This window comes from Aneurinibacillus aneurinilyticus ATCC 12856, from assembly GCF_000466385.1.
Classification (GTDB): domain Bacteria; phylum Bacillota; class Bacilli; order Aneurinibacillales; family Aneurinibacillaceae; genus Aneurinibacillus; species Aneurinibacillus aneurinilyticus.
Map to the genome: position 1 here is coordinate 1 of NZ_KE952782.1, position 57,671 is coordinate 57,671.

Below are 57,671 nucleotides of genomic sequence, written 5' to 3' on the forward strand. Positions count from 1 at the left end.
TCTGGATCATATTGGATAATCAACACCCTTGATGATGAGCATCAAACAGGTGAAACGGTTAGCAGGATGACAAATGATACTGCAATAGTAAAAGGATTAATTACAGATCATCTCGCTAATTTTCTAACAGGTATGATTTCGATTATTGGATCGATTATCGTTTTGTTTATATTAGATTGGAAAATGACCTTACTCATGCTCATTGCAATTCCGCTTTCATTTATGATATTAGTTCCACTTGGAAGAAAAATGCATCAGGTCTCAAAAGGAACGCAGGATGAAACTGCACGATTTACCTCGGTAATTCAGCAGGTATTATCAGAAGTACGACTGGTTAAAGCTTGGAATGCTGAAATGATTGAATACAATAATGGTAAGAAAAGAATTGCTCAATTATTATCAATATGGGTTAAAAGAGGCAAAAATCCAGGCAATGATCGCCCCGCTTATTGGTCTAGTCATTATGTTATTACTAGTAGTTATTCTAGGTTACGGTGGAATGAGAGTCTCTTCAGGTGCTTTAACAGCCGGGGATTTAGTTGCGTTTATTATGTATTTATTTCAGATCGTGATGCCTATGGGACAATTAACCTTCTTCTTTACTCAATTTCAGAAAGCAACAGGGGCAACTGAACGAATTATTTCTATTTTAGAAATGGATAAAGAAGATAATGATTCAGAACAAAAAGTTCAAAATGTAAATCAATCCATTACAGTGGACCATTTAAGCTTTTCCTATAAAAATGGAGAAAATGTTCTTAAGGATATAAGCTTTTCGGTAGAGCCAGGAAAGGTTACAGCCATTGTAGGTCCCAGCGGTAGCGGAAGAACGACACTCGTTATTGCCCATCGCTTATCAACTGTTATTGATGCTGACCAAATTCTGTTTTTTGAAAAGGGGAAAATTACAGGGAGCGGTACACATGAGGAGCTTATACAAACCCACTCCTTATATCGTGAGTTTGCAACACAGCAATTAAGAATGAGAGAACCAGTTTAATTATACATGCAGGGACATCGGCAAAGCTGTAATCATAGCTACAAAACCGGATCAACAGTAAAAGATTTGTGGCCTGGTGTGAGCTTTTTGATTTTAGGATATGGGAAAGCAGAGATGTGGAATGAATGCGGACAAGGTGTGAACATAATCGTCGTTATATCCTACAAATATCGCATAATTCAACAAGATTCACCGATTAAATTGCGTGAATTGTCGTACTGTTTTTGCGCAAATTTTCTTGCTTTTGCCTTATACTAAAATTACAGAGTTTGGAACAAGGAGGGTGATATTCATGGTACTTACAATGAAAAGTAAATATCTGCGAAACAAGCTCCTTATTAGATATAATGAATTACTTTTACTTATGCTTGCAAGGATATTAATGGTATGGCCTTTAACTATAAAGCATTTTCAAAAGTTGACGTCCAGCACTTTTGCTGCTTTGACATTCGTGATAAATGTAGAGTTTTTTCTTAGCTCGTTATTCGTGCAAATGCAAAAGCTACGGAAGCGTACAAAGTCAGCGAAACGACTATTGAAAGGGCGTCCTACAAGTCAGGAAAGGAAGGTGGGATGCACGTAAAAGCCTGCTAATTTAGTTGTGAGTGTGACTAACAAATCAACGACGGGGAGGAAAAAGCAATGAATACAAATCTTGAAATGAGAGTTTTTATGTATTATAGGGAGGGGATGCTTCAGTCAATCTACCCGCAAGAAACGGATAAGCATGGTCAGGAACAACAGTCTCACCTTCACAGAAATAGAAACAAGAAAACCCTCTTTATTAGAGAAAATCAAGAGAGGTTGAAGGTGAGAATGGAGAACGACACCAAGGCATCACAGGCGTTAGGCCGAACAGCATCGAAAACGGGCATTAGGTTTTGCATTAATATAGAGAAGCGGGAGTGGGACACAAGCTAAAAGTAGTGTATCAGTAAAGGCTTCCTTCTGTTCTAATCTTTTTACTTGGCTGCATCGCGATCTTCTGAATTCGCTATAATGAAAGAGAGACTCTGAAGATGGCTATGAATCCAATTAACTTTATTTCCATGTTTGCTGTTAGCCTTATAACAAGAAAATCGGAAACTTCTACTCCAAGAACAGCCAGACAATCCGCTTAAAATTAAACAAGGCTCCCATGTATCTAGGAGCCTTGTTCACAATTCCCTCCATTTTTGCAATATCGGATTGCTTCTTCCCATGTCATAGCTAGACGTGTGATATCTTCCTCTACAAGTTCAGTCCCTATTTGTACTTCGATAAATTCAAGTGGTGTAATGGCTTTTACCCCATGCTTTGCACCAAGAGGGATTTGAAGAACATCGCCAATTGTGACATAGGAGAGTTTGTCTTCTAAAATAAACTCTCCAGAACCAGAAGTGATTACCCAGATTTCTTTTCTTTTATGATGTAATTGATAGCTTATATTCTTACCAGGCAACAGCTTGATTTTTTTCGTTAGTGTTTCTATTTTGTTTTCCATCTTCGAATGATCCAAAACGCTATAGGTTCCCCATCTTTTTTCTTCATATAATGGTCTTTTAGGAACGTTATTGATGATTTGTTTAATTCTACTCGAATTTTTTTTGCTTGCAACAAGAATCCCATCCAGGCTTGCGGCTACGATAATATTGGGTACATCAATAACATTAACGGGATAAGGAAGCTCATTGACTACGTGTGTATTTATTGAGTCATCTGAAATTTGACCTAAACCGATGACGCTGTTTCCAAGATAATCTACTAATGCATCCCAGCTACCTAGGTCTTTCCAGGTACCATTATAGGGAATTACAATAGAATGACGGTTTTTTTCTACGACTTCATAATCAAAGCCTAACTCAGGTAGATGTTCATACAGATTAAGCATGTCTTCATAAAGAAGTGGGAAGCTTTTGCTTTTTAAGTGAGAAAGCATAAACTTGATAGGAAAGGCGAAAACTCCACAATTCCATAAGGCATTATTTTTTATCAGGCGGCGCGCTTTCCTTTCGTCAGGTTTCTCAACGAATGTAGCAATGGGGTGATAGTCTATTCTGTTGTTCATTTTAGGAACAATATAACCGAACTGATTAGATGGATACATAGGAGTAGTTCCGAGAAGGGCAAGATCTGCCTGAGATTGAATGAGGATATCTGGTAGTTTATTCAATATTTCAAAGAAATCTGTCTTGACGAACAAATCAACTGGAATAACACAGACGATTTCATCTGCCTTTACATGAATCTTTGAATGAAGATAAGTTATGGCCAAAGCGGCAGCAGTGAAAGTTCCTTTTTTATAGGGTTCACTGATTATAGGAATACTGTCGCCAACGTGGTTTTTCATAATTTCAATTTGGCTTTTATGTGTAACAATATACGTAGATTGAAGCAGTCCAACTGAATCCAATTGTCTGCATACCCTCTGTATCATTGATTCCCTACTGCCATCCTCTTTTCTTAATAGCTTAAGAAATATTTTTGACCTCACCTCATTGGACAGCGGCCAAAGCCTTTTACCGGAACCGCCGGATAGTAATGTAATTTTCAAAGCTATTCCCCCTGAAGTTATAGTCAAAGTTGTCCTTTTTTTGCAAACAAGTGGAAACATATATGTGATATAGGGTATTTGCTATTTATCATTGTTTTTTTGTATTGCTCCGTCTACCTTTGATCGATACACTTTTTTTGAAATACCATTTTCGTGCATGCAAAGATATGGACCTATATTTTTTTGATAATTTTTTTACATTTAATTTTGATATTTTCGTAACGTTTCTGCTTAAAGCCTTGTTCAAAGCTTTTTTTAGAATGAATTGACCGGGATAAGTTGAGCAGAGGAAATTTCCATACGTTTCAAATTCTGAGAAGGTTATTTGCTTCGATTTGTCGATGCTTCGTATTATAGCTGTATACCAACTTGTTTTATGCTTAGATTCAATTGCTCTTTTTAACGCCGACACTTTTGATTTTTCAAATAGCATATAGTGGGTAACAAAAGATGAACGTGCTGCTCTCTTTTTTCCTAACAGCTTTTTGTATGTTTTAAAGTACTCAGCATGGCTCCAGTTTCTATAATAAAACACCGTTTTTTGATTCTGTCTAAATACATGTGGGCGAATCAGCACTGTATCGGCATCAATTACCAGGTAAAATTTCTGGGAACATAATGAATCACCACTTAATTTTAAAAGTTGCTGAAAAAGCCAGCCTGATCTATTCCACCTGTTAGTACGATAATTAATATTTTTTTTTGTAATTGGCAGGACAGAATTTTCATTAACAAATCTACATCCTTTTCGCATACACAAGTTTTTGATTTTTTTGCTATTCGGGGCAACGATTATAATTTCGCCAATAGGATGCTTTACATTTTTTTTAACTCCATCAATTACAAAAGGGAGAGTTCTCAAATCCTTCTCGATAGCAGGGATTAGAACATCTATTTTGGTCCTGCTGACCAATTGATTCTTTGTTGCGGACACCATTTTTTCACCTCCATTTGCAAGTATCTACGCTATGATATGTCGAGTTAGGGTCAAGCAATTGTGCTAAGGTGGACAATGAAAAAAATGTGCCAAGTTCCGGTCCATAACAAAAAGGAAGTCCCTCATATAAAGGAACTCCCTTTTTACGTATTAATCCAGCACTTTTCCTTTGGTTTCCGGTACGCATATCAACATCGTGATAAGACCGATTGGATAAATTAAAAAAATTAATGACATCGCTCCAAAAAGGCTTCCGCCAGTTGCCAGTATCCCAATAATTACAGGACCGAATCCAGCCAATCCACGTCCTGTACCGAAGATGAAGTTCTCTGCTGTTGAACGGGCTTCTGCCGGATAGTTTTCTGCTAATACAGCTCCGAATCCGCCCATCATGCCATTAGCGAAAAAGCCGAGTAATGCGCTTCCCCATAATAATAAGGTGGCATCCTTGAGTAAGAAGAAATAAACCAAGCAGTACACCGTACCGCCTATATAATACAGGGTAAATGTTTTTCGGCGTCCAATTTTATCAGCCAAGAAACCAAATACTGCAATTCCAATCAGCATGCCAATCGTGGAAATAAACATCCAGCCACTGGCCTTTGCTAATGTATAGCCATACTTATTGGCCAAGATGGTAGGCATCCAGGTAAAAATCCCATAATACCCGAAGTTTTGAATAAACGACATGATAATTAATCCAATTGTTGTAATAGTGATTTGTTTATTTGTAAACAATTTGCTCAGAGGAAATTTCTTCATGCCTTCCAGTTGTGTGGCTTCTTCTGCTGTTAAAGTACCTTGTATGGCCTTCATCTGTAATTGTTTTTTATATTGCTGCTTCTTTTCCCACAGTTTTGGTTCGCTTAAGCTTTTACGAACGTATACTGCCAGTAGTGCCGGAATTAATCCGAATAAGAATACAGCCCTCCAGCCGAAATATGGAACGATTAGAGCTGGTAATAACGATGCGACCAGCACCCCGAATTGCCAGCCTAATGCTACAACAGAGGTTGCTTTTGCACGCATATCTTTTGACCATGTTTCCGTTACAATTGCCATCCCAATTCCAAATTCCCCGCCGACACCCATGCCTACTAAAAATCGAAGAAATAATAATTGCCAATAATCGGTTGCGAAATAAATAAGTGCAGTGGCTACGGAGAATAATAAAATCGATACAGCCATAGTTCGAATCCGGCCGAATAAATCAGCTAGAAATCCGAATAAATAAGATCCCACCAGCATGCCGACTGTTGTAGCCAGTGTAAGATTGCCGCCCTGTGCAGGCGTTAAGTGAAACTCCTGCAAAATGTACACGAGCACAAAGGACAGTAACAGCATATCCAGTCCTTCTGCTGCGTAGCCAAGTACAGAACCAAACAGCGTTTTATACCGTTTCGACCTGGATTCAACTACAGCTTCTTTCGTTTTTGCTGGTACATACTGCACTTCGTCTGTCACATTCATCATTACTCCTCCTACTATTCACATACAGTCGCTATGGAAGAATAATAAAAGCCTTCTCACCTTAGCAGGCAAGAAGGCTAAATAAACATAATAATCCCTACAAAAAGGATTCGTACGTTTAATCCGGCTTCCTTCTCAACCTCACGGGGCTGTGTTAAAGGACTGTAATAGATTTGTTTTATTTGTAACATTCTTTTGGCCTATTGTCAAATCATTTTCGTCATACCGGTAAATAAGAAAAAGGCTAAGGGATGTAGCAACATCTCTTAGCCTTTTCGAGTAATAAAATTTAGATTCTGATTATATTTGGAAAATACGCTCAATTTTCTCGACTTATCTATATACATTTGGTTTGATAAATTGACAAACTTTTGTGGTAGGAGGTAAGAAAAGACGGAAGGGTTACAATCACATTTCTTCCTTATATTTAAAATATTTTAAAAATAAAGTTTTATCCATTTGTCCTATTCAATCATTTCGAAAGTATGCTATAGTACTTTAAGCACATGAAAATCGTTAATATTAAGAAAAAGGCAAACTCGTTGAAAGGCGAGGACGCAAAGCTACGGGTCTAAGGCTGCATGCTGCAGCTATGATAGCCGGGTTGCCAAACCGAAGGCGAGGTAGGCTGTCGGATGGCAGGCTTCTTTTTTTTGAGCTAACTCTTTATTTTTAAAATGGGGAGGATTCTATCGTAATGACTAACAGTCTTAGGAAAAAACTAACGTATGTGATGTGCATATTGCTTATTGTGAGTCTTGCCTCGGTTTTTGTAGCGAGCTATTGGAGTTCTTCACGGCTTCTGGAAACTAGCTTGAATAAAGAAGCTGAACTGGGAGCGGACAACCTATCGCTGAAAATCGATCAGTTTTTCCAGAAGAAAATCGCGATTATCGAAACGGTAGGTAAACTAATTTCTGGAGAAAAAGAAAAAGACTTAGAATTGATTCAGCAGGCTCAGAAACAAAATCCTGAGTTTGAAACATTTTTCTTCTCTTACGATTTGAGCGGGAAAAAAGTTATTAACTTCAAAGGTGAAGAGACAGACGTTTCTGATCGTTCCCATTTTCGGGAGGCTGGAGAAGGGAAAGGGAAGATTGTTGTATCTGAACCAGTCGTTTCAAAGCGAACAGGCAATAACATCGTTACTATTATAGTACCGTTGATGAGAAACAACCTACAGTATGGTTATATGGGATCAACTATCCCGATTAACGAAATTCAGAAAACAGTTGCTGAAGAGAAATTTAGCGAGCATGGCTACGCTTTTTTGGTTAGTAAAAAAGGGAGTTATATCTGGCACCCGCAAAAGGAACTTATTTTAAAGGAATCGGTGCTCAAGTCAAACATTCCGGAGATTCAAACTGCTTTTAACAAGATCCAAAAAGGCGAGCAAGGGGTAATCCAGTATCATAAAGACAATGTGGAACATATCGCTTCTTATGCTTCTACTTTACAAAACTGGGGTGTATACATCACTGCACCGACTAAAGAACTATACGCTCCAATTACGAAGCTCTCTCTAAATCTAATTGTGATTTCTGCATTAGCTTTGATAATTAGTATCGGTTTGGTTTATCTGCTTTCAGTACAGCTTGTCCGACCCATCCAAAGACTGAATCGAGCGGTCAAGGGAGTTGCCGAGGGTGATTTAACAAATACATTAACCGTACATGGAAAAGATGAAATTGCAGTGCTTTCCCACGATTTTAACAAAACAGTAGCTCACCTGAAGGATTTAATTCAGGGTGTCACAGTATCATCGGACCAGGTACTAAAGGTGACCGGTGAAGTATCTACAGGTATTGAGAGCGCAATGAACAATGTTCGCCAAATCAATTCCTCTGTCCGCCAGATTGCGGAAGGTGCAAAGGTGCAGGCTGCCAGTTCACAGGAGGTAGCTATATCGATGAACGATATGGCAAGCGGAATAGTGAAGGTGGCAGAGACATCTTCTAAGGTGTCTGAATCGGCTCAAGAGGCGACCCAGCAAGCAGAGCAAGGTACAACTGTGGTCGAGCAAGCCGTGAAGCAAATGAATAGCATAGGTGAAGGAGCGACAAAGGCGGCATCTGCTATTGAACGTTTAAATGACCGTTCCAAAGAAATCGAAGCAATTTTGGATACCATCACAGGACTAACCTCCCAGATTAATCTGCTTGCACTGAACGCCTCAATTGAAGCGGCGAGGGCAGGTGAACACGGCCGAGGTTTTGCAGTCGTAGCCGGGGAAGTAAAGAAGCTGGCAAATCAATCCGAAGAGTCAGCAGGAAAAATAGCAGAATTAATTAGCGAAACCCAGCAAGACACGTTCAATGCTGTAAATGTGATCAACTCAAGCAGCCGGGATGTACAGGCTGGCATCGAACTTATTGAAGAAGTACGCATGAAATTTGCAAATATCCTAAACGCGTCGCGCAATGTAGCGGATCATATTCTCGAAGTGTCGGCCGCTTATGAGCAAATGTCAGCAGGTTCCCAAGAGGTAAGTGCTTCTGTAGAGGAAATGAACCACATTGCCAAACATGCGTCTGAAGACACAAAAAATGCGGCCAATGCTACCGAAGAACAAAACTTAGCAATCGAAATTATTTCTAATTCGGTTCAGGAGTTAAAAGATGTTGTTGAAGAGCTGCAACAGAAGCTAGGAAAGTTCAAGCTTTAACAAAATAAGAGAATGAAAAATATCACACCTGTTGATTATCCATAAGGAAAAGACCACCACAAACATGTGTCGATTTATCAAATCAGATGTATATATAGGAGGAGAAAATTATGAAAAAATATCAAAAACTATGGATAGCCGGTGTAATGGCTGTTTCGCTACTAGGGACAAGCTTTACAGCTACCGCTTCTGCAAACGTAGTTACGGAACAAACTGTAAAACAGGAAGTCCAGAAAAATAACAAGTACGAATCTCGTCTTGATGCCATTATTGAGAGGGGATATATTCTAATCGGTACTCCTGGGGATTACAAGCCCTTTACATATTTGAATCCAACAACAGGGCAATACGAAGGATATGACATTGATGCGATGAAGGAATTTGCCAAAAGCTTAGGAGTCGAAGCGCGTTTTGTACAAACGTCCTGGTCTACATTGATGGACGATTTGCTGGCAAATAAATTCGATATTGCTGTTGGAGGCGTTACCCGTAACACGGATAGACAGAAGCAAGCATATTTAAGCCAGGGATACATTCAGTTTGGCAAGGCTCCGTTAATTCGAGCAGAGGATAAAGATAAATATAAAACAATTGAAGATATCAATAAGCCAGGGGTGCGCATTGGGGTCAATCCAGGGGGAACCAACGAAAAATTCGTTCGTGAGCATCTGAAAAATGCAAATGTAACTGTTGTACAAAATAACTTGGATATCCCGGGCCTTGTAGCCAATGGTACGTATGACGTGATGATAACCGATACACTTGAAGCGCTTATTTATGCAAAAGCGGATTCCCGTTTGTATGCGGCTTTGACTGACAGTCCGTTTACTAAGAGTGAAAAAGGTTACATGATTCCACGTGGAGATTTTATCTTCGCCAGCTATTTGAACCTGTGGATGGATGAAATGAAGTTACAAGGTAAATTTGACGAGCTTTATAATAAATGGATTAAATAAATCTTATTATCGGGGCTGACTCCAAAGGTTATGAGTCAGCCCCGATGCCTTTTTTAATAGATAAGAGCCTTTTTTCGACGAACCAGCTTATTGATTTAAGTTACGGTAAAGTAAAATTATGGTAAAATTGTGATGAGAGAAGGAAAAGACTACCACAATGGGACACAAACAAGGCTTTTCATTTCCCTTCCCGAGCTATTGCCTGAGAATTAAAGCATAAGCGCCATGAGCCATGGTGTTACACATAATGTGATGAGTGCTGCGAGAATCATTGACAGACTGGAAATTGTCCCCGCAATTGAACTAAACTCGAAAGCCTTGGACGTCCCGGCTCCGTGGGCACTCGTACCGAGCAGCACCCCCCGGGCAATCTCGTTCTCAATTCGCAGCAACCGGATGACGATAGGCCCGATTACAGCGCCCATCAAACCGGTCATAATGACGAACACGGCTGTAATGGCCGGTACCCCGCCGATCGTTTCGGATACACCCATTGCGATCGGTGTAGTAACAGAACGGGGAATCAGGCTGTCAACGATTTGTGTATTCAAATGCAGTCCTCTAGCAAGGAAGAGTGATGAAACAATGGCTACAACAGAGCCTGATAGCACGCTGACAAGAATTTCGGTCGCGTGCTTTTTCAGTATGTTGAAATATTTATAAAGCGGCACTGCGAATGCGATAGTAGCCGGTTGAAGCATATTGCTTAACCACTGTGCACCTGTGTTGTATGATTCATATGAGATATGAGTCCAGAGCAAGAAGGCGACGATAAGCAAAGGAGTAGTAAGCAGCGGAGATAAATATACTTTTGGTTTGGTTTTATAGCACCATTTCGCCCCCCAGTACAATCCAATCGTGAGTATAAGGCTGAAAAGTGCGAGTATCATGAGCTTTTTTGCTCCTTTCGTTCAGCGATTTTATTGGCCAGCAATCCCGTACAGGCCATTACGATGATTGTGCTGAGAGTAATGACAAAAACAACACGCACACCATTATCCACCAGAATATGCTGGTATTTTATAATACCGACAGCAGATGGGATAAAAAATAACAACAGTTCCGCCAACAGCCACTTCGCGCCTAGTTCAATCCATTCCAGCCGAATGATTTTTGTTTGTAGAAGGACAAAAATAACAATGATGCCTAAAATACTGCCAGGAATTTTCCAGTGCAAGACCTCTACGAACTTGTTCATAATAAGGGAAAAGACGCATAAGAGGATGATTTGTCCCATCCCTTTCATTATTGTTACCAATTCCGTTCGCTCCTTTCAGTGAAAAGTGTACAATATCTATGCTCATAGGTAAAATGCATATATAGAATACATACCATTCATTTCATCTATGGCAAGTGAGGGGGGATAGAAGATGGACGTACGGCATTTGCAATATTTCTTGAAGGTGGCACATTATAAAAATTTTACGAAAGCTGCACAAGACTTGTACATCACGCAGCCAACCATTAGTAAGATGATTAAAAATATCGAAGAAGAACTGGGGGTTGTACTATTCAATCGTTCAGGTAAACAGGTGGAATTGACAGATGCAGGTCAGGCCATCTTCATTCAGGCACAGGATATCGTGAACTCATTTCAAAATTTGTCGTCTGAGCTGGATGATTTGCGCAAACTAAAAAAAGGATTTATTCGAATAGGTCTTCCTCCTATGATTGGTTCTAGTTTCTTTCCGAAAGTAATTGGGAAATTCCATGAACAATACCCTGAGATTATGCTTCAGCTTGTAGAGGACGGAGCAAAAAAAGTAGGTACAGATGTCGAAAATGGTGTGTTAGATATTGGGGTTGTATTATCGCCGACGAACGAGGAGATTTTTCACTCGTTTTCCCTTGTTAAGGAGAAGCTGAAGCTGCTTGTCCATCCGTCCCATCGGCTAGCGAACAGGGAAGCAGTAGCGTTAACCGAGCTGGCGCAGGAAGCGTTCGTATTTTTCCGCGAAGATTTTGCGCTCCATGATCGGATTATCGCAGAATGTGTGCAGGCAGGCTTTCAGCCGCATGTGATATATGAAAGCTCACAATGGGATTTTATTAGCGAGATGGTGGCAGCCAATCTTGGCGTTGCTTTTCTTCCTGAGCCGATTTGCCGGGAGCTTGATACGGAACGGATTCGGGTACTGCCGCTTATCGATCCGGTCATTCCATGGCATCTTGTCATGATTTGGCGTAAAGACCGCTACCTTTCATTTGCCGCTAGAGAGTGGATTCGTTTTACACAGGATCTTTTTCTCAAGAAAAGGTTGATATGAGACAATTCCCGTTACATGATATGCTTGTAAATATATAATAACTTTAGGGAAGCTTGATTATAGTACACAAAACAAAGCGCAGGTTATCGTAATTGATAATCTGTGCTTTGTTTTGCAAGTCCATTGAAAAGCGCTTATAGCATGTTCTTTTGATATAATATACCTACCATCATTTCGTAGATTTTGATTCATAGGGGATGGCGTTATGTTTACAGTACCTGGGTATGAAATCCACGAGGTCATTCTTGAAGACCAGCATATTGTCGTTGCTTATGCTACATGTACGCAAACCGCATGCAATGTAATAGTGAAAATGGTAAAAGAAGGCCCGAGAACGATTATTGAAAACGCTAAATTAATGCATGAATTTGAGATAGCTGGTGTTCTGGATATTCCGGAAATCGTAAAACCGCTGGTGCTTTTAAGACAGGGGAATTCACTGGTTATTATTTTGCAATCAATTAAAGGAGTAACATTACGGCATTATTTCCGCTCTCATCGTGTCTCATCTCGGAATTTTATTCAGCTTGCTATTCGAATTTCACGTGTTCTGGATAAGCTGAACCAGCATCATGTTCTACATATGAACATTAGACCTGATACGATCATAATAGAGCCTAACTCTACACATATATATGTCACTGGCTTTGGCTATGCCGTTCGTACAGAAGGCGAAAGGCGCAACATCCCGTTATTAGAGGGTAGCCCGCCTTATATGTCACCAGAGCGCAACGCACGGATGAACGGTATGATTGATGTGAGGTCGGATTTGTATTCACTGGGTATTACTTTTTATGAATTGCTAAGCGGTAGAATGCCATTTCATGCTAGCGATCCGCTTGAATGGGCTCATGCCCATCTCGCTATAGAGCCGCTGCCTTTGGCAGGGGAATCCCCCCCTATACCAGAATCCATATCTCGTATAATCTTAAAACTGCTCGCTAAAACGGCAGAAGAGCGCTATCAGAGTCCTGGCCAGCTAATAGAGGATTTGGAAAAATGTCTGCATCAGCTGGAAGCAGAGGAAATATATGAATCAGGGAAGAATGCTCTCCAGCATAATATGCCGCGTTTGGATTCTCGCCTTCGGCTGACCAAGGAACAGACAAGCGTCACAAAGACAGAATCGAGTGTTCCAATGATAAGCTTTGGCTATGCCCGAATGCTTGATTTAGCGGCGCTCATGAAAGCTTCAAAGGCTTTTTCAGAAGAAAAGGAGCCTGAACAGCTTATGCGCACTTTAATGAATATTATATTGGAGGATGCAGGGGCCCAGCGGGGATGTTTAGTCAGGGTTATAGGGGAAGCGCTGTATGTAGAAGCCGCTGTCGAAGCGGGAGGGGGAGTCGCTATTTTTGAAACTGTTCCCCTTGATGAATACGATGGTGTATGCCATGAGCTTGTTCGCTGCGTTGCCGTTACAAAGGATCTAGTTATTGTAAACGATGCGTATAAGGAAGGCAAGTTTGTGAATACTTCCTATGTGGTCCGGCGCCGACCTAAATCGCTCCTTGGATTACCTATTTATATTCAAGGTATACTGACGTGCATTCTTTATTTGGAGAACAATCTTATCCGGGGTGCATTCGGGTTTGATTCCTATGAGGTTTTGCATATGCTTGCTTCTCAGGCGGTTTATGTTAAAAAGCAACAGTTTTCTTTAGAAGGGATAAGGAAGCTGAAAAATGGTGGGCATATATTTTCGCCTTCAACCCATCTTCTGACGGACCGTGAGATAGAAGTGATACGTCTGATGGCAGTAGGCCTATCGAATAAGGAGATCGCGGATCGCTTATTCATAGCGACGGGCACGGTTCATGTTCATATCAAGCATATTTATGCCAAGCTGAAGGTCAACCGCCGGGTTCAGGCGGTAACCCAGGCAGCCGTACTTGGCTTATTGGAAGATATATAATTTTGTTTTGACCGGGCAGGAGCATCTGGAGCTGAGCTTAACTGGTAATAAGAAAAGCTCGTAGGGGAGAATACCTTCTTATTCATTAAAAAAAGGGAATTTGTAGGGAGTGTATTCACTTCCTGCAAATCCCCTTTTTGCCATCAACCTTCCAGCAGCAAGGTCTCTGGATCCTCCAGTAATTCCTTCACTTTTGTTAAAAAGCTCACGGCTTCCTTTCCATCCACAATCCGATGGTCATAAGACAGGGCAATGTACATCATGGGTCGGTTCTCCGTTCGCTCTTTATCGATCGCAATTGGACGCAATTGTATCTTATGCATACCGAGAATGCCGACTTGGGGAGCATTCAGAATCGGTGTGGATAAGAGAGAGCCGAAAATCCCGCCGTTGGTAATAGAGAATGTGCCGCCTTGCAGGTCGGATAAGCTTAGCTTGTTATCTCTTGCCTTTTTGGCCAGATTAGCAATGTTTGTTTCCAATTCGGCAAAGCTGAGTCGATCCGCATCCCGGACAACAGGAACGACCAGACCGCCTTCAGTGGCAACGGCAATTCCGATATCATAATATTTTTTGAGCAGGATTTCTTTGCCTTGAATTTCCGCATTAAGTAGAGGAAAAGCTTTCAGGGCACCTACGACTGCCTTCGTAAAGAAAGACATAAAGCCGAGCTTTATGTTGTGCTGCTCGACGAATTTTTCCTGACGACGCTTGCGTACATCAAGAATAGCAGTCATATCCACCTCGTTGAATGTTGTCAGCATTGCTGCGCTATGCTGGGCATGAACCAGTCTTTCAGCAATGGTTTGGCGACGGCGTGACATAGGGATGCGTTCTACAGGCTTCTCAGTGTCGGTCGATATAGCGGGAGCGGCCGGCTTTGTGCTGATGGCCGCTTTTCGTGATTCCGGCTGCGCTACATTGTTCGCCTTCACATCTTCCGCAGTAACCCTGCCGAGTGGATCCTGGCTTCTTACGTTATGCAGGTCAACGTTTTGTGCTCTTGCCAGCTTTCGCGCAGCAGGTGTGGCTGCCCGGGCGCCTACGCTTTCTTTTCTCTGATTATCATTGGAAGCCGGAGTGGGTTCTACCTTCTCTTCTTTAGGTTGAGTCGCTTGTTTTTCGGCTGCTTCCGCTTCGGCTTTAGGTGGAGCGCTTTGTTTTTGAGTTGGAGCGGCTCCCTCTTCGATCATAGCGACGACGTCTCCTACGTGAACCGTGTCCCCTGGCTCACGCATGATTTTTGTTAGTGTTCCGTCTTGCTCCGCGTTAAGCTCCATGTTAACCTTATCGGTCTCCAGTTCAGCTAGTACTTCACCCTGGGCAACCGAATCGCCTTCCGCCTTCAGCCATTTCACAATGGTTGCTTCCGTTATTGATTCTGCCAATTCCGGCACTTTTACTTCACTCATGAGTATGACCTCCTGCCTTGACAGTCTTAGGTTCTGCAATAAGCAATGCTTGTTTTACGATACGCTGTTGTTCTATCTTATGGACATCCGGCAGTCCCTCGGCCGGGCTGGAGCGGTAGGGGCGACCGATGTAGCGAACAGGCACTTGGACTAATGCTTTAAGCCGTGGTTCCATGTACGACCAGGCCCCCATGTTTTTCGGCTCCTCTTGCACCCAGATGACTTCCCGTAGCTGTTTGCATTGTTCCAGCAGCTTTCTCAATTCTCTTTCCGGGAATGGATAAAGCTGCTCGACACGTGCGATATGAACTCTTTGATCAGTAAGCTGTAAGGACTCCCACTCTGTTTCCAGGTCGATGGCAACCTTTCCGGAGCACAGGATAAGACGCTCAGCGGTTTTGGGATGTTCTTCAAGGCCAGGCTGTTCCAATAATGGTCTAAAAGCACCTTCACTGAATTCTTTTAAGCGCGAAGCAGCACGCGGATTGCGTAGCAAGCTCTTCGGCGTCATAAGGACCAACGGGCGGGCGTTCTCCGTTCCGAGCCTTGCCGCCTGGCAGCGCAAAAGATGGAAGTATTGGGCCGCGCTTGTCAGATTGGCGATCGTCCAGTTTTGTTCTGCTGAAAGTTGCAGGAAACGTTCAAGACGGGCACTGGAATGCTCCGGTCCCTGACCTTCATAGCCGTGCGGCAAAAGCAGCACCAGATTTGAGCTTTGCCCCCACTTGGCCCTGCCCGATGCGATGAATGTATCGATAATAACCTGCGCTGCGTTGGCAAAATCACCGAACTGCGCTTCCCATAGCACCAAGGTTTTCTTTGCCAGCACATCGTATCCGTATTCGAAGCCGAGGACTCCTGCCTCTGACAGAGGACTGTTGTAAACGGCAAACGAGGCCCGCGCCCCTGAAAGATGCTGTAGCGGAATATATCCCTTCCCGGTCTTGTAATCATGTAAAACAAGATTGCGTTGAGCGAATGTTCCCCGCTCCGTATCCTGGCCGGTAACGCGAATCGGAGTACCGTCTGTTAGAATTGTGGCGAAAGCAAGCGTTTCGGCGAGTGCCCAGTCGATACTGCTCTCTAGAGCTTCTTCCCTGCGTTTCAGGATTTTCTCCAATTTGGGATAGACGGAGAACCCTTCCGGCCAGTGAAGAAGCTCTTTATTTATTTCAGTAAGCTTCGCTGCCGGTACGCGGGTCTCCACATACGCCTCATCCTTGTTTTCCTTCACAGGGAAAGGCGCTTCCGTCTCTTTCTCCAAATTCTTCATTTTTTCATATGCTTTTTTAAGTCGGTCCTGAACTAATTGCTTTATTTCTTTTTCGGCCTTCTCATCGAGAATTCCACTCTGCCGCAACATATTCGCGTACAGTGCCGCAACTCTCGGATGTTCAGCAACTTTGGCGTATAAGAGAGGCTGAGTGGTAGTCGGATCGTCCATTTCGTTGTGTCCATAACGCCGATAACCGATTAAATCGATCAAAAAATCTTTTTTGAAGATTTTTCGGTATTCATAGGCCAGATGGATGGCCTGTAGGCAAGCCGTTGGATCGTCGGCATTAACGTGAACGATCGGAATTTCGTATCCTTTTGCCAGATCGCTTGCATAGCGAGTCGATCGTGAATCTTCGCTTCCTGTGGTGAAGCCGATCTGGTTGTTGGCAATTATGTGAATGGTGCCGCCTGTACGATATCCCCTTAACCGGCTTAAATTTAGTGTTTCCGCAACGACTCCTTCACCGGGAAAAGCTGCGTCACCATGAATGGAAATCGCATATGCTTTGGTGAAATCCAGTTTAGGCGGACCAGCTACTTGCCTGTCCTCCTGGGCCGCTCGCGTGTAGCCCTCTACAACAGGGTTAACGAATTCGAGATGGCTCGGGTTATGGGCCAGCGTTAACCGTAGGCGGGCCGAATCTTCTCCTGTCATCTCCCGATCAGCGCCCAGATGATATTTGACATCTCCTGTCCAGCCATAGTTCATGCCTGTGGAGCCTTCAGACGGAATCAAATCTTTGTTGGGCGAATGGTGAAACTCAGAAAAAATCTTCTCGTACGGCTTACCCAAAATATGGGCTAGGACGCTTAGACGTCCACGGTGTGCCATGCCAATCAGCACGTGTTTAATTCCGTCCCTTGCACTTTGGCGAATCATTTCGTCAACCATGGGGACGAGCATTTCCAGGCCTTCGATGGAAAATCGCTTTTGTCCTACAAATGTACGGTGCAGAAATTGCTCGAATTCCTCGACCTCTGTCAGCTTCCGAAGAACGGAGATTTGCTCTTCGTTGTCAAGTGTTCGTTTAATCGCTTCGGTTTCTACCATTCGATTGAGCCAATTCCGCTCCTCGAGATTGTTTACATGCATGAATTGGTAGGCCATCGAGCTTATGTACACTTCGCGAAGATGGGCAATTACATCCCAGCCCGTTTGAAGTCGGGCAGGTGCCTCAGGCCAGACGGCTTGTGCTGGGATGGCCTGCAAATCTTCTTCACTAAGACCATAAGCGGCAGGAGCAAGCGGTTGTACATTAGCCTCTTCGTTTGTAAATGAATTAATTTTTGCATATAGATGTCCGTTAATACGAATATCGTCCGCTAACTTGGCTGCGGCAACAACCTTTCTTAGCATTTCTGTAATATTGACATCTTGCTGCACCGTTTCCGGGTAAGCTTCTGTGCCTTCGTATAGCGGCGGTGCTCCCCATTCATCGAACAGCTCCCGCATGTCTTGTGCGATAGTTTGCGGATCTTGGAGATACTGTGCATACAATTGGTGTACATAGCCCAGATTTGGACCATTGAACTTTTGCCATGGTGTGTTGCTTCCAGTTTGATTGTGAGCCAAGTTGTAACACCTCCAGCATTGATAAAGAGTGAGAGAAGAAAGGGTCTCTATAATGACTTTTTCCTCAAGCATCCCTTATAAAAACATTTTCTATACATCTTTATGTGCCAATGGGGCGATTCGTCATGTTCATCTTCCTCTTTATGGCAAGGTATAATGTGTATAGAGCACGATGAAACGTTTAGCTTTACTACACGTATTCTTTTTTACACACTCAAGCGAAGGAAGAGGATGACCTCTATAATTATTATGGCAGTTATTGTTGATTTGATTATTCTTTACGTTATCGTGTCATATAACGGGCTAGTAAAGCTTCGGAACTGAGTAAAGGAGAATATGTGAAAAGAGGGCATAAAATGAATCAAAAATGTAAAATTTGCGGCTCGGATACGAGAGAATTCCTTGATAAGCAATTCAATGTTACGTATTATCATTGTGGAATATGCGAATTTATCTCCAAAGATGAAGCTACTATCGTATCTCCTGAAGATGAAAAGGCAGAATATGATCTGCATAACAACTCATATGATGACGAAGGGTACTTGAATATGTTCAGACGGTTTTATGACCGGAGCATTAAGGATTTTGCAAATGGGGGACATGCGGCTCTGGACTTCGGAAGCGGGCCCGAGCCGGTTTTTGCTAGATTGTTATCGGAAGAGTATGGCTATCATACGGATGTTTATGATCTGTATTATTCCCCCATAAAAGTGTATGAAGGAAAGGAGTATGATTTGATTACTTCTACAGAAGTGGTAGAGCATCTGAAGGAGCCGATGGAGTATTTCAGACTGTTCAAGGACTTGCTTAAAGAAAATGGGCTCCTCGCTATTATGACGCTCTTCCATCCAAGAGATGACGAAAAATTCTGTGCCTGGTATTATCGGAGAGATAAGACACATATTTCGTTCTACACGCCGAAAACAATGGCGTATATTGCAAAAGAATTGCAGATGCAGGTAAGGTACATCGATGAAAAAAGATATTGCTCCTTCGGTTTTGACGAACTCAGGAAGTTTCGTTGATCTTTTTTTAATACGATATCCATCTGAAAACCCGGAGTAATATTCGCACGATATTGACCATTCATTTATACACCTGTTCTTCTTCGCTGGTTATTCGGTTTTTTTGTTTGCTGGCTTTTCATTTTTTGTGTTGTCTTTGCGGCGTGCGTTGCCGACTTTCTGCCTGATTGCTCCTGCTTTTTACTGGCAAGCTTTTGTTTTATTGCTTCCTGCAGGCTGATCTTTTTCTTTTCGGAAGGTATCGTATTTTTTTCATTGTTTTTAGAAGTGGACATGTTTATAAATCTCCTTTGATGAACAAATTTCAAAATGACGCTAAATAAGGCTCTTTAATTATAAACGTTATTATAATATAGCCGTTGTTTAAAAAACATCTGTAATATAAATACACGCCTGTTGATTATCCATAAGGTGGAAGAAAGAAGGTGCACGCGTCGGCGTGTTCCCTCGTCTTTCTCTACAAGGAAGAGACACAGCCGCTTTTTGGCGCCAAGGCCGGACCGGCAAAACATCTGGGCCTCTCGGTGCGGGAGACGAACCGACGCCCGTTTGGGGCACGGTGTGATGACGTTACTTTGAATTATACTGGATAATCAACACCCTTGATATAAATATTATTAAGGACAGAAATAGGACAAAGAAGAGTAAGATTGTTATTTGTGTTTTAAAGCACTAAGTGGTATTCTTATCACGAAAGTAAAAAAGGTAAGAAGATTAAGTGGATGATTGTGTGGCTTTCTGCGGGAACATTTTGCAGTGAAAGACACAATGCAGATAATTCAACTGCATTCCGAGCAATTTGGGAATGTAATCGCTCGATTATGTTTATACTTCATCTAGGGATAAGGGAGGGTATTCCGGAGAGGGGAATGCGCTCTTTTTTTGCTTACTTTTCCATTTACTATCAACTTTTTATTGAAGGAGATTGAATAGCATTGGCAACATTTTATGAATTTGAACTTCATCATAACGTCGTTCGAGGCCTCACTCAGATGGGACTTGAGGAAGCGACGCCTATACAGGAGCAGACCATTCCGCTGGCATTGCAAGGAAGGGACGTAATCGGACAGGCACAGACAGGCACAGGGAAAACCGCCGCGTTCGGTATCCCGCTCGTTAACAGGCTCGATGCGGAGCAGGAGAGCATTCAGGGGGTTGTATTAACCCCGACCCGGGAGCTAGCCGTACAAGTGTCGGAGGAACTGAATAAAATTGCCCGTTACAAAGGAATTCATGTTCTGCCAATTTACGGTGGACAGGATATGACCCGCCAAATTCGGGCGCTTAAGAAAAAACCCCATATTATCGTCGCGACACCAGGGCGTTTCATGGACCATATGAGAAGAAAAACGATCCGTCTACATGCTGTTGAGATGGTCGTGCTGGATGAAGCGGATGAGATGCTGAATATGGGCTTTATTGAAGATATCACGACGATTCTGCAGGAGATGCCGGAGGAGAGACAGACACTATTGTTCTCTGCAACCATGTCCAAGCCTGTACAGGAAATCGCACAGAAGTTTATGGATAATCCGGATATCATCAAGGTAAAAGCCAAAGAGGTAACCGTCGCAAATATTACGCAGCAGTGCATAAAGGTAAAAGAAAGAGAGAAGTTCGATGTACTGTGTCGTTTGCTTGATATTGATGCGCCGGAGCTGGCTATCGTGTTCGGAAGAACGAAGCGAAGAGTGGATGAACTTTCAGAAGCGCTTCATAAGCGCGGTTATAAGGCAGAAGGCATTCATGGCGACCTGAATCAGGCAAAACGAGACAGTGTATTGCGGAAATTTAAGGAAGGTAGAGTCGAGGTGTTGGTAGCTACCGATGTTGCTGCCAGAGGACTTGATATTAGCGGTGTAACTCATGTGTATAACTTTGACCTTCCGCAGGACCCGGAAAGCTATGTGCATCGGATAGGAAGAACGGGTCGTGCAGGCAAGACAGGGCTGGCGATTAGTTTTGCGACGCCAGGCGAAATCGACCATTTGAGAACGATTGAAGCGTTGACTAAGAAAAAAATGGAATGGCGTGAAGCTCCAACGCTGGAGGAAGCTATTGAACAGCAGCAGCGTTTGACAGCAGAGAAACTGTTGGATGTAGCTGAAAAGGCAAATCTTCAGGCATATAGAGAAACGGCCGAGAAATTACTGGAAGAAGTCGATTCCGTTACGCTCGTCTCCGCTGTATTGAAGATGCTAACAAAACAAACAAACACGTCGCCGGTCAAATTAACCGAAGAAGCGCCGTTGCGGATGAAGAAGAAAAAGTTTGATGATAAAGGAAGATTTGGGAAACGGAATCATAAGGGTGGAAAAAGAACGTTCCAGCCTGCTAAACCCAATCGCGCCCCAAGCGGGAAAACCCGGAAAAAGAAAGTGAAATAAGATATGAAGGCAGGGCAGGAGAGAATCCGCACTGCCTTTTTCTTATGTCTAATTCTTGAGCGGTAATTTGGTAAAATAAAAAATATAGATAATTTTGCTCGCTAATGCGGCAGGAGGAAATGATGAAAAAAATAGATGTAGTAGGAGCCGTCATTGTAAACGAGAAGGGCGACATTTTATGTGCATTGCGTTCACAGCGGATGTCGATGCCTGGATTATGGGAATTTCCGGGCGGTAAAGTTGAACTTGAGGAGACTCCCGAAGCCGCTTTGCAGCGTGAAATAAAAGAAGAACTTAGTATAAAAATAGAAGTCGGTGACCTTATTGCAGACGTTACGCATGAATATCCCGCGCTGATCGTACGATTGCTGACATATTATGCTGTTCTGGCAGACAAAGATGCTGTCCCCTGCGCTACAGAACACGAAAAGATAATATGGGTAGAGCACGAAAAGCTGAAAGAATTGCATTGGGCGCCTGCGGATGTTCCGACTGTAGAGAAGCTTGTAGAATGTCATAACGGAGTGATGCAGCATGACAAATCTGCCAATTGATTCGATTCTTCCAGCGTTGAAGAATGTGCTTCGCTCCCGGGAAAGTGCAGTGTTGGTAGCCGCGCCAGGTGCGGGGAAGACGACCCGGGTGCCACTCGCTCTTTTGGACGAACCATGGCTTCTAGGACGCCGTATTCTTATGCTGGAACCGCGACGTCTGGCAGCCCGTTCTGCAGCCCGCTATATGGCGGCATTGCTTGGTGAACAGGTTGGCGAGACGATAGGATATCGGGTTCGAATGGATACTAGAGTAGGTCCGAATACAAGGATTGAGGTGATTACTGAAGGGGTGCTTACTCGCCTTTTACAGGCTGATCCAGCATTGGAAGGTGTAGGAGCTGTCATTTTTGACGAATTCCATGAGCGAAGCCTGCATGCTGATCTGGGACTTGCGCTCTGCTTGCAGTCCCAATCCATTTTGCGGGAGGATCTGAAAATTCTTGTTATGTCCGCAACGCTTGAAGCGGAGCCAGTTGCTGCCCTATTGAATGATGCGCCAGTGTTGAGTAGCGAAGGGCGGTCTTTTCCAGTGGAAACGCACTACATACCCCAGCGTATTTCGGGTCATATGGAATCGGCCGTTGTGCATATGGTTGCAGATGCACTGAAAAAAGAAGAAGGAGATATTCTTGTTTTTTTACCGGGTGCAGGCGAGATTCGTCGGGTAGAAGCTGGTCTTGCAGGGCTGAAGTTGGGACGGCATATCCATATTGCCCCACTATATGGCAGCCTTTCGAGAGAAGCGCAGGATAAGGCGATTGCACCGAGCGAGCCGAGAGAACGTAAGATCGTATTGGCGACATCGATTGCCGAGACAAGCCTGACTGTTGAGGGTGTACGGATTATTATCGATAGTGGTCTTATGCGTGTTCCGCGTTTTTCACCCCGGACCGGCATGACAAGACTTGAGACAGTCCGGGTATCGCGGGCTTCAGCGGAGCAGCGCCGCGGCAGGGCGGGACGCCAAGCTCCTGGAGTGTGCTATCGGCTCTGGACTGAACAGGATGATAGATACCTTAGTCCGAGCAGTACACCAGAAATTCTGGAAACCGATTTGATTCCGCTTGTACTCGAGCTGGCTGCATGGGGAGTATCTGATCCCGCAGAACTTCTCTGGCTTGATCTCCCTCCTGCGGGTGCATTCAATCAGGCACGTGAGATCCTTATTCAGCTAGGTGCGCTGGATGAGGCGGGGACGATTACTGCACACGGACGGCGTATGACAGAACTTGGTTTGTCTCCACGGCTTGCTCACATGGTTCTCAAAGCGTTACCGCTACGGTTTGGTGGGTTGGCATGCGAACTGGCGGCACTTCTTAGTGAACGAGATTTCTTTCGGAATGAAGTACATGCTCCAGAAGCGGACATTCGCCTTCGTATCGAGGTGCTTCGCAGCATGGGGAAATGCAGTGACGGAAGCGTTGCTTCATTCCAGGGACATAAAATAGATACGGCTGTCTGCCAACGAGTTCTCTCTGAAGCGAATTACTGGAAAGAAGCGTTCGGTATAGCCACAAAACAAGAGAAAGACGACATAGATATGTGTGGGCTATTGCTTGCATTTGCATACCCTGATCGGATTGCCCAGCGGCGGGATAATGGCCGCTTTCTCCTGCGTCACGGCCGAGGCGCAGCGTTTGCTAGAGTGCAGCCGCTTTCTAGCGCGCCTTATTTAACAGCGGCAGAATTGGACGATCAGGGAGCGGAAAGCCGCATCTTTTTAGCTGCTCCGGTCGAGTTAACAGATTTGGAACAGTACTTTAGTGAGCAAATCGAAGAAGATAACCTCATTACATGGGAGCGACAGACGCAGAGCGTACGTGCACGAAAGCAGGTATGGCTGGGTGCTTTGCTCTTAAAGGAGATGCCTCTTACTGATCCGGACCCGGACGACATTCTGGCCGCCTTGCTGCATGGAATCGAGAAAGAAGGACTGGGGATTCTACCTTGGACAAAGTCTGCTCGTCAATTTCGGCAGCGTCTTACTTTTATGAACCGATTCAATGCGGATTGGCCAAACGTAACGGATGAAGCGCTCATTGCAACACTTGAGGAGTGGCTCGCTCCCCATCTATACGGATTGAAGAGCTGGGATGACTTACAGAGGTTGGATATGAAGGAGATTCTTGAAGCGATGATTTCCTGGGAGCAGCGCCGAGAATTGGACATGCATGTCCCGACACATCTTGCTGTTCCTAGCGGTTCACGTATTACAATCGATTATAATAATCCGGAGTCTCCTGTATTGGCTGTGAAGCTGCAGGAAATGTTCGGATTGAAGGAAACGCCGTGCATTGCCGGGGGAAAGGTTCCGCTTACGCTGCATTTGCTATCGCCGGCACAGCGGCCCGTACAAGTCACACAGGATTTGGCAAGTTTCTGGAAGAGCACCTATTTTGAGGTGAAAAAAGACCTCAAAGGGCGTTATCCCAAGCATTATTGGCCGGACGATCCGCTATGTGCCGAGCCGACGAACCGTACACGTCCTCACAAATAGACAGGCACCGGGAAGGAGACCTTACCCGGTGCTTTTCCATAATTTAAGAAAGGATCATGCTGGGAAGTGGCGGAGTAACCATGCTGTGATTTTATCTTTTAGCTCTTGCTCCACAGGTTCTTTTGCCTGCCTTCTGTAATCTTTTAGAATAGTGTCCATGTGTGCTTCCGCCTTCGTTTTCCGTAGAATATGCGTCATGTCCTCAATGAGGTAGGATTCGCATGTTCCCTGTACGAGTTCGCAAATTTCCCTGGCATGCTCCGGGTGTACTTGCACATCTTTTGTTCCGGTGATAGCGATGATGGGGCAGGATACTTGCTTTAGGTATTCGCGGACATCATACTGCTCATGCTCCCGATGCCACTTAGCATTTATTTTTTTTCCTTTGTATGTGACGATGGCTTCCTCGGTTGATCGGATTTTTTGGAGTAGTTCATTATTTATCTTATCGATTTTGCCGGAAACATTCAGAAGACGGAGGAGCCAGCCACCGAACCCTTTTTTGCTTTCAATATCCCGTTTCATTTGTTCTCGTTGCCATGCGGTCGTATTGGCCAGCGGTTCAGCTGTGCCTGCAATTAGGATCATACCCTGTATAGCTATGCGTTTACCAACAGCCGGAGCGAGAATAGAGCCTTCGCTGTGCCCAAGAAGAATGACTTGTTCCTTGTCGATTTCCGGGTGTTTTTTTGCGAACGACACTGCCGCGGCTGCATCATCAATCAGGTCGAATAGGCCGGTCTCATAAAAATCGCCTTCGCTCTGTCCGACTCCCCTTTTATCATAGCGAAGAGTAGCGAAACCATTCTCTACGAGTATATCGCTTAGCTCTTTAAATACGTTGATGTTTAGCTGCTTCGCATTGCCATCTTTGTCGATATCTCCGCTTCCGTGTATCATAATGACCACAGGATGTCTCTCTCTATCCTTATAGGGCAAGGTTAATATTCCGGATAGCGGATAGGTTCCGGGGATGATGATTTCCTGCTTTTTAAAGCCCATGAGATGCCTCCTTTCGAAACACCGTTATCATTATTAATAATAATAACGCGTGTATATGTAGCGTCAAGTAAAAATTATTAGCCAGTGAATCAAGGTACGTTTTTACGGTATGAAGCAAGAGGGTAAAAGGAAAGCGAGAATAATGTTTTTTGTAAAATAAAATGTGTAAAATAGAGGGATAAATGTCTGTAAAAAAGATAATTGTAGGCGCTATTCTCTTTGTGTAAAATAAAATTTGCAAGTTTATCATTGTTTGAAAGGAGTGAACTATCTTGGCCTTGCTTGAAAAGTTTGTTGGTACCAGCAACGAAATTCTCTCGACTTATGTCTTAATCATTTTGCTTATTGGATTGGGAATTTATTTTACAATTAAAACAAAATTTGTTCAATTTAGAATGTTTGGCGAGATGGTCCGACTCCTTGGTGATGGAGTAGAAGATACTGCCAAAGGAAAAGAAGGAATCTCTTCCTTCGGCGCATTCTGTATTAGTACAGCATCCCGGGTAGGGACAGGAAACCTGGCTGGAGTAGCACTGGCGATCTCAACAGGGGGGCCGGGTGCAGTCTTCTGGATGTGGCTTATTGCCCTAATCGGCTCCGCTTCTGCATTTGTAGAAGCAACGCTGGCCCAAATTTATAAGGTAAAAGACAAAGACGGGTTCCGCGGAGGGCCGGCGTATTATATGGAGAAGGCTCTTCGCCAACGTTGGATGGGTATTCTGTTCGCGGTACTCATTACATTGTGCTTTGGTCTGGTATTTAACTCCGTACAAGCTAATACAATCACGCTGGCATTAGAAACGGCCTACGGATTTGACCGATGGATTACAGGATTGGTTATTACAGTGTTGACCGCGTTCATTATTTTTGGCGGTATAAAGCGTATTGTTAAAGTAGCAGAATTTATCGTTCCGATTATGGCTGGAGGTTATGTGCTCCTGGCGCTGTACATTATTGTGACTAATATTACGCTATTGCCGAATGTTTTTGCTACGATTTTCAGTAGTGCATTCGGCTTGCAGGAAGCGGCAGGTGGTACGATGGGCGCGGCGCTGATGATGGGCATTAAGCGCGGTCTATTCTCCAATGAAGCGGGAATGGGAAGCGCGCCGAACGCAGCAGCTACCGCTTCGGTAAGCCATCCGGTGAAGCAGGGATTAATCCAGTCCCTTGGAGTATTTGTAGATACGCTGCTTATCTGCAGTGCAACTTCATTTATCGTGCTGCTGTCTGATGTATATAAAAATCAGAACTTGGAAGGTATCGCTATTGTACAGACGGCGCTTAGCTCCCATATAGGTGTCTGGGCCGGAAGTTTCATTGCGATTGCAGTGTTCCTATTTGCATTCAGTTCGGTAGTCGGAAACTATTATTATGGTGAAACAAATATTGAGTTTATGAATACGAATAAAAAATGGCTGCTAGTGTACCGCTTAGCTGTAGTCGGGATGGTTATGTTCGGTTCGTTGGCAAAAGTTTCGATCGTGTGGGATATGGCGGACTTATTCATGGCGCTGATGGCTATTACGAATCTGGTAGCCATCGGTTTATTGGGCAAAATTGCATTTGCGGCGCTGGCTGATTATACGCGTCAGAAGAGGCAGGGTGTTAACCCGGTATTTTATCGTAATACCATTCCGGGGCTGAAAGATGTGGAATGCTGGCCTGAGCAGGACATAAGCTCAGAGGCATCCGTTCCTAAAGCTGCCGAATAACAAACATAAACGCCTGTGTGTTAGTTATATTGCACACAGGTATTTTATTTAAGTGCCTCTGAATTTTTCTATAACAGGCCCTGTATAAAGAGAGCGAAAAATTAGGCGTGTTGAACTCTCTATACGTAGACGATATTATGTATAACAAAGGTGCATAATTATATGGCCGATTATCCATTTCATATAGAGAGGTTGATTGTATTGGAAAACAAGCCAAGTTCATCGAACTTTATTAAAAGCATTGTCATCGATGACCTGAAATCCGGAAAGGTAGATAAGGTGATTACTCGCTTTCCGCCGGAGCCGAACGGGTACTTGCACATCGGACATGCTAAGTCCATTTGCCTGAATTTTGAGCTGGCCGATGAGTACGGCGGCAAAACGAATCTGCGGTTCGATGATACGAATCCGCTCAAAGAAGATGTAGAATATGTAGAATCGATTAAAGAAGATGTCAAATGGCTCGGCTTTGAATGGGATGGCCTGTTTTTTGCCTCCGATTATTTCGAAGAGATGTATAACCGTGCCGTCCTGCTCATTAAGAAAGGCAAGGCGTTCGTCTGCGATTTATCGCCTGAACAGATGCGAGAAATGCGCGGGACACTGACAGAGCCAGGGCAGGAAAGCCCATACCGTAATCGAAGTGTGGAAGAGAATCTTGATTTATTTGGGCGCATGCGTAATGGAGAATTTAAGGACGGGGAGAAGGTACTCCGTGCTAAAATCGATATGGGCTCCCCAAACATAAATATGCGTGACCCAGTGCTTTATCGTATCTCCCATGCAACGCATCATAATACGGGTGATACGTGGTGCATCTATCCGATGTATGCCTTTGCGCATCCGCTTGAAGATGCGATTGAGGGGGTCACACACTCCATCTGTACGCTGGAATTTGAAGATCAACGTCCGCTGTACGATTGGGTTGTACACGAGTGTGAAATGGAGAATGTTCCGCATCAATATGAATTCGCCCGTTTGAATATAACTAATACAGTGATGAGTAAGCGGAAGCTGAAGCTATTGGTGGATGAGAAATTCGTAGACGGCTGGGACGATCCACGCATGCCGACCATTTCCGGTTTACGCAGAAGAGGGTTTACACCCGAATCTATTCGCGCATTCTGTCGGGAAATCGGTGTAGCCCGCAGCAACAGCCTGGTCGATGCAAAGATGCTTGATCACTTCATTCGGGAAGATTTAAAATTGAAGGCGCCGAGAACGATGGGCATTCTGCGACCGTTAAAAGTCGTTATTACCAACTACCCCGAAGGACAAGTGGAAATGCTGGATGCAGAGATTAATCCGGAAAACCCTGAGATGGGTATCCGTCAAATTCCATTCTCGCGCGAAATCTACATCGAACAGGATGACTTTATGGAGGTTCCGCCGAGCAAGTACCATCGTCTGTATCCCGGCAATGAAGTGCGTTTGAAGCATGCCTATTTTGTTAAGTGCAACGATGTAATCAAGGATGAGAACGGCAATGTGGTAGAGATTCATTGTACGTATGACCCGGAGACGAAGAGCGGCACAGGCTTTACCGGCCGTAAAGTAAAAGGGACAATCCACTGGGTCGAAGCAAGCAATGCCGTGCCCGCTGAATTCCGGTTATATGAACCGCTCATTCTTGATGAGGAAGAGGGCGAAGAGGAAGAAGGCAAGACATTCCTCGATTATGTCAATCCGAATTCGCTTGAAATCGTACAGGGATTTATTGAGCCCAATATGAAAGATGCAGAACCGCACGACAAATTTCAATTTTTCCGTCACGGATATTTTAACGTCGATCCGAAGTATACGACGGCAGAGAAGCGTATATTTAATCTTATCGTCTCCCTGAAAAGCTCGTTCAAATTACCGAAATAACAAATGGAATACCGTTATTCTATGTGAATTTGAAGCGTGATATCATTTGTAAGAAAAACTTGCGGGTGTCTTCGCCCGTCCTTTTTCGGCATAGAAGCGAAACGGCCGCTGTGTGGCGCGAAGGCCGGAATGGCAAAACATCTGGGAAACTCTATGGTGGAGACAATTTCCACTTTGATTCGATCTTCATGCCACACAGCTTCGCACCGAAAAAAACGCCTCGCAGTTTTTTCTAAAGTCTTATAGTATATAAGGCTTTTTCTTTTTGTCCATCAGGCAAAATTTATTAGCGATATATTCCTTCTTAAATGACACAAGAGGAAAAGGTGAAACTACTTCAGGCGAAAGTCGTATCTATGGTATACAAAAAATGTTGGAGGCATATGGGGGAAATGAAAAACATAGAAGAGAGTGAACTTTTACAAGAGCTTGATTATGTATTCAAAAAGTTGGGTAGAAAGATTACGGTGGATTTAACAAAACGTATTACTCCCAGCATATCGGCATCACAGGGACTGATCCTGAATATTCTGGAGGAAAGAGGGCCGAAAAAGGTATCAGAGTTGGCGGAGGAATTGGAAATTACTCTTCCGTCCATTACGACTCTAGCGGATAAATTGGTAGCACAGGGCTATGTAGAGCGAAAAAAATCTGATAAGGACCGCCGAATCGTCTATCTCTTCATTACGGAAGAAGGTAAGGACCTCTGGAACGAAATCCGAGATGAAAGAAGAAAGAGATTGCAAAAGTATTACGATGCTTTATCTGAAGAAGATATCCGACATCTTATTCGTATATATAATATTATACTTGCAAGTCTGGAAGACGCAGACAGAAAAAGATAGAAAACATTTACTTTTATTCGGCTATTGACTTATTCTCAATGCCGAGGTTTATAATATTACTTAGTTTAGCAAAGTAATTATTAGTGTAGGAAGATAACAAGGTCTCTGGAAAATCAGGCGAAAGGAGGAACAGCATGAGGCGCCTTGGGATTAATATCATTGTGATGCTCTGCCTGCTGGCAGTAATAGCTGGCGGAGGCTACTATGTCACACAACAGGTCAATTACGTAAAGACAGATAATGCTCGGGTGCTTGCAGATGTGGAAACAGTTTCCGCACCAGAGAATGGCCGTTTAGATACGTGGTCAGCTCAGACCGGTGAGCAAGTGAAAGCCGGAACATTATTGGGCATGGAGAAAGCAATCGCAGCTAAGCTGCACGATGAACTTAAAGCTCCGATTGAAGGTACGGTGCTTAAAACAAACGCATTGCCCGGTCAGATGGTCGCCCAAAAACAGCCGCTCGCGATGATAGCTGATATGAAAAAAATGTACATTTTAGCATATATCGATGAAACTCAAATCGGCGATGTTGGTGTAGGCAATACGGTTGATGTATATCTGGACGCTTATTCCGGTACAAAATTCAGTGGGGAAGTAAGCGAAATAGGATACGAAGCAGGTAATTTTCTGCAGGGAGGACAATTTTCACACCAGAAGGGCGGCACGCCTTCTAAAGAAATAAAGCGTGTGCCAGTAAAAATTACAGTTGATGATTTCTACGGAAATTATGTCGCACTTGGCATGAATGCTACAGTGAAAATCCATAAGTAAGAAATTCAACATAGAAATACAAAGAAGGAGAGACATACATGAGTAGAGCAAGATTTTTTTGGATTAATGTTGTTATTTTCCTGGTCATTGTCGGCCTTGCAATCGGTGCATATTATTATTATTTCGTTCAGGCCAACTATATATCCACGGATGATGCAAAAATAACAGGTCAGGTTGCAACGGTTACAGCACAGTCACAGGGGAAAATAGCAGGTTGGAAAGGTCAGGAGGGGCAACAGGTAAATCAGGGTGACGCAATTGGACAAGTGAATGGCAACGGTCAGAGTGTGACAGTTACAGCACCGTTTAGTGGTACGGTCATACAAAGCAAGGCTATGAATGGTCAGATGGTAGCTCCAGGTCAACAATTGGCTCAAATCGTAGATATGAAAAAGTTGTATGTGGAAGCAAACATTGAAGAAACGAATATTCGAGATGTAAAAGTCGGAGCCGATGTAGATGTGACGATCGATGCGGAACCGGGTACGAAGATTAAAGGCAAAATTGAAGAGGTTGGTATGGCAACCAATTCAATGTTCTCGTTAATGCCACAACAAAATGCGAGTGGAGACTATACCAAAGTAGTACAGCGCATACCGGTTAAAATCTCTATGGATAGCTATCCGGCTGATATTGTTCCTGGGATGAATGCGACAGTAAAAATTCATAAATAACAACTTAGAAATAGAAAGGAGGGAGTGTTCGCATGTCATCCAATAGAAGTTCGAGCGGTATTGCCAAGCATATTCCGTTGCTGAGCGTGCTTATGCTGGGCTTATTTATCGCCATTCTTAACCAAACCTTATTGAATGTGGCCATCCCTCATCTCATCAATGAGTTCAACATTACAGCTTCAACTGCCCAATGGCTGTTGACTGGATATATGCTGGTAAACGGCGTGCTTATTCCGTTATCTGCATACCTTATGGAAAAGTTCGGATTACGCCGATTATTTCTTGCAGCCATGTTTTTCTTTACCATTGGTTCGCTAATATGCGGAATGGCACCATCGTTTTCCGTGCTGCTAATCGGACGTCTCGTACAGGCTGTAGGAGGCGGTATTCTTATGCCGCTGGTTATGACCATTATTCTGTTTATTTTCCCGCCGGAAATGCGTGGTCGAGGAATGGGGATTTTTGGTCTTGCGATTATGTTCGCACCAGCGATTGGCCCGACTTTATCCGGCTGGATTATGGAACACTATACCTGGCGCCTATTATTTAACGGAATTGTTCCGTTTGGTGCATTAGTGCTAGTCCTGGCGTTTTTCTTGCTGAAGGATGCACTGGAGCCGAAAAACCCGCCATTTGATGTATGGGGAACAGTCACTTCAGTTATTGGTATTGGGCTTGTGCTATACGGATTGAGTGAAGCCGGAACGAGCGGTTGGGGTAGCATCACTGTTGTCGGAAGCTTGGTTGTTGGTATTGTTGTAACCATGCTATTCATCTTCCAGCAGCTACGGTCGCCACGTCCAATGCTGGATTTCCGGATCTTCAGGTACGATGTGTTCTCACTCTCCAATATTATCAGCGTTATTATTACTGTAGCGATGTATGCAGGGATGTTCCTGCTGCCGATTTATCTACAGAATCTGCGCGGGTTTACCCCATTGGAGTCAGGCTTGCTCATGCTGCCTGGCGCATTAATTATGGGGGCGATGTCTCCATTATCCGGTACATTATTTGATAAGGTAGGTCCTCGCCCGCTTGCGATTATTGGATTGTTGATTACGGCCGTAACTACCTATGAGTTTACAAAATTAAGTATTCATACGAGCTACAACTACATTTTGATTATTAACATGGTACGTTCTTTAGGGATGTCATTTTTAATGATGCCAATTATGACGGCAGGGCTTAATCAGCTTCCACAGAGTAAAAACGGCCATGGTACGGCGATGTCTAATACGCTGCGTCAGATTTCCGGATCGATCGGCATCAGTATCGTTACGACGATTTTTAGTACGAGAACAACGGTTCATCTCGGTAATATTAGTGATCAAATGAACACGATGGATCCAAGCTTTAGCCAATCTTTTCAATCTTTGGTTGGCTCAATTTCCAATGCGACGGGTATGCCTGCTGCTCAGGCAAGTGAGACAGCGGCTACGATGCTGGCTGGGCAGGCAAGCCAGCAGGCGGCCATCATGGGTATCAATGATGCTTTCTTCTGGGCTCTAGGATTTTCGATTATTGGGCTAATATTGAGCTTCTTCCTACGTGACGTTCGCAAAGACCCGCAGGTCGAGCTAGGAACAGAAATAGAGCTCTATAAAGCGGAGCGGGACGGTCGTGTAGCAAGACGTATATAAAGTAAAACTTCCAGCAGAGGAGTTCGACTATCCGTTGGGCCGGGATAACGGTCTGTTTTGACGCTAAAAATGGAGGGATATGTATGAAGGTTTACGTAGTGTATGACAGTGAAAGCGGCCATACAGAAGCTCTGGCCGCCTCTATTGCAGAGGGTGCGCAAAGCGTTGAAGGTGCTCAGGTGTTTTTGCGCCACGTAAATGAGGCAGACATTAACGACTTGGTCGATATGGATGCCATTATATGGGGATGCCCTGGACATTTCGGAACGATTAGTGCCGGTCTGAAGACATGGATTGATAAGCTGGGGTACTTGTGGGCACGTGGCAAATTGGTTGGAAAAGTCGGTGCAGTATTTTGTACAACGGCATCCTTGCATGGCGGTGTAGAATCGACAATGCTTAATTTGATTACACCTATGCTGCATCAAGGAATGATTATTGTTGGCTTGCCAAACAATATTCCTGAGAATGCCCTATATGGTTCCTTCTATGGTGTCGGTATTACTTGCCCGGTGGAAATTTCTCCAGACGAGCCAATACAAGCACCGAATGAGAATGACCTGGCGCTTGGCAGGGCATTAGGAAGACGTGTAGCGAATATTGCGGGCAAATTTGTGGCTTCGCCCCATATGGAAGTAAGGGGATAAGACAATGATTACAGGCATTATCCTGGCTGTATTAGCCCTGCTTGCCATCGTATTTTTGATTGCCTTTAACATACGTGCCTCTTCTCCACGCAAAGCAGATGTTCCAGATTCGCCATCCCTGCGTGAATCGGTGCATGGGGCTGAGGTAGACGCAAGAAGGCAGGAGAGCATGAGGGAAACACCGGGCAGGGATATTCGTGCACAGCAAAAAAGTGCAGCGGATGTACCACACACAAAGAAAGCGGCGGCAGCAGAAAGGCATACAGAGCCAAAATCGGGCACCCGCAAAAGTATGGATGAAGAATATCGCCAGGCTCTCCGCGAGATGTTCTACAATGAGAAAAAGCCGGGGGATGAAAATGCTTCATCCGATACTTACATGGATGATAACGAATATCGTGCTGCCATGCGTGCCATAAGCAAGAAAAAGCAAGAATAGGAAACAGCCTGTACCACGGAGGGTACAGGCTGTTTCTGCGTTTTGGTTACGAGATTTTATTTTGCTGGAGATACTTCGGCTTGCAGGTTCTCGTGCTGTCCCGGTCCGTACAGGCGGTATGCAGCATGATTGGTTGGACCGACATATTGATTCAGCGGGAATGAGTGGCGGATAGCCTCCGTAATGAATGCTTTGGCCAGTTCAATTGCTTCACGTGCAGTCTTGCCTTTTGCCAGCTCAGCGGCAATGGCTGCAGAATAAGTGCATCCTGCTCCGTGTGTGTAAGTCGTTGCAATCCGCTCGGATTCCAATACTTCGAAGTTCTTCCCATCGTATAGCACGTCTACGGCTGCTTCATGTTCAAGCTTACCGCCGCCTTTAACGATAACGTATTTAGCGCCGCGTTCTTGAATTTTGGCTGCGGCTTCTTTCATTTGTTCAACCGTTTTAATCGGACCCATACCGCTTAATTGAGATGCTTCGAACAGGTTTGGCGTCACGACAAGCGCCTTTGGCACGAGTACATCCCGCAAGCATTCGTTCGTTTCCGGATGTAGGGCTTCGTCTGCGCCTTTGCATACCATAACCGGATCGACAACAAGGTTTTTCAGTCCGTATTTTTCGATTTTTCCGGCAGCCATCTCAATGATATTGATAGAACCAAGCATACCTGTTTTTACAGCATTAACGCCAATACCGGCAATGACAGTTTCGAGCTGGGCTTCCAATGTTTTTACATCAATCGGAAATACATTATGGAACCAGTCGTTATGCGGATCCTGTGCTACGATAACTGTTAGCGCAGTCATACCATAGACGCCACGCTCCTGGAAGGTTTTAAGGTCTGCTTGGATACCAGCACCACCGCTCGTATCAGAACCGGCAATTGTCAATGCTTTATACATACTCATGGTTTTTAATCCCCCTTGCAACCGCAATTTCTTAGGTTTAGATGCTCTTATTCTGTGAGGGTTGAAAAAGGATTACTCATTCGTTTTGTGAATCGATCATTTTACATCTCACAGGCGGTTTTATTTTTATTATAACAATCGTTACGAAGAGTACAATCAAAAAGAGAAACAAGTTTATCTTTTCAAAATTTTCCCTCCGCCTCATATTGTCCTATTGCAAAAGTGAATAATGATATGGTATTATTTTTTTTGTATTAATTAGACGATGGTCAATTAACCTAATAATGAGGTGGTTGATTTGGCAGCAAGAAGAGCAGTAGATCAGGAACTTACAAGAGAGCGGATTTTAGATGCAGCAAGGGAACTATTTGTTACTCACGGATATAGAAATGTTTCTATGCGTCAAATCGCGAGGGAGTTAGGCTATAGTCACGGTTCAATTTATTATCATTTTGAGAACAAAGCGGAGCTTTTCTACGCATTGCTTAGTGAAGGTTTTGCGTTGCTAAGTCAAAGGTTCCACGAAATTATGAGATGTGAAGAACGGACCCCAAAAGTAAAATTAGAGGATATTCTGCTGGGATTCATTGAATTCGGACTGACTCATCAGAGTCATTATGAAATTATGTTTTTGATAAAGGATGAAGAAGTAAGAAGCTGTTTGCGACAAGAGCCGAACGAGAGCTATGAACAATTTGCGAGTGCAGTATATACATTGAGTGGGGAGAAAGCTGATATATCAAGAATATGGTCCGTCTTTTTGTCCCTTCATGGTTTTGTTTCGCATTATTACAAGACAGAACAAACCTTTTCCGATGTTGAGTCTGCCGCTAAGGCGCATGTTCGTTTTCTGTTAGGTATATTGCAATAAAAAATTTTTTTGGGTTTAATTGAACGATGGTTAATAAAATAAAGCTTATATCAGCGGGATCTTAGGGGCAGTTATCCTTTATGTAGTGTACTTGAGAGGGGATTTTACTGCCAGTTGGACCGGGATAAAAATGGGAGATGATACGAATGAGAAAAGCATTAGTACTGGGTGCTTCAGGCGGAATGGGATATGCACTTGTAAAGGAGTTGGCGGAGCAGGGTGTTCAAACGGTGGCTTTAGCTAGAACAGAAGAAAAACTCAACAGGCTGTTTAAAGAAATGGAAAATGTCCGCATTGCGGTGGGAAATGTGAATAAAATCGAAGACATCATAGATGCGGGAAAAGATGTAGATGTAATCTTTCATGCAGTTAATATCCCGTATCCGGAATGGGCGACAGGGCAATCTATTATTATGGAAAATATATTGGCCGCGGCTAAAGCTTTAAAGGCGAAGCTGGCAATTGTAGATAATATTTATGCATACGGAAGAGGAGATGGAAGGAAAATCGACGAAAGCTATCCTAAACGTCCACATACGAAAAAAGGCAACATCCGCCTTGAAATGGAACATATGGTTAATCAGGCCAGAGAGCGGGGCGTTCAATCTCTTATTGCGCATTTTCCGGACTTCTATGGTCCTCATGCGTCGAACACTGTCTTGCATCATACACTGGAGACGATACTGTCAGGTAAGAGAGCAATATTTGTTGGAAGACAGGATGTAGAGAGGGAGTATATTTTCACGCCGGATGGCGCAAAGGCTCTTGTCACATTAGCGATGCGGGAGGAAGCGTACGGACAAAATTGGAACATTCCGGGCTATGGAGTCATCTCCGGTCATCAGATAATTGCTATTATAAAGGAGATAACCGGTTATCGTGGAAAAGTAATGACCGTAGGCAAGGGGATGATCACATTTATCGGTTTATTCAACAAAATGATGTGGGAAGTAAGAGAAATGATGTATTTAATGGAAGAGCCTGTTGTTTTATCAGGTGACAAATATAAGACACAGATTGGACCGCTCCCGGCAACGCCATACGAGGAAGGGATAAGACGGACGCTGGAGTGGATGAAGGAGGTATAAGCATACACCATGATTTTGGTCGGTTTGACGGGTTGGGGCGATCATGATAACTTATATATCGATAAGATACCAAGCTCGGATAAATTGCAGGTATATAGTTCTTATTTTCCTGTTGTAGAAGTGGATAGTTCGTTTTATGCTGTACAGCCGGTAAAAAATTATGTAAAGTGGGTTCGGGATACACCAGAACGTTTTGGCTTTATCGTTAAAGCGTATCAGGGAATGACAGGGCACCTTCGAGGCGAGAATCCGTTTGAAAGCATGGGAGAGATGTTTGACGCATTTAAGAGGTCCATAGAGCCGGTATTAGAGGCTGGAAAGCTGAAAGCCGTACTGTTTCAGTATCCACCCTGGTTTGATTGCACACAGAAGAATGTAGGCATTCTCCGCTATACGAAAGAGAAGATGGAAGGCATTCCGGTTGCACTCGAATTCCGTCACCAGAGCTGGTTTGCGCCTCGTATGAGAGAGAATACGCTGGCATTTATGGAACGGGATGGCTGGATACATAGCATTTGTGATGAGCCACAGGCGGGAGTTGGCTCTGTTCCGACTGTCCTGCATCCGACCCACCCGGAATTGACAATTGTGCGGTTCCATGGACGTAACGTATCCGGATGGCATAGCAGTGGCCAACCAAATTGGCGAGACGTTCGTTATCTGTACCGCTACAGCACAGATGAACTAAAAGAATGGAAAGATAAACTTGAATTCCTTCAAACAAAATCCAAAGAAATATGTGTAGTGTTCAACAATAACTCTGGTGGCGATGCGGCCGACAATGCGAAGGAAATGATGGAACTTCTTGGGGTTGAGTACCAGGATTTAGGACCTCACCAATTGAAACTTTTTTAACTAAAGTGCAAAAAAATTTAGATGAATACTAAACTAAAAAAGGAAGAAAAGAGTTTGTAATTGGTAATTTACGGACTTTTTTTCTTCCTTTTTATTGAATTAAAAACTTTTTTCTTCATATATGAAATATTTATGAAATTAATTTGTGAATTTTTCTTGTCGATTTTGTTACAAGGTCACTGTTATGCGGTAACTCTGCTATAATAGGCGTCGCATCCTAACTTTATTAGTATTAGCACCATGAAAAGGGGAGTAAAATAAAGGAAATTTACGTACAGAAAATTGCATGTAAAAAATGGATGTATAGCGTCTTAAGGAATACAGAAGGGAGGTAACTGGAGCAGTTATGACTAAAAAAGGTCTTGTGAAATTAGGTGCAATATTACCTTTTTTGCTGCTATTGCTCACTGGTTGTACAGAAAAAATCGATGTTCTAGACCCTAAAGGGCCGGTTGCGCAGGAACAGTATAACCTGATTCTTTGGTCTTTCGCACTGGTATCGCTTGTATTGATCGTTGTATTTGTCTTGTTTACCATTATTCTCATTCGTTACCGTGAGAGACCGGATAATATGGATTATGAGCCGCCGGATACACATGGAAATACCAAATTGGAGATTCTGTGGACGTTGATTCCGGTTATTATTGTTATGGCTCTTGCTATTCCGACTGTTCAAATTACGTACGGATTGGAGAAAAAACCTGAGCAAGAACCAATGAAAATCCAGGTAGTTGCAGCAGACTGGAAATGGATTTTCAAGTATCCTGAGCAAGGAATTGAAACAGTAAACTATGTTAATATTCCAGCGGGACAAAAGATTAACTTCCAGCTTGACTCAACGGCAAATATGAATTCTTTCTGGGTGCCAAAGCTGGGCGGACAGGAATACACGATGCCTGGACATACCGGTTATCTTATGTTGCAGGCTGATGAACCAGGTGAATTCGACGGAAAGAGCGCTAACTTTACGGGTGAGGGATTTGCGCATATGAACTTTAAAGTGATTGCGCAAAAACCTGAGGACTTCGATAAGTGGGCTAGAGAAACAAAAGCAACAGCACCAAAGCTGACTGATGAGAAATTCCAAGAAATTATTAAAAAAGGCATACTGGAAGAACGTCTGACATTCTCCGGTACACATGACGATTCGGTAATTGAAACCGTACATCAATACCGCAAAAAAACTGGCGAGTCTGGTGGCCATGAGCAACATTAATACATTAACTTTTTGACGGAAGGAGGAAGGAAAAGTGCGTTGGGATGAATTTTTTGTAACAGGCGACCCGATGATCTACGCTGCGGATGCTTCCATTGTGCTAGCCACAATTGCAATCGTAGCTGTACTAACGTACTTTAAGAAGTGGAAATGGCTCTGGACAGAGTGGCTTACTACCGTTGATCATAAGAAAATCGGTATCATGTATATTCTTGCCGCTCTTTTGATGATGTTCCGGGGTGGAGTAGATGGATTGCTCATGCGTATCCAATTGGCTGCACCGGAAATGAAATTCTTAGAGTCTGAGCACTATAACCAAATCTTTACTACACACGGTACGATCATGATTCTTTTCATGGCGATGCCGTTTATTTTCGGTATGATTAACGTCGCGATGCCGCTACAAATCGGTGCCCGTGACGTTGCGTATCCTTGGCTGAACGCTTTGAGCTTCTGGCTCTTCTTCGCGGGTGCGATGCTGTTCAACCTTTCATTCGTTATTGGTGGTTCTCCTGATGCCGGATGGACCAGCTATACGCCGCTGGCTAGTCTTGAGCATAGCCCAGGGGTAGGTCAGAACTATTATTTATGGGGACTTCAGCTGTCCGGTATCGGTTCATTAGCGAGTGGTATTAACTTTATTGTGACCATTCTGCGTATGCGTGCGCCAGGTATGACATTGTCGAAAATGCCAATGTTTACTTGGTCTGTACTGATTACTTCTGTAATCATTGTGTATGCGTTTCCGATTTTGACAGTTGCTTTGGCACTGCTTACATTCGACCGGATGTTTGGAACTCACTTCTTTACGGTTGATGGTGGCGGGATGCCGATGATGTGGGTAAACTTGTTCTGGATGTGGGGTCACCCTGAGGTATATATCGTTATTCTTCCGGCATTCGGCATTTTCTCCGAGATCGTAAGTACGTTCTCGCGGAAACGTCTGTTCGGTCATAATGCAATGGTTATCTCTATGATTGCGATTGCAGGTTTAAGCTTTATCGTATGGGCGCATCACTTCTATACGATGGGTGCAGGACCGGGTGTTAACTCATTCTTCTCGGTTTCGACGATGCTTATTGCTATACCTACAGGTGTTAAAATCTTTAACTGGCTGGCTACGATGTATAAAGGACGGATTAGCTTCACAGTTCCGATGCTATGGACGCTTGCGTTTATTCCTAACTTCGTAGTTGGTGGGGTGACAGGCGTTATGCTTGCAGCCGCTCCAGCCGACTATCAGTACCATAACAGCTACTTCCTGATATCGCACTTCCACTATGTGCTAATCGGTGGTGTTGTATTCGGTATGATCGCCGGTCTGTACTATTGGTGGCCAAAACTGTTTGGTTTCAAACTGAACGAGCGTCAAGGTAAGCATGGCTTCTGGTGGTTTATGATTGGTTTTAACCTTACATTCTTCCCGCAGTACATTCTTGGTCTGATGGGAATGCCGCGCCGTATTTATATGTATACCAACACTGACTGGAGCGCCTTAAACATGGCTTCCACAATTGGTACGTTTATGCAAGGTGTCGGTTTCTTGATTATTTGTTACAATATCTACTGGAGCATCCGTTACGCACCGCGTACAAATGAAGCGGACCCGTGGAACGGTCGTACATTGGAGTGGGCAATTCCTTCTCCGGCTCCATATTATAACTTCTCACGCATACCTGAGATTAAAGAAATGGATCCGGTATGGTACGCTAAGAAACGCGGTGAGAAGGTGATTGACGGACCGCTTGAGAAGTTCCATATGCCAAGCAACTCTGGCGTCCCTGTTATTATGGGCGGTTTGTTCTTTGTTTTTGGTTTCGGATTCGTCTTCGGATGGTTCTGGATGGCAATTCCAGCTTTCATCGGTATTTTGATTTGTATGGCCACACGCTCGTTCGATTATGATGATGGCTATTATGTAAGTGTCGATGAAGTTAAGAAGATAGAGGGGGTGTAACGAATGGCAGCACACGTTGATCCTGGTTACAAAGGACCTCTCGAATACAGTACAGAAGAAAGCAGAATGAATATTCTCGGTTTCTGGATTTTCTTGGGGGCTGAGTTTGTTCTCTTCTCGTGTCTGTTTGCAATGTACATTATTTTGCAAGGAAGTACAGCAGGCGGACCGACACCGAAAGAATTGTTTGAGTTCAAAAGTATGCTTATCCAAACCCTTTTGCTTTTGACAAGTAGCTTTACCTGCGGTTTGGCCATTCATGAAATGCGCCGCGGCAAATCGAAAGGGCTTGCGATCTGGTTAATTATTACCTTACTCTTGGGTCTTGGCTTCCTGTACATGGAGATCGAAGAGTTCTTGCTCTATGTTAACCATGAGGGAGCTACATGGGGTACGAGCGCGTTCCTGTCCTCCTTCTTCGTGTTGGTGGGTACGCATGGAGCGCACGTAACTCTCGGTTCTCTCTGGATGATAGGTATTATCATCCAAGTGCTACAGCGCGGTCTTACGCCGAGAACGACACGTAAAGCGTTCATTATTGGTCTGTACTGGCACTTCCTGGACGTTATGTGGGTTTTCATCTTTACGGTCGTATACTTGACAGGAATGGTGGTGTAATCGATGGCTTCACATAATGATAATGGCGAACAATATGTAGAAGAACATGATCATCATGGCTTTCCTTGGAGTCACGTTATCGGTTTTATCTTGTCGCTCGTGTTGACCGGCGCTGCATTTTGGGCTATGCTCGTTTCCGGATTGTCTGTGAATGTAGCCATCGGTGTTAGCTTAGTACTGGCGATTCTGCAGGTATTCGTTCAGTTGTATATGTTTATGCACATTCGTGAAAGTAAATCTGCTATTTTCCAAAAGGGAGGCATTTACTTCGGCCTGTTTGTAGCCTTTACGGTTGTGTTTGGTTCCATCTTCGTTATGTGGTATGTGTTGATGAACCATACGTATTAATTTAATGATAAGAAAGCGGGTTGCTATAAATGAAGCAGCCCGCTTTTTTGTTTTTGATAATGTTGTGGTAAAAATAAGGAAAAGACATATCAGATGAGGTGGATAGCTATGATACATACGTTTGAAATGAAAACGTCGCAGCGTGACCAATTTACTGAAATTACGGATAAAGTGCGTGAACTTATAGCACAGCAACATGTGCAGAACGGTGTGGTAACAGTGTATTGTCCTCAGGACTAGTCAGGCCCATTACCGAAAGTTTTCGGCTTTTACGAAAAGATTATTTAGCTTATCATAATAAAGAATGACAAGCGCATATTATTCACGAATGGAGTGATGGAAAGCGTGCGTAATGAAAACATAGTTGAGCAGGGGCAGGAGCTTGCGACGTTTGCAGGAGGCTGCTTCTGGTGTATGGTCTCGCCGTTTGAAGAAATGCCGGGAATTATCAGGGTGGTATCCGGCTATACGGGTGGTCATAAGGAAAATCCCACATATGAAGAAGTATGTTCCGAGACGACAGGTCATTATGAGGCGGTACAGATTACGTATAATCCTGATGTATTTCCGTATGACAAGCTGCTTGAACTCTACTGGCAGCAAATCGATCCGACCGACCCCGGCGGACAGTTCCACGATCGTGGACAATCGTATCAGACTGTAATTTTTTATCATAACGAGGAACAAAAGCAAAAGGCGGAAGCTTCTAAAAAGTCCTTAGAAGAGAGTGGGCGATTCAGTCAGCCGATTGTAACGAAGATTCTACCTGCCTCCCCCTTTTATCCGGCCGAAGAATACCATCAGGCATACCATAGAAAAAATCCGTTGCATTATAGGATGTACCGTAAAGGCTCGGGCCGCGAAGCATTTATCGAAGAGAATTGGGGCCAGAAACGGAATAAAGAACTGTTGAAGAAAAAGCTAACGCCTATGCAGTATGAGGTAACACAAAATAATGGTACAGAACCTCCGTTCCGTAACGAGTACTGGGATAATAAACGAGAAGGCATTTATGTTGACATCGTCTCTGGAGAGCCATTGTTCAGCTCACGTGACAAATTTGATTCGGGTTGCGGCTGGCCGAGCTTTACCAGACCGTTGCATGATGAGCGGATTGAAGAAAAGCAGGATTACAGTCACTTTATGGTACGGACCGAAGTGCGGAGCAAAGGGTCTGACTCGCATCTGGGCCACGTATTTGACGATGGACCGGCTCCTGCGGGATTACGTTATTGTATCAACTCCGCCGCACTGCGCTTCATACCAAAAGAGGATATGGAGAAAGAAGGGTACGGTCGTTACCTGGCCATGTTCGAGAAGAATGAATAAGTTTATGCAAAAATAAAAGTGTACCGGAAAGTGCGGTGTTCTGTTTCATATGAAACGGGACACCGCCTTTTTTATTTTGAAAAATACATTTCTTTAACAATCTATTCACTTTGCCATAACAATATCGCTGTATTGTATAAGTAACAAGTGAATAGGCCAAGGTTGGAGTCTGGGAGAAACCTCAAATAGAACTTACAAGAAAGCGATGCGTACGCGCGTTTATGACAGTATGTGGACGCGGCTTATGCCCTGTAATTCTATTTAAGGTTTTTTTGTTTGAAAGGAGACGAACCGTGAAGCGCACAGATTTTTATGCAGAGCTTGAGGCAAGCAGGAAGATCGCATCAATTAAAGATGAGAAGTTTCTGGAGAAAGCATTGGATGCTGATGTAGGCGCCGTCGTACTGTCCATTGGTAATATCGGGAATATCACACGTTACGTCCAGCTTTACAAATCGCATGGTATTTTCGTATTCGTTCATCCCGAGCGTATTGGTGGCATGAGCCAGGATAAGGAGGGAATTGCTTTTTTGGCCAGGTGCGTGAAGCCGGACGGCATTGTCACAACGAGAAACAGCCTGATAAAGCAGGCGAAAAAGCATGGGTTGCTTACGATACAGCGCTTTTTTCTTGTAGATAGCGACGCAATTAAATCAAGCCTGGAATCTGTTCGGGAGACGGCACCCGATGCAGTAGAAATTATGCCGGGTCTTCTACCGGAGTTCATCACTGAATTCCGTAGGCATATCTGTGTACCTGTTATTGCTGGCGGGCTGTTATCGAACCGTAATCAAATGGTCAAGGCGTTGCGCAATGGAGCGATTGCGGTGTCCATGGGAAATCATCGGTTATGGAGGGAGAAGGTAAACGGTGAACCATATTCGTTGTCTGCTGTTTGATCTGGATGGAACCTTGCTTGACAGCCGGGACTCGGTAATTGATGCCGTATATGCGACAGCGGAAGCGCATGTGCCGGGACTTTTTACAAGAGAGGCGATTTTGGCACGATTCGGCGAGTCATTTGACAACTTCATTGAAGTTATCGAAACTTCACTGGGCGGAAGATACACAAGGGAGCAGGTATTCCAATATTATTTCGAGCATCTGAATGCGTACCATGATCGTACAGTTCGCCTGTTTCCCGGCATTCAAGAAGAGCTGGAAGCATTGAAGACATCAGGTTACAGACTTGGGATTGTAACGAATAAACAGAAGGGCTTTACGATGAGAGGTTTGCAGATAGCGGGCATTTTGCAGGTATTCGACTCCATTGTTACGGTCGATGATGTTCATGCGGGCAAGCCTTCTGCAGAGCCTATATTGAGGGGAATGGCGGAATTACGGGCTATGCCGGAAGAGACGGCTATGGTCGGTGACAGCAAGTATGATTTGCTTGCCGCTAAAGCCGCAGGGGTTACAAGCGTGCTTATTGATTGGTATGGTGCAATTTGTGACATTGATGTATGTCCTGATTATTACTTTTTAAATATTCAAGAGCTTACAAGTGGACTTATGCTGGCGAAAGCGAAATGAAAGGAGCGATGATCGAATGGCTGAAGTCACTTTGAAGCAGATTACGAAAAAATACGAGAATCAAGCAGTCATTGAGAACTTGAACCTGAGCGTCCCGGATGGCTCGTTTACTGTATTGGTTGGTCCTTCCGGCTGTGGAAAATCGACGACGCTTCGAATGATAGCAGGACTGGAGTCAATAACCGAGGGCGAACTACAAATTGGAAACGAAAAGGTCAATCATACGCCGCCTGGCAAACGGGATGTAGCGATGGTATTTCAAAACTATGCGCTGTATCCAACGATGAGCGTATTCGACAATATTGGATTCGGGCTCAGGAATAGGGGGCTTTCTCGCGTAGAGACGAAAAAACAGGTGGAAGAGATTGCGGAAGTGGTCGGTTTAACCGATTATTTGCAGCGTAAGCCGTCCCATTTATCCGGGGGACAACGACAGCGGGTAGCATTGGCGAGAGCTATGGTGAAGAAGCCGAAGGTATTTCTGATGGACGAACCGTTATCCAATCTGGATGCCAAGCTACGTAATCAAATGCGCGTTGAATTAACGTCCCTGCATAAGCAGATGGGAACCACCTTTATTTATGTGACGCATGATCAAGTTGAGGCAATGACAATGGGCGATCAGATTGTTGTAATGAATCAAGGTGAGATTCAGCAGGTTGCTTCTCCTATCGATCTATATTCCATGCCGGCGAACTTGTTTGTCGCCCAGTTCATTGGATCGCCACCGATGAATGTTGTTTCTATGTATAATCAGCCTTCCTGCGTCATCGGATTTCGTCCCGAAAAGGCCGCTATTGATGTGTTTGAGAGCTTGGATACGGTAGCGGGCAAGGGGCTTATGCTGAATGGGGTGCTTGTCTCCCGTGAAATTCTTGGTTCAGAGCTACTATATTATGTTGAGACGAAGGATGAGCGAGTGGTTGTAAAAGGAAGTACAGAAAGCATTATTGAGGTAGGAATGAATGTCCGGGTATCTGTGGATGCCAAGCACCTATATTTCTTTGATAGAGCAACAGGAACGAGAATAATCGGTGAGAAAAGGAAGGCTATGGCGAATTCTGTAATAGGAGGAATCGCATAAATGCAAAATGAAGCGGTAGCGAAGCCGGAAATCGAAATGCTTGAATCGGCACATGCGCAGGCATGGCCCCAGCAGAAGCCAGCTTGGGGTCGCTGGGAAACGATTCGACCATACGCTTATGTAACGCCCGCGCTCCTGTTTTTCGCCCTGTTTTTCTTCTATCCGATCGGATATGTGATGTACTTGAGCTTTCATGATTGGTCATTGCTGAATCTTGAAGCAAAAGAGTGGGTTGGATTTGCCAACTTTACGGAGTTATTTCAGGAACAGGACTTTTATCAGGTCGTAATAAATACCGGATTGTTTACAGTACTGACGGTAGCTCTAGGTATCGGGCTTGCATTCTTGCTGGCGTTGTGGCTGAATCGAAAAGCAAAAATATACGGAATCATTCAGGGCACGATTTTTAGTCCGCACATTATCTCGCTCGTATCTGTATCCATGCTCTGGATGTGGATGATGGATCCGCAATATGGCCTGCTGAATGCAGTCTTAGAAGCTTTGGGTTTGCCTGCATACACGTGGCTGAGTGATACGAAGAGCGCATTGTTATCTCTTGTCTTGGTTAGTGTATGGAAAGTGGTTGGCTATAACACTATCGTTTTCATTGCAGGGCTGCAAAGCATTCCGCGTGATATTTATGAAGCGGCGGAGCTGGATCGTTCATCACGTATCAAAACGCTGTACAAAATTACAGTACCGATGCTTTCTCCAACAATTTTTTTCCTGCTGGTCATTAATACGATCTCTTCGTTTCAGGTGTTCGATACGATTGCCATTATGACGCAGGGGGGACCGGTGAGTAGCACGAATATGCTTGTCTACTATATTTATGAACAAGGTATGGATTTTTTTAACGGAGGCATTGCTTCTGCAGCTTCAGTCATTCTACTTGGCCTAGTAGGTTTGTTGACGCTCGTCCATTTTGCATTTATGTCCCGGCGGGTGCATTACCGTTAACTGGTGACGGAAGAAAGGAGACTATACTGTGTACCCACTTCGCCTATACGTGTTTAAAACAATTGAATGGCTGCTTCTGCTAGCAGTGGCGCTTCTTTTCGTCTTCCCATTCTTATGGATGGCATTGACCGCTTTTAAGACATTGCCGGAAGTCTTCCGCTTTCCCCCAACATTTCTGCCGGAAAGCTGGCAAATTCAAAACTTTGCTGTGGCCTGGAAATCGGGTCCGTTCCTGACTTATCTTGTGAATAGTCTGTTTGTGGCTTTGTCCATTCTTGTGCTGCAATTGTTCACTGCTGTACCTGCTGCCTATGCTTTTGCGAGGTATAAGTTTAAGGGACGTAATGTATTGTTTGGATTAACGCTCATCGCACTAATGATACCTCCTCAGGTCATTTTTCTACCGATTTACGTATTTATGAGTGAATGGAATTTGGTCAATACGCTCTGGTCACTCATCCTGCCCTACGGTGCCAGTGCATTTGGAATTTTTCTTTTGCGACAGGCATTCATGCAGGTACCGGATGAGGTTATAGAGGCAGCTCGTCTGGATAATGCAAGCGAATGGAAAATTATGTGGAAGGTCATGGTGCCTATGGCCAAGCCGGTGCTGGTCACATTCGGTCTGTTCAGCTTTATTTATCATTGGAATGATTACTTCTGGCCGCTTATTATGACGAACAATGAGCAGGTTCGTACATTGCCGATTGGCGTGGCGATGATGAAGTCAAGTGAAGGGGATACGCTGTGGCATGTCATTATGGCCGGCAACATGATTCTTGTCGTTCCGATTCTCATTATCTTTTTCTTTGCGCAACGGCACATTATTAATGCGTTTGTATACCAATCGAAATAACATAGAAGGAATTTTAAGGAGGAAAGCCGGATATGAAAAGGTGGGCTAGTGTTTTTTTGATGCTGTTGTTGAGTGTATCATTGCTGGTTGCAGGTTGTAGCCAGTCTGCTTCTAAAACAGGCGGTGCGGCCGAAGGAGAGAAATCGGCTGGAGCGGGAGACGGAAAACCGGTAGAAATCGATTTTTGGTATGCGCTTGGAGGCAAGAACGGTAAAAAGATTGAAGAGATGGTGCAAAAATTTAATGAAACACATAAAGATATTGTTGTAAAGCCGGCATATCAGGGTGATTACTATCAGAATCACGCGAAAGTGCTGTCGGCTATAACTGCTGGTAATCAGCCTGATGTTACGATGGTCGAGGCGGGTGTCGTCGGTACGTTTGCTAATGCAAAGGCGCTTGAAGACTTAGGACCCTATGCAAAAGAGATGGAGACAAAGTACATACCTGGACTGATGGGTAACTCGTATTGGAAAGACAAGTTATATGCGGTGCCGTTCAACCGCTCCACTCCACTTCTATATGTGAATAAGGACAAATTGAAGGAAGCAGGGCTTGACCCGGCAGGTCCAAAAACATGGGATGAGCTTATTGAATACTCACGTAAATTGACGAAAAAAGAAGGCGACAAAACAAAGACGTATGGTTTTTCCACGCCTATTGATATCTGGTTTTATGAAGCGCTCGTATTCCAAAATGGAGGCAGCATTCTGAGCGAGGACGGCAAGCAACTGGCGATTAATAATGAAGCAGGTAAAGCGCCAATCAAGCTTTGGACGAGTATGGTGAAGGAAGGGATTATGAAAAACCCTCCAGGTGAGAAGTACAATGCATGGGATGTAGCAAAGCAAGATTTCCTGAATGGACAGGTAGCTATGATTTTCACCTCAACAGGCGATTTGCAGGCGCTTGAATCCAATGCAAAGTTCGATGTCGGTACTGCATTTCTGCCAGCAGGTAAGACATACGGCGCTCCAACAGGGGGAGCCAATCTCGTCGTGCTGGCCAAATCTTCTGACGCAAAAAAGAAAGCAGCATGGGAGTTCATCCAATGGATGACCGATACACCACAAACAATTGACTGGTCGCTTGCTTCCGGATACATGCCGGCAACGACAGAAGCGGTGGAATCCAAACAAATGCAGGATGTATATAAAGAAAGACCAAACCTTAAAGTAGCGGTCGATCAGCTTGAATATGCAAAGGCCCGTCCAATGGTTCCGGGATACAAAGAATTGCAGGAAGTTATTATGGCAGAGCTTCAGCGGGCGATGCTTGGTCAAGCGACACCGGATGAGGCGATAGCCGCTGTGGAGAAGAAGGCCGAGAAGATTTTAAAGAAATAAATGCGATAGACACGCATAAATAACAACCGGGAAGGTAAAGTAACTTCCCGGTTTCAGGTGCAGAGAAGGAGGAGTAGATAATGAATACTTGTATGGCTCACCGGGGATGGTCTGGAAGAGCACCGGAGAACACGATGGCGGCTGTTCGTCTAGCATTGACGCATCCCGGCATTCAAGCAATGGAAATTGACGTACAATTATCAAAGGATGGCGTACCCGTATTGATGCATGATTTCGAGCTTGGCAGAACGGTCAACGCCAGTGGCACGGTGAAAGATTATACGCTGGAAGAGCTCAGGCAATTCGATGCAGGTTCATGGTTTAACGAAGCTTTTGCAGGAGAGAAGATACCATCACTTGAAGAAGTATTGGGGGAAGTGCGCGGTAAGCTTCTTCTAAACATTGAGCTGAAAACTGCAGGCGATATGTACCCTGGGCTGGAAGAAAAGGTAGCAGACCTGATACGTCTGTATGGTATGGAGAGGGAGGCGTACGTCTCATCGTTTGATCATGACGCGGTGGCACGCATACACGAACTGGCCCCTGAATTAACAAAAGGCTTGATTTTTGGAGGGAAGTCTACATTGCTGCGTGAGCAACTTGCAGTAACAGGAGCAACGATTCTCTCTATCCCGTACCCTTATCTGACTCCTGGCTTTGTACACGAGATGATTGAGGAAGGCTATACAGTGATTGCCTGGACGGTAGATAATGCGGAACATATCCGGCAACTAATAGATTTTCATCCGGAATTGCAGATTTGCACGAATCATCCAGATCGGATGCTAGAATTAATAAACAAAGCGTAAAAAGAACGAAAAGCTCTGTACACAGACAGGGCTTTTTCTATTCTTTATGCCCCTTTATTACCCGTAAGAAAAAACCGCAACATGAAATTTTTTCAATATAAATGTGCAAAAAGTTACAACTTTAGGGTTGTAAGATTTGGTTTACCTGCTATAATCTATATCAGTATTTCGCATGCGAAATATTTGGATCGGAAATATTTTGAAGAGGAATATGAAATGCAGAACCCATCTAAACAAATTCGACTTCTTATACGGCAGATTCATCAGTCATTCTTAGAAGTGCTGACCAGCGAGCTTGCCGCCTTTAACATTACAGGTCCGCAGCTGCTCGTACTTCGCTGTCTGAAACGTGAGCCTCAGCGCATGTCCGATATTAGTAAACAATTGGGGTTATCCAATAGTACAGTGTCGGGTATTGTAGATCGACTTGAAGAAAACGGGTACGTGCGACGTGTACGTGACGAGAAAGACCGTCGTGTCGTACTGGTTAATTTCGGAAAGAAGTTCGAAGAAATCTGCAAGGAAGTTCCTATTCTGCAAGACAACTACTTCGACGGATTGCTTTCCGGGATGACAGAGGAGGAGGTACATACGATTATCCGCTCACTGCAATTGCTGGCCGGGCACTTAACAGAGAAATTAGAAGAAAAAAAGAAATGAAAAATTTTTTCGCAAAACCTTTGTATGCAAAATATTAGAAAAGGAAAGTAAACGGAAAGAGGGAGAAGAATGAACCGAAAGAGCTTACTATGGATTCTTCTTTTGGCAATGATTATTAGTGGGGGAGGCATTGGTTACTATTATTGGTATCAAGGTGCGCATTATGTTAAAACCGAAGATGCGCGTATTCAAGGCGACCAGTATCGAGTTATGCCGCAAATTGCCGGAGAGATCACGCAAATTCATGTTGAAGAAGGCGATGTTTTACGTAAGAATGATGTGGTTGCAGAGCAAGATCCAGCTAATATGGATCCTAGCATGGTCAATCGTTCTATACTACGCGCCCCTATTGATGGCATGGTAATGAAAATTTATATGAAACAGCACGAAATTGGTTCGCCGAGTCAAGCAGTGGCGATGATGATGGACACGAATCATCTATATGTGTCTGCTAATATTGAAGAAACTGATATTGCTAAAATCCGCCCTGGACAGATGGTGGATATTACGCTGGATACATTAAATGGAAAAACAATAACCGGGAAAATAAGGAAGATAGGAACGGCTTCTAACGCTGTATTTTCTCTTATCCCGGCAACGAACACGAGCGGTAACTTCAATAAAGTAACACAGCGTATTCCAGTTGAAATCAGCATCAACAAACCGGATGATATGGAATTGATTCCCGGCACAAACGTCGAAGTCAAAGTCCATATTGCCTAGCAAGGAGGAATGGCTGTGAGTGCTGCAACAGCTACCGCCTCTCCTCAGGCTCAGTCATCGGGATATCGGTGGCTTGCATTAATTGCTATTATTGTCGGAGCATTTGTTGCTATTCTAAATAATAGTTTGATTAATGTAGCGCTACCAAAGCTGACTAACGTATTCGGCTCCACCACGGATCGAATTCAATGGGTATTGACTGGCTATATGCTGGCATCAGGTGTAATTATCCCGATCAGCGGCTATATGGGAGATCGGCTTGGATATAAAAAGTTTTTCATTATCTCACTTGGTGTGTTTACTTTAGGGACGTTGTTTTGTGCTTTAGCGTGGAGCGATACATCGCTTATTGTCGCCCGTATTATTGCCGGGCTGGGCGGCGGTGTTATTATGCCTATTAGCATGTCAATTATTTACAAGATCATGCCTCGTGAACAAATTGGCACAGCGCTCGGTCTTTGGGGTGTATCAGCAATGGTGGCACCTGCTGTCGGACCGACGTTAAGTGGGTATTTAATAGAGATGTTTAACTGGCGCTTTTTGTTTATTATTAATATTCCTGTAGCGATACTGGCTATTGTGCTTGTTTCTGTGCTGCTACAGGAAACAGAAAAAGTTGAAGGAAAGACCTTTGATACTTGGGGGTTTTTGCTGGCCGCCACATCGGCGGGTACATTGCTATACGCATTAAGTAATGGTCAATCGAAAGGCTGGACATCATTTGAAATTGTAGCTCTATTTTTTATTTCATTCTGGACGCTTGTCTTCCTTCTCTGGGTGGAGGCAGGTAAGGAAGATCCAATTATTGACTTAAGTTTACTTAAGAACTTCACTTATACACTAAGCGTTATTGCTGCAAGTCTTGTAACGATAGGCATGTTCGGTGGCGTATTTTTAACCCCTATTTTTCTTCAAAATATCCAAGGGGTATCACCTATTGATACGGGGATTATTCTGATTCCTCAGGCGATCGCAATGGCTGTTATGATGCCGATTGCGGGGCGTTTGTTCGATAAAATCGGAGTGATTCCATTAGGATTGGTTGGTTTAACTATTACAAGCGTGATGACATATGAACTTCACCGCTTGACGGTGGATACGTCTTTTGCGTGGCTGGAAACCGTACTTGCGATACGTGGAATCGGGATTGGACTTTGTATGATGCCATTATCTACTGCAGGGATGAACGCTGTGGCACCCCAGCAGGTCGGGAATGCATCATCGCTGTCCAATCTTATCCGACAAGTGGCATCTTCGATGGGGATTGCTGTACTGACTGCGCTTATGCAGCAGAGAACGACATTGCATGCACAGCATATTGCCGAATCAATAAACGAGGCGAGTGTTCAGTATTTCCAAGGCATACTCGGAACGAGTGCCATGTCTTCACTTGGCGGTATCATTCAACGGGAAGCAATGGCATGGGGAATTGCAGATACGTTTCTTATTTCTTCCATACCGCTATTTATTACAATTCCGCTCGTATTGCTATTTTGGAAGAAAAAGAAAGCGCCGGAAGTACAGGCAAGCTAGAAGATAAAGGGAAAGAAAGGGAGAAATCATGGGAAGAAGAGCGAAACGGACAAAGGCGATCACGTATTTATTGCTAGGGGCTGTGGCGCTTGCAGGCTGTACTACCAGTGCCAAGGAAGCGGCGTCAGATGCACCGATTTCTGTTAAGGTAGCACAGGCACAGGAAGGTGCGCTCGGCGGTAAAGTGTATACAGGAACGGTCATGCCGGATCAAAAAGTGAACATTATGCCCAAAATGGCGGGGAAAATTATAGACATTCCTGTAGATGTTGGTATGCGGGTGAAAAAAGGCCAGGTTTTGTTCCGACTAGAGGATAAAGACTTGAAGAACGCTGTTACGAAAGCGGACGCGGCTGTGTCAGCGGCACAAGCAAGCATCCAGACTGCACAAGCAGCCCGGGAGTCCGGTATTGTCCAGGCGACTGGCGGTGCTGTACAGTCGAAAAACGGAGTGTTACAGGCGAAGAATGCTATGATTCAAGCTCAGGGAGCTATCACGCAGGCTAACAGTGCGCTTGAGCAGGCAACGCATGTGGTAGAAGATGCGATTACTTCCTTTGACAAAGCGAAGCAGGCGCTTAATGATGCTACGACAAATCATGATCGAATGAAGCAACTGTTCGCTCAAGGAGCAGTATCCCAGGTTCAGCTTGATCAGGCGGAAACGGCGCTGGTGAATGCGCAGGCAGGCTATCGCAGTGCAGAGATTGCCCGTACGAATGCACAGGAGAAAGTAGCTGCAGCGAAAAAGTCACTTGCTACAGCACAAAAGGCATATGATAATGCATCGGCTAGCTACCAGAATGCAAACGGTGGCTATGAGAATGCGCAGAAACAAGTTGGTGTAGCGCAAAATACAGCTGGCATTGAAGCAAGCCAACAGGCGTTGAAACAGGCGCAGGTAGGGGCGAATATCGCACGCGATATGCTGGCAGATGCGACCGTCGTCTCACCGATTAACGGGATTATTGGTGCCAAAAATGCTGAAATCGGCGAGATGGTATCTATGCAGTCCCCGGTATTGGTTGTAGCAAATCTGGATACTGTAAATATGCTCGTATATTTGCCAGCGGACCAGGTTAATAATGTGCAGCCGGGTAGCCAGGTACAGGTCAAGGCATCCGCATTCGATTATGTAACGACAGGAACAGTGAAGAATATCAGCCCACTTGATGAAAAAGGAAAAGGATATCCAGTGCAGATTACCGTAGCAAATCCAGATTTGAAATTAAAATCCGGTATGCTGGCGGAGGTGCGTATTCTGGCACCTGATACACAGCACGGTATTGTAATCCCGTCATCGGCGCTTGTAAAAGAGAAAGACAAAACGTATGTTTACGTTCTTGAAGGTGACAAGGCAAAACGGGTAGAGGTGAAAACGAGTGGTGAGCGGGGGGCAGAGGCGCTAGTAACGGACGGCCTAAAAAAAGGAACCCGTGTGATTACTACTAATGTGGCCCTGTTATCTGACGGTGCTAAAATTGAATTAAATCAATAATATGCAATAAGGCCCACCATGTTTTTTGGTGGGTCTTATTTTTTGTAACAAACTACTATTTACAAAATATTTAGACGGAAAATATAATAGAGTCGCATGTCGAGAAAAGGAGAAAATAAAATGAAGAAAAAATGGATTGCAGTTGTATGCTGTCTAGCATTAATGCTTACCTCATTTGTTTCCCTGGCCGCAGCAAAGCCGAAGACGTCTGAGGGAAGCATAGCGGCTGAACACATTACCAATCTGGCTGAAAGTCTAGGTGATCGTGTGGCCGGAACGGAAGATGAGAAGAAAGCTGCGCAATATATCGCACAAGAATTGAAAAAGGTTGGCTTACAACCTACATTGCAGCCTTTTGTCACAAAGAACAGGGCTAAAGAAGAGATTTCTTCGCAAAATGTAGTAGCCATAAAACCGGGTAAATCCTCTAAGCAATTGATTGTCGGAGCGCATTATGACACGGTTAAAGGGGTACAGGGGGTAGATGATAACGGTTCAAGCGTAGGTGTGCTGCTTGAGGTAGCGAAACAGCTACAGAATAAAAAAACGCCTTATACTGTTACGTTCATTTTCTTTGGCGCTGAGGAGATTGGAACAAAGGGTTCAGAGTATTATGCCTCGCAAATGAAGCCGGAGGAAATTAAAAATACAGTAGCTATGATTAACCTGGACAGTCTAATTGCCGGAGATAAGATGTATGTATACGGAAATGAAGGTAAAGCCGGCTGGGTACGGGAGCAAGCACTGGACATTGCAAAGAAGAAGAAATTGAACGTGGGGACAAATCCGGGACACAACCCGGAATTTCCAAAGGGAACTACAGGTGATTGGAGCGATCATGCACCTTTTCAAAAGCTGGGCATTCCTTTCGGTTATTTCGAAGCAACAAACTGGGCGCTTAGGGACAAGGATGGATATACCCAGACAGAGAAGCATGGGGCTATCTGGCATGATCCACAAAAAGATAACCTTTCGTTCATTCAAGCAGAATTTCCTGGAAGGATGGAAGAGCACCTCCATACTTTCACCATACTTTTAACGGAGCTAATCACACATATTGATCCACCGAAAAAATAAAAAGAGAATTTGAATAAAAATGTCGGGAAAATGTTGACTATTTTCTGACTGATTTATATATTGATAATAGAAGTACAACAGAAGTCAGTGACAGATAGCGAGTGGTAGAGCGTGTCCTTACGTATTGAACACCGCATCGGCAAACTGGCGATGCAGCTAGCGTTGTTTGAAGAAGGGGTTGAAGGAGAATCATTTCCTTTTGCACTAGCAGAGAAGTCAGGTTATCAGTTCTGCAAAGGAAAAGTAGGCTCCATGGACGCTCATAAGGTTGTCGCTGCCATTGAAACTGCTGCTAAGAAAGAGCAAATAATCGATGGTTCATTTTACCGGGAGACGCACGCGCTGTATCATGCGATTATCGAAGCGATGCAGGGTGTAACGCGCGGCCAGGTACAGCTTGGCACTGTGCTGCGTACTGTCGGACTCAATTTCGCTATCATACGTGGAAAACCGTATGATAATGAGCGCGAAGGTGAATGGATCGCCGTAGCGTTGTATGGAACCATCGGCGCACCGGTGCGCGGCCTTGAACATGAGACGCTAGGATTAGGAATTAATCATATTTGAATATTGCAAGGATAATGAGCCCATAGCAAACAGATGACAGGGGGCTACATATCGCTTAAAAAAGCGGCTTGGACCGTTTTATTTAAGCATGTGTAGCTCCCTTTTTGTTTGCCTGAAAAAGGAGAGTGAAGTATATGATTAAATTAAACGGTCATTCATTAACGTTAGCACAAGTACGTCGTGTGCTATATGATTACGAGCTGGTAGAAGCTTCGGCGGAAAGTTTGGAGCGTGTGAAAGCAAGTCGGCATGCTGTAGAGAAAATCGTAGCAGAAAATAAAGTCGTCTATGGCATCAACACAGGTTTTGGCAAATTAAGCGATGTTTTAATTGAGCAAAAGGATGTAGAGAAGCTGCAACTGAACCTGATTCGCAGTCACGCATGTGGTGTCGGTCAGCCATTTCCTGAATCGGTATCACGAGCGATGCTTTTGCTTCGAGCGAATGCGTTGCTTAAGGGATACTCCGGCGTGCGACGGGAAGTTATTGATTGTCTGCTGGCATTTGTGAACCATCGCATTCATCCGGTCATTCCCGAGCAAGGATCGCTTGGCGCCAGTGGGGATTTAGCACCTTTGTCCCATTTAGCCCTTGCTCTGGTAGGGGAAGGTGAGGTGTTCTATAAGGGACAAATTGTTCCTGCGCTAAGTGCGCTCCGGGCAGAGAACATTCAGCCTCTTACGTTAACGGCAAAGGAAGGATTAGCACTTATTAACGGTACACAAGCAATGACCGCAATGGGGACGGTTGCCTATCTGGAAGCAGAACAGCTTGCCTCTCAGGCGGAACTAATCGCTGCTGTAACAATGGAGGGATTGCGCGGTATTACGGATGCGTTTACAGAAGAAGTGCATATTGCGCGCGGCTATCCGGAGCAGGTCGCGGTGGCAGCACGAATGCGCGGCTACTTGGCGGATAGTCAACTTACCACGAGACAAGGCCAGCTTCGCGTACAGGACGCATATTCACTACGTTGTATTCCGCAGGTGCACGGGGCTTCCTGGCAGGCACTTGGCTATGTGAAAGAGAAGCTGGAGATTGAGATGAACGCAGCGACTGATAACCCGCTTATTTTCGATGAAGGAGATAAAGTGGTTTCAGGTGGTAATTTTCATGGTCAGCCGATAGCGCTTGCAATGGATTTTCTAAAAATCGCTGTAGCGGAGCTGGCCAATATCGCAGAGCGGCGAATTGAGCGTATGGTAAATCCGCAGTTAAGTGGCCTACCTGCTTTTTTGAGTCCGCAGCCCGGTCTTCAATCGGGCGCCATGATTCTGCAATATTGTGCGGCCTCACTCGTTTCCGAGAATAAAACACTCGCACATCCGGCCAGTGTCGACTCAATTCCATCTTCCGCTAATCAGGAAGACCACGTCAGTATGGGAACCATTGGGGCCCGTCATGCGCACCAGATTGTGCAGAACTGCCGAAGAGTACTGTCCATCGAGCTTATTTGTGCACTTCAGTCTGCAGAATATCAGGGGGTTGAGAAAATGGCGTCCAAAACAAAACAATTCCATGCACAGGCACGCAAAATTACGGCACCGCTCACAGAAGACAGGATATTCTCAAAGGATATAGAAGCCGTGGCCGAATTTTTGAAGCAGACTTCAGTTCAGATGATTACGGATCCATCATTTTTTCAGGAGGTAAGCTAAAAATAACAAAGAAATATGAGAGTAGAGACAGACCGGAGCCTTTAAGGCTTCGGTCTGTTCTAATTAAATCGCTTTTCACCTTCCATAACAATGCAGAAGGC

General features: G+C 44.2%; 50 protein-coding genes, 1 pseudogene and 1 riboswitch. Of the genes and pseudogenes, 41 read left to right on the forward strand and 10 right to left on the reverse strand.

Annotated features, from left to right (window positions below):
* Both HMPREF0083_RS27215 and HMPREF0083_RS11735 read left to right on the forward strand, forming a co-directional pair.
* Positions 1-1,000, forward strand: a pseudogene (locus tag HMPREF0083_RS27215) (ABC transporter transmembrane domain-containing protein); the annotation flags it as partial.
* Positions 1,001-1,642: 642 nt separating this feature from the next.
* Positions 1,643-1,921, forward strand: a complete 279-nt coding sequence (locus tag HMPREF0083_RS11735) for a hypothetical protein (protein WP_021621587.1) — start codon at positions 1,643-1,645, stop codon at positions 1,919-1,921.
* A gap of 223 nt (positions 1,922-2,144) precedes the next feature.
* On the opposite strand, the gene HMPREF0083_RS11740 is transcribed toward HMPREF0083_RS11735, so the two are convergent.
* The 3 genes from HMPREF0083_RS11740 to HMPREF0083_RS11750 form a co-directional block, all read right to left on the reverse strand.
* Complete coding sequence (locus HMPREF0083_RS11740; RefSeq protein ID WP_040302485.1) at positions 2,145-3,533, reverse strand: sugar phosphate nucleotidyltransferase; 1,389 nt, start codon at positions 3,531-3,533, stop codon at positions 2,145-2,147.
* Positions 3,534-3,621: 88 nt separating this feature from the next.
* The gene (locus HMPREF0083_RS11745) at positions 3,622-4,470 is read right to left on the reverse strand and encodes a DUF6492 family protein (RefSeq protein WP_021621589.1); all 849 of its coding nucleotides are present in this window, start codon (positions 4,468-4,470) and stop codon (positions 3,622-3,624) included.
* Positions 4,471-4,620: 150 nt separating this feature from the next.
* Positions 4,621-5,943 carry an MFS transporter gene (locus HMPREF0083_RS11750; RefSeq protein ID WP_021621590.1) on the reverse strand — a complete coding sequence of 441 codons (1,323 nt, stop codon included), beginning with the start codon at positions 5,941-5,943 and terminating at the stop codon, positions 4,621-4,623.
* A 519-nt stretch (positions 5,944-6,462) separates the two neighbouring features.
* A riboswitch (cyclic di-GMP riboswitch) is annotated at positions 6,463-6,552 on the forward strand.
* Positions 6,553-6,637: 85 nt separating this feature from the next.
* Here HMPREF0083_RS11750 and HMPREF0083_RS11755 point away from each other — a divergent pair.
* Both HMPREF0083_RS11755 and HMPREF0083_RS11760 read left to right on the forward strand, forming a co-directional pair.
* Positions 6,638-8,605 carry a methyl-accepting chemotaxis protein gene (locus HMPREF0083_RS11755; RefSeq protein WP_021621591.1) on the forward strand — a complete coding sequence of 656 codons (1,968 nt, stop codon included), beginning with the start codon at positions 6,638-6,640 and terminating at the stop codon, positions 8,603-8,605.
* A gap of 110 nt (positions 8,606-8,715) precedes the next feature.
* Positions 8,716-9,561, forward strand: a complete 846-nt coding sequence (locus tag HMPREF0083_RS11760) for a transporter substrate-binding domain-containing protein (RefSeq protein WP_021621592.1) — start codon at positions 8,716-8,718, stop codon at positions 9,559-9,561.
* A 209-nt stretch (positions 9,562-9,770) separates the two neighbouring features.
* Here the strand turns inward: HMPREF0083_RS11760 and HMPREF0083_RS11765 are convergent, their stop codons facing one another.
* Both HMPREF0083_RS11765 and HMPREF0083_RS11770 read right to left on the reverse strand, forming a co-directional pair.
* A complete protein-coding gene (locus HMPREF0083_RS11765) occupies positions 9,771-10,451 on the reverse strand; it encodes a CidB/LrgB family autolysis modulator (protein ID WP_021621593.1) in 681 nt (226 codons plus the stop codon).
* Positions 10,448-10,819, reverse strand: a complete 372-nt coding sequence (locus HMPREF0083_RS11770) for a CidA/LrgA family protein (protein WP_040302488.1) — start codon at positions 10,817-10,819, stop codon at positions 10,448-10,450. Before HMPREF0083_RS11770 ends, HMPREF0083_RS11765 begins: the two co-directional genes overlap by 4 nt.
* 112 nt (positions 10,820-10,931) lie before the next feature.
* On the opposite strand from HMPREF0083_RS11770, the gene cidR reads away from it, so the two are divergent.
* Positions 10,932-11,828 carry a cidABC operon transcriptional activator CidR gene (cidR, locus tag HMPREF0083_RS11775; protein ID WP_021621595.1) on the forward strand — a complete coding sequence of 299 codons (897 nt, stop codon included), beginning with the start codon at positions 10,932-10,934 and terminating at the stop codon, positions 11,826-11,828.
* 205 nt (positions 11,829-12,033) lie between these two features.
* Complete coding sequence (locus tag HMPREF0083_RS29745) at positions 12,034-13,743, forward strand: protein kinase domain-containing protein (RefSeq protein WP_021621596.1); 1,710 nt, start codon at positions 12,034-12,036, stop codon at positions 13,741-13,743.
* A gap of 143 nt (positions 13,744-13,886) precedes the next feature.
* On the opposite strand, the gene odhB is transcribed toward HMPREF0083_RS29745, so the two are convergent.
* Both odhB and HMPREF0083_RS11790 read right to left on the reverse strand, forming a co-directional pair.
* Complete coding sequence (gene odhB / locus HMPREF0083_RS11785; RefSeq protein ID WP_021621597.1) at positions 13,887-15,155, reverse strand: 2-oxoglutarate dehydrogenase complex dihydrolipoyllysine-residue succinyltransferase; 1,269 nt, start codon at positions 15,153-15,155, stop codon at positions 13,887-13,889.
* Complete coding sequence (locus HMPREF0083_RS11790; protein ID WP_040302490.1) at positions 15,148-18,006, reverse strand: 2-oxoglutarate dehydrogenase E1 component; 2,859 nt, start codon at positions 18,004-18,006, stop codon at positions 15,148-15,150. The genes odhB and HMPREF0083_RS11790 overlap by 8 nt, the downstream gene beginning before the upstream one ends.
* 356 nt (positions 18,007-18,362) lie before the next feature.
* Here HMPREF0083_RS11790 and HMPREF0083_RS11795 point away from each other — a divergent pair, with 356 nt between their 5' ends.
* Positions 18,363-19,031, forward strand: a complete 669-nt coding sequence (locus tag HMPREF0083_RS11795) for a class I SAM-dependent methyltransferase (RefSeq protein WP_021621600.1) — start codon at positions 18,363-18,365, stop codon at positions 19,029-19,031.
* A gap of 65 nt (positions 19,032-19,096) precedes the next feature.
* On the opposite strand, the gene HMPREF0083_RS11800 is transcribed toward HMPREF0083_RS11795, so the two are convergent.
* Positions 19,097-19,306 (reverse strand): hypothetical protein, encoded by a 210-nt coding sequence (locus HMPREF0083_RS11800; protein ID WP_021621601.1) that lies wholly within the window; start codon positions 19,304-19,306, stop codon positions 19,097-19,099.
* Between the two features lie 660 nt (positions 19,307-19,966).
* On the opposite strand from HMPREF0083_RS11800, the gene cshA reads away from it, so the two are divergent.
* The 3 genes from cshA (at position 19,967) to hrpB (ending at position 24,469) form a co-directional block, all read left to right on the forward strand.
* Positions 19,967-21,418: a degradosome RNA helicase CshA gene (gene cshA / locus HMPREF0083_RS11810; RefSeq protein ID WP_040302497.1), complete on the forward strand. Its 1,452-nt coding sequence runs from the start codon at positions 19,967-19,969 to the stop codon at positions 21,416-21,418.
* A gap of 119 nt (positions 21,419-21,537) precedes the next feature.
* Complete coding sequence (locus HMPREF0083_RS11815; protein WP_148315958.1) at positions 21,538-21,972, forward strand: (deoxy)nucleoside triphosphate pyrophosphohydrolase; 435 nt, start codon at positions 21,538-21,540, stop codon at positions 21,970-21,972.
* The gene (hrpB, locus tag HMPREF0083_RS11820) at positions 21,953-24,469 is read left to right on the forward strand and encodes an ATP-dependent helicase HrpB (RefSeq protein ID WP_021621606.1); all 2,517 of its coding nucleotides are present in this window, start codon (positions 21,953-21,955) and stop codon (positions 24,467-24,469) included. The genes HMPREF0083_RS11815 and hrpB overlap by 20 nt, the downstream gene beginning before the upstream one ends.
* A 54-nt stretch (positions 24,470-24,523) precedes the next feature.
* Here the strand turns inward: hrpB and HMPREF0083_RS11825 are convergent, their stop codons facing one another.
* The gene (locus tag HMPREF0083_RS11825) at positions 24,524-25,471 is read right to left on the reverse strand and encodes an alpha/beta hydrolase (RefSeq protein ID WP_021621607.1); all 948 of its coding nucleotides are present in this window, start codon (positions 25,469-25,471) and stop codon (positions 24,524-24,526) included.
* Positions 25,472-25,743: 272 nt separating this feature from the next.
* On the opposite strand from HMPREF0083_RS11825, the gene HMPREF0083_RS11830 reads away from it, so the two are divergent.
* From HMPREF0083_RS11830 to HMPREF0083_RS11865, 8 genes are all read left to right on the forward strand, one after another.
* Complete coding sequence (locus HMPREF0083_RS11830) at positions 25,744-27,186, forward strand: alanine/glycine:cation symporter family protein (RefSeq protein ID WP_021621608.1); 1,443 nt, start codon at positions 25,744-25,746, stop codon at positions 27,184-27,186.
* Between the two features lie 162 nt (positions 27,187-27,348).
* On the forward strand, positions 27,349-29,055 hold the full coding sequence (locus HMPREF0083_RS11835) for a glutamine--tRNA ligase/YqeY domain fusion protein (protein WP_021621609.1): 1,707 nt from the start codon (positions 27,349-27,351) through the stop codon (positions 29,053-29,055).
* Positions 29,056-29,447: 392 nt separating this feature from the next.
* Positions 29,448-29,900, forward strand: coding sequence for a MarR family winged helix-turn-helix transcriptional regulator (locus tag HMPREF0083_RS11840; RefSeq protein ID WP_040302518.1), 453 nt, complete (start codon positions 29,448-29,450; stop codon positions 29,898-29,900).
* A 134-nt stretch (positions 29,901-30,034) separates the two neighbouring features.
* Positions 30,035-30,673 carry an HlyD family secretion protein gene (locus HMPREF0083_RS11845; protein WP_021621612.1) on the forward strand — a complete coding sequence of 213 codons (639 nt, stop codon included), beginning with the start codon at positions 30,035-30,037 and terminating at the stop codon, positions 30,671-30,673.
* Between the two features lie 38 nt (positions 30,674-30,711).
* Entirely contained in the window at positions 30,712-31,347 is a 636-nt protein-coding gene (locus HMPREF0083_RS11850) for a biotin/lipoyl-containing protein (RefSeq protein ID WP_021621613.1), read from the forward strand.
* Positions 31,348-31,379: 32 nt separating this feature from the next.
* Positions 31,380-32,987 carry a DHA2 family efflux MFS transporter permease subunit gene (locus tag HMPREF0083_RS11855; protein ID WP_051354636.1) on the forward strand — a complete coding sequence of 536 codons (1,608 nt, stop codon included), beginning with the start codon at positions 31,380-31,382 and terminating at the stop codon, positions 32,985-32,987.
* An 83-nt stretch (positions 32,988-33,070) separates the two neighbouring features.
* Positions 33,071-33,634, forward strand: a complete 564-nt coding sequence (locus tag HMPREF0083_RS11860; protein WP_021621615.1) for an NAD(P)H-dependent oxidoreductase — start codon at positions 33,071-33,073, stop codon at positions 33,632-33,634.
* A 4-nt stretch (positions 33,635-33,638) separates the two neighbouring features.
* Positions 33,639-34,073, forward strand: coding sequence for a hypothetical protein (locus HMPREF0083_RS11865; protein WP_021621616.1), 435 nt, complete (start codon positions 33,639-33,641; stop codon positions 34,071-34,073).
* Positions 34,074-34,129: 56 nt separating this feature from the next.
* Here the strand turns inward: HMPREF0083_RS11865 and pdxK are convergent, their stop codons facing one another.
* Entirely contained in the window at positions 34,130-34,984 is an 855-nt protein-coding gene (gene pdxK / locus HMPREF0083_RS11870; protein ID WP_021621617.1) for a pyridoxine/pyridoxal/pyridoxamine kinase, read from the reverse strand.
* A gap of 298 nt (positions 34,985-35,282) precedes the next feature.
* Between pdxK and HMPREF0083_RS11875 the strand changes: the two genes are divergently transcribed.
* The 23 genes from HMPREF0083_RS11875 (at position 35,283) to hutH (ending at position 57,570) form a co-directional block, all read left to right on the forward strand.
* Positions 35,283-35,855, forward strand: coding sequence for a TetR/AcrR family transcriptional regulator (locus HMPREF0083_RS11875; RefSeq protein ID WP_040302500.1), 573 nt, complete (start codon positions 35,283-35,285; stop codon positions 35,853-35,855).
* Between the two features lie 146 nt (positions 35,856-36,001).
* Positions 36,002-36,943, forward strand: a complete 942-nt coding sequence (locus HMPREF0083_RS11880; protein ID WP_040302502.1) for an SDR family NAD(P)-dependent oxidoreductase — start codon at positions 36,002-36,004, stop codon at positions 36,941-36,943.
* 9 nt (positions 36,944-36,952) lie between these two features.
* Positions 36,953-37,798, forward strand: a complete 846-nt coding sequence (locus HMPREF0083_RS11885) for a DUF72 domain-containing protein (RefSeq protein ID WP_021621621.1) — start codon at positions 36,953-36,955, stop codon at positions 37,796-37,798.
* A 346-nt stretch (positions 37,799-38,144) separates the two neighbouring features.
* Entirely contained in the window at positions 38,145-39,014 is an 870-nt protein-coding gene (gene qoxA, locus HMPREF0083_RS11890; RefSeq protein WP_021621622.1) for a cytochrome aa3 quinol oxidase subunit II, read from the forward strand.
* 34 nt (positions 39,015-39,048) lie between these two features.
* Positions 39,049-40,971, forward strand: coding sequence for a cytochrome aa3 quinol oxidase subunit I (gene qoxB, locus HMPREF0083_RS11895; protein ID WP_021621623.1), 1,923 nt, complete (start codon positions 39,049-39,051; stop codon positions 40,969-40,971).
* Between the two features lie 3 nt (positions 40,972-40,974).
* Positions 40,975-41,589 carry a cytochrome aa3 quinol oxidase subunit III gene (gene qoxC / locus HMPREF0083_RS11900; RefSeq protein ID WP_021621624.1) on the forward strand — a complete coding sequence of 205 codons (615 nt, stop codon included), beginning with the start codon at positions 40,975-40,977 and terminating at the stop codon, positions 41,587-41,589.
* A 3-nt stretch (positions 41,590-41,592) separates the two neighbouring features.
* A complete protein-coding gene (gene qoxD, locus HMPREF0083_RS11905) occupies positions 41,593-41,937 on the forward strand; it encodes a cytochrome aa3 quinol oxidase subunit IV (RefSeq protein WP_021621625.1) in 345 nt (114 codons plus the stop codon).
* A 108-nt stretch (positions 41,938-42,045) separates the two neighbouring features.
* The gene (locus HMPREF0083_RS29750) at positions 42,046-42,177 is read left to right on the forward strand and encodes a YjbQ family protein (RefSeq protein ID WP_262360675.1); all 132 of its coding nucleotides are present in this window, start codon (positions 42,046-42,048) and stop codon (positions 42,175-42,177) included.
* Between the two features lie 105 nt (positions 42,178-42,282).
* The gene (gene msrB / locus HMPREF0083_RS11910; protein ID WP_262360676.1) at positions 42,283-43,266 is read left to right on the forward strand and encodes a peptide-methionine (R)-S-oxide reductase MsrB; all 984 of its coding nucleotides are present in this window, start codon (positions 42,283-42,285) and stop codon (positions 43,264-43,266) included.
* Between the two features lie 293 nt (positions 43,267-43,559).
* The gene (locus tag HMPREF0083_RS11915) at positions 43,560-44,165 is read left to right on the forward strand and encodes a glycerol-3-phosphate responsive antiterminator (RefSeq protein ID WP_040302504.1); all 606 of its coding nucleotides are present in this window, start codon (positions 43,560-43,562) and stop codon (positions 44,163-44,165) included.
* Positions 44,137-44,799 carry an HAD family hydrolase gene (locus HMPREF0083_RS11920; RefSeq protein ID WP_021621630.1) on the forward strand — a complete coding sequence of 221 codons (663 nt, stop codon included), beginning with the start codon at positions 44,137-44,139 and terminating at the stop codon, positions 44,797-44,799. The genes HMPREF0083_RS11915 and HMPREF0083_RS11920 overlap by 29 nt, the downstream gene beginning before the upstream one ends.
* Before the next feature lie 16 nt (positions 44,800-44,815).
* Positions 44,816-45,883: an ABC transporter ATP-binding protein gene (locus tag HMPREF0083_RS11925; protein ID WP_021621631.1), complete on the forward strand. Its 1,068-nt coding sequence runs from the start codon at positions 44,816-44,818 to the stop codon at positions 45,881-45,883.
* Positions 45,884-46,843: a carbohydrate ABC transporter permease gene (locus tag HMPREF0083_RS11930; protein ID WP_021621632.1), complete on the forward strand. Its 960-nt coding sequence runs from the start codon at positions 45,884-45,886 to the stop codon at positions 46,841-46,843. It begins immediately after the preceding gene.
* A gap of 28 nt (positions 46,844-46,871) precedes the next feature.
* Positions 46,872-47,699: a carbohydrate ABC transporter permease gene (locus HMPREF0083_RS11935; protein WP_040302506.1), complete on the forward strand. Its 828-nt coding sequence runs from the start codon at positions 46,872-46,874 to the stop codon at positions 47,697-47,699.
* A gap of 32 nt (positions 47,700-47,731) precedes the next feature.
* Positions 47,732-49,045, forward strand: a complete 1,314-nt coding sequence (locus tag HMPREF0083_RS11940; RefSeq protein WP_021621634.1) for an ABC transporter substrate-binding protein — start codon at positions 47,732-47,734, stop codon at positions 49,043-49,045.
* 80 nt (positions 49,046-49,125) lie between these two features.
* Entirely contained in the window at positions 49,126-49,854 is a 729-nt protein-coding gene (locus HMPREF0083_RS11945) for a glycerophosphodiester phosphodiesterase (protein ID WP_040302508.1), read from the forward strand.
* Between the two features lie 216 nt (positions 49,855-50,070).
* Complete coding sequence (locus tag HMPREF0083_RS11950) at positions 50,071-50,514, forward strand: MarR family winged helix-turn-helix transcriptional regulator (protein ID WP_040302528.1); 444 nt, start codon at positions 50,071-50,073, stop codon at positions 50,512-50,514.
* 69 nt (positions 50,515-50,583) lie between these two features.
* On the forward strand, positions 50,584-51,237 hold the full coding sequence (locus HMPREF0083_RS11955; RefSeq protein ID WP_021621637.1) for an HlyD family secretion protein: 654 nt from the start codon (positions 50,584-50,586) through the stop codon (positions 51,235-51,237).
* 15 nt (positions 51,238-51,252) lie between these two features.
* Positions 51,253-52,770: a DHA2 family efflux MFS transporter permease subunit gene (locus HMPREF0083_RS11960; protein ID WP_040302510.1), complete on the forward strand. Its 1,518-nt coding sequence runs from the start codon at positions 51,253-51,255 to the stop codon at positions 52,768-52,770.
* Positions 52,771-52,798: 28 nt separating this feature from the next.
* Positions 52,799-54,268 carry an efflux RND transporter periplasmic adaptor subunit gene (locus HMPREF0083_RS11965; RefSeq protein WP_021621639.1) on the forward strand — a complete coding sequence of 490 codons (1,470 nt, stop codon included), beginning with the start codon at positions 52,799-52,801 and terminating at the stop codon, positions 54,266-54,268.
* Positions 54,269-54,388: 120 nt separating this feature from the next.
* Positions 54,389-55,345, forward strand: a complete 957-nt coding sequence (locus HMPREF0083_RS11970; RefSeq protein WP_040302512.1) for a M20/M25/M40 family metallo-hydrolase — start codon at positions 54,389-54,391, stop codon at positions 55,343-55,345.
* A gap of 111 nt (positions 55,346-55,456) precedes the next feature.
* Entirely contained in the window at positions 55,457-55,912 is a 456-nt protein-coding gene (gene hutP / locus HMPREF0083_RS11975; RefSeq protein WP_040302513.1) for a hut operon transcriptional regulator HutP, read from the forward strand.
* A 134-nt stretch (positions 55,913-56,046) separates the two neighbouring features.
* Complete coding sequence (gene hutH, locus HMPREF0083_RS11980) at positions 56,047-57,570, forward strand: histidine ammonia-lyase (protein WP_021621642.1); 1,524 nt, start codon at positions 56,047-56,049, stop codon at positions 57,568-57,570.
* Positions 57,571-57,671 lie beyond the last annotated feature (101 nt).

Bases quoted from the DNA above. Each gene is read 5' to 3' on its own strand.
- HMPREF0083_RS11835 (WP_021621609.1), top strand. From the start codon at position 27,349: ATGGCCGATTATCCATTTCATATAGAGAGGTTGATTGTATTGGAAAAC.
- HMPREF0083_RS11970 (WP_040302512.1), top strand. From the start codon at position 54,389: ATGAAGAAAAAATGGATTGCAGTTGTATGCTGTCTAGCATTAATGCTT.
- HMPREF0083_RS11745 (WP_021621589.1), bottom strand. From the start codon at position 4,470: ATGGTGTCCGCAACAAAGAATCAATTGGTCAGCAGGACCAAAATAGAT.
- qoxA (WP_021621622.1), top strand. From the start codon at position 38,145: ATGACTAAAAAAGGTCTTGTGAAATTAGGTGCAATATTACCTTTTTTG.
- HMPREF0083_RS11955 (WP_021621637.1), top strand. From the start codon at position 50,584: ATGAACCGAAAGAGCTTACTATGGATTCTTCTTTTGGCAATGATTATT.
- HMPREF0083_RS11825 (WP_021621607.1), bottom strand. From the start codon at position 25,471: ATGGGCTTTAAAAAGCAGGAAATCATCATCCCCGGAACCTATCCGCTA.
- HMPREF0083_RS11860 (WP_021621615.1), top strand. From the start codon at position 33,071: ATGAAGGTTTACGTAGTGTATGACAGTGAAAGCGGCCATACAGAAGCT.
- HMPREF0083_RS11840 (WP_040302518.1), top strand. From the start codon at position 29,448: ATGAAAAACATAGAAGAGAGTGAACTTTTACAAGAGCTTGATTATGTA.
- pdxK (WP_021621617.1), bottom strand. From the start codon at position 34,984: ATGAGTATGTATAAAGCATTGACAATTGCCGGTTCTGATACGAGCGGT.
- HMPREF0083_RS29745 (WP_021621596.1), top strand. From the start codon at position 12,034: ATGTTTACAGTACCTGGGTATGAAATCCACGAGGTCATTCTTGAAGAC.
- cidR (WP_021621595.1), top strand. From the start codon at position 10,932: ATGGACGTACGGCATTTGCAATATTTCTTGAAGGTGGCACATTATAAA.
- HMPREF0083_RS11850 (WP_021621613.1), top strand. From the start codon at position 30,712: ATGAGTAGAGCAAGATTTTTTTGGATTAATGTTGTTATTTTCCTGGTC.
- HMPREF0083_RS11755 (WP_021621591.1), top strand. From the start codon at position 6,638: ATGACTAACAGTCTTAGGAAAAAACTAACGTATGTGATGTGCATATTG.
- HMPREF0083_RS11845 (WP_021621612.1), top strand. From the start codon at position 30,035: ATGAGGCGCCTTGGGATTAATATCATTGTGATGCTCTGCCTGCTGGCA.
- HMPREF0083_RS11815 (WP_148315958.1), top strand. From the start codon at position 21,538: ATGATGAAAAAAATAGATGTAGTAGGAGCCGTCATTGTAAACGAGAAG.
- HMPREF0083_RS11735 (WP_021621587.1), top strand. From the start codon at position 1,643: ATGAATACAAATCTTGAAATGAGAGTTTTTATGTATTATAGGGAGGGG.
- HMPREF0083_RS11765 (WP_021621593.1), bottom strand. From the start codon at position 10,451: ATGATACTCGCACTTTTCAGCCTTATACTCACGATTGGATTGTACTGG.
- hutH (WP_021621642.1), top strand. From the start codon at position 56,047: ATGATTAAATTAAACGGTCATTCATTAACGTTAGCACAAGTACGTCGT.
- HMPREF0083_RS11965 (WP_021621639.1), top strand. From the start codon at position 52,799: ATGGGAAGAAGAGCGAAACGGACAAAGGCGATCACGTATTTATTGCTA.
- odhB (WP_021621597.1), bottom strand. From the start codon at position 15,155: ATGAGTGAAGTAAAAGTGCCGGAATTGGCAGAATCAATAACGGAAGCA.
- HMPREF0083_RS11760 (WP_021621592.1), top strand. From the start codon at position 8,716: ATGAAAAAATATCAAAAACTATGGATAGCCGGTGTAATGGCTGTTTCG.
- HMPREF0083_RS11925 (WP_021621631.1), top strand. From the start codon at position 44,816: ATGGCTGAAGTCACTTTGAAGCAGATTACGAAAAAATACGAGAATCAA.
- HMPREF0083_RS11945 (WP_040302508.1), top strand. From the start codon at position 49,126: ATGAATACTTGTATGGCTCACCGGGGATGGTCTGGAAGAGCACCGGAG.
- qoxC (WP_021621624.1), top strand. From the start codon at position 40,975: ATGGCAGCACACGTTGATCCTGGTTACAAAGGACCTCTCGAATACAGT.
- hrpB (WP_021621606.1), top strand. From the start codon at position 21,953: ATGACAAATCTGCCAATTGATTCGATTCTTCCAGCGTTGAAGAATGTG.
- HMPREF0083_RS11865 (WP_021621616.1), top strand. From the start codon at position 33,639: ATGATTACAGGCATTATCCTGGCTGTATTAGCCCTGCTTGCCATCGTA.
- HMPREF0083_RS11750 (WP_021621590.1), bottom strand. From the start codon at position 5,943: ATGATGAATGTGACAGACGAAGTGCAGTATGTACCAGCAAAAACGAAA.
- HMPREF0083_RS11855 (WP_051354636.1), top strand. From the start codon at position 31,380: ATGTCATCCAATAGAAGTTCGAGCGGTATTGCCAAGCATATTCCGTTG.
- HMPREF0083_RS11940 (WP_021621634.1), top strand. From the start codon at position 47,732: ATGAAAAGGTGGGCTAGTGTTTTTTTGATGCTGTTGTTGAGTGTATCA.
- HMPREF0083_RS29750 (WP_262360675.1), top strand. From the start codon at position 42,046: ATGATACATACGTTTGAAATGAAAACGTCGCAGCGTGACCAATTTACT.
- HMPREF0083_RS11930 (WP_021621632.1), top strand. From the start codon at position 45,884: ATGCAAAATGAAGCGGTAGCGAAGCCGGAAATCGAAATGCTTGAATCG.
- HMPREF0083_RS11885 (WP_021621621.1), top strand. From the start codon at position 36,953: ATGATTTTGGTCGGTTTGACGGGTTGGGGCGATCATGATAACTTATAT.
- HMPREF0083_RS11950 (WP_040302528.1), top strand. From the start codon at position 50,071: ATGCAGAACCCATCTAAACAAATTCGACTTCTTATACGGCAGATTCAT.
- qoxD (WP_021621625.1), top strand. From the start codon at position 41,593: ATGGCTTCACATAATGATAATGGCGAACAATATGTAGAAGAACATGAT.
- HMPREF0083_RS11795 (WP_021621600.1), top strand. From the start codon at position 18,363: ATGAATCAAAAATGTAAAATTTGCGGCTCGGATACGAGAGAATTCCTT.
- HMPREF0083_RS11800 (WP_021621601.1), bottom strand. From the start codon at position 19,306: ATGTCCACTTCTAAAAACAATGAAAAAAATACGATACCTTCCGAAAAG.
- HMPREF0083_RS11880 (WP_040302502.1), top strand. From the start codon at position 36,002: ATGAGAAAAGCATTAGTACTGGGTGCTTCAGGCGGAATGGGATATGCA.